At 69.6% G+C, this 44,092-nt stretch carries 47 protein-coding genes and 1 pseudogene; 27 read left to right on the plus strand and 21 right to left on the minus strand.

The genetic code is table 11. The annotated features are described in order from the left end of the window. Together VNT59_RS10150 and VNT59_RS10155 are read right to left on the minus strand one after the other, a co-directional pair. Positions 1-1,275: ABC transporter transmembrane domain-containing protein (locus tag VNT59_RS10150; protein ID WP_325498253.1), on the minus strand; the 1,275-nt coding region annotated here is incomplete at its 3' end. Positions 1,276-1,404: 129 nt separating this feature from the next. Next, positions 1,405-2,331 carry a 23S rRNA (adenine(2030)-N(6))-methyltransferase RlmJ gene (locus tag VNT59_RS10155; protein WP_325498255.1) on the minus strand — a complete coding sequence of 309 codons (927 nt, stop codon included), beginning with the start codon at positions 2,329-2,331 and terminating at the stop codon, positions 1,405-1,407. A gap of 216 nt (positions 2,332-2,547) precedes the next feature. On the opposite strand from VNT59_RS10155, the gene rplM reads away from it, so the two are divergent. The 4 genes from rplM to erpA all read left to right on the plus strand — a co-directional run bounded on the left by rplM (position 2,548) and on the right by erpA (position 4,502). Beyond that, a complete protein-coding gene (gene rplM / locus VNT59_RS10160; protein WP_325498257.1) occupies positions 2,548-2,976 on the plus strand; it encodes a 50S ribosomal protein L13 in 429 nt (142 codons plus the stop codon). A 10-nt stretch (positions 2,977-2,986) separates the two neighbouring features. Beyond that, complete coding sequence (rpsI, locus tag VNT59_RS10165; protein ID WP_325498259.1) at positions 2,987-3,379, plus strand: 30S ribosomal protein S9; 393 nt, start codon at positions 2,987-2,989, stop codon at positions 3,377-3,379. 290 nt (positions 3,380-3,669) lie between these two features. After that, positions 3,670-4,065, plus strand: a complete 396-nt coding sequence (locus VNT59_RS10170; RefSeq protein ID WP_325498261.1) for a polymer-forming cytoskeletal protein — start codon at positions 3,670-3,672, stop codon at positions 4,063-4,065. 62 nt (positions 4,066-4,127) lie between these two features. Further along, complete coding sequence (gene erpA, locus VNT59_RS10175) at positions 4,128-4,502, plus strand: iron-sulfur cluster insertion protein ErpA (RefSeq protein ID WP_325498263.1); 375 nt, start codon at positions 4,128-4,130, stop codon at positions 4,500-4,502. A 12-nt stretch (positions 4,503-4,514) separates the two neighbouring features. On the opposite strand, the gene VNT59_RS10180 is transcribed toward erpA, so the two are convergent. Continuing rightward, the gene (locus tag VNT59_RS10180; protein ID WP_325498265.1) at positions 4,515-5,624 is read right to left on the minus strand and encodes an anhydro-N-acetylmuramic acid kinase; all 1,110 of its coding nucleotides are present in this window, start codon (positions 5,622-5,624) and stop codon (positions 4,515-4,517) included. Between the two features lie 44 nt (positions 5,625-5,668). Further along, positions 5,669-7,021 carry a M23 family metallopeptidase gene (locus VNT59_RS10185; protein ID WP_325498267.1) on the minus strand — a complete coding sequence of 451 codons (1,353 nt, stop codon included), beginning with the start codon at positions 7,019-7,021 and terminating at the stop codon, positions 5,669-5,671. Positions 7,022-7,192: 171 nt separating this feature from the next. Here VNT59_RS10185 and tyrS point away from each other — a divergent pair, with 171 nt between their 5' ends. The 3 genes from tyrS to dtd are packed head-to-tail and all read left to right on the plus strand — an operon-like array spanning position 7,193 to position 9,824. Further along, a complete protein-coding gene (tyrS, locus tag VNT59_RS10190) occupies positions 7,193-8,428 on the plus strand; it encodes a tyrosine--tRNA ligase (protein WP_325498269.1) in 1,236 nt (411 codons plus the stop codon). Between the two features lie 41 nt (positions 8,429-8,469). After that, positions 8,470-9,387, plus strand: coding sequence for a cation diffusion facilitator family transporter (locus VNT59_RS10195; protein ID WP_325498271.1), 918 nt, complete (start codon positions 8,470-8,472; stop codon positions 9,385-9,387). Beyond that, complete coding sequence (dtd, locus tag VNT59_RS10200; protein ID WP_325498272.1) at positions 9,384-9,824, plus strand: D-aminoacyl-tRNA deacylase; 441 nt, start codon at positions 9,384-9,386, stop codon at positions 9,822-9,824. The genes VNT59_RS10195 and dtd overlap by 4 nt, the downstream gene beginning before the upstream one ends. A gap of 137 nt (positions 9,825-9,961) precedes the next feature. Here the strand turns inward: dtd and ybeY are convergent, their stop codons facing one another. Together ybeY and VNT59_RS10210 are read right to left on the minus strand one after the other, a co-directional pair. After that, positions 9,962-10,438, minus strand: coding sequence for an rRNA maturation RNase YbeY (gene ybeY / locus VNT59_RS10205; protein ID WP_325498274.1), 477 nt, complete (start codon positions 10,436-10,438; stop codon positions 9,962-9,964). After that, positions 10,431-11,369 carry a PhoH family protein gene (locus tag VNT59_RS10210; protein ID WP_325498276.1) on the minus strand — a complete coding sequence of 313 codons (939 nt, stop codon included), beginning with the start codon at positions 11,367-11,369 and terminating at the stop codon, positions 10,431-10,433. Before VNT59_RS10210 ends, ybeY begins: the two co-directional genes overlap by 8 nt. Positions 11,370-11,418: 49 nt before the next feature. Between VNT59_RS10210 and ruvA the strand changes: the two genes are divergently transcribed. The 5 genes from ruvA to VNT59_RS10235 are packed head-to-tail and all read left to right on the plus strand — an operon-like array spanning position 11,419 to position 16,308. Next, positions 11,419-11,994 (plus strand): Holliday junction branch migration protein RuvA, encoded by a 576-nt coding sequence (gene ruvA, locus VNT59_RS10215; protein WP_325498278.1) that lies wholly within the window; start codon positions 11,419-11,421, stop codon positions 11,992-11,994. Then, a complete protein-coding gene (gene ruvB / locus VNT59_RS10220; RefSeq protein WP_325498279.1) occupies positions 11,991-13,049 on the plus strand; it encodes a Holliday junction branch migration DNA helicase RuvB in 1,059 nt (352 codons plus the stop codon). Before ruvA ends, ruvB begins: the two co-directional genes overlap by 4 nt. A gap of 10 nt (positions 13,050-13,059) precedes the next feature. Further along, positions 13,060-14,337, plus strand: a complete 1,278-nt coding sequence (locus VNT59_RS10225) for an efflux RND transporter periplasmic adaptor subunit (RefSeq protein ID WP_325498281.1) — start codon at positions 13,060-13,062, stop codon at positions 14,335-14,337. Continuing rightward, complete coding sequence (locus tag VNT59_RS10230; RefSeq protein WP_325498283.1) at positions 14,315-15,577, plus strand: ABC transporter permease; 1,263 nt, start codon at positions 14,315-14,317, stop codon at positions 15,575-15,577. The genes VNT59_RS10225 and VNT59_RS10230 overlap by 23 nt, the downstream gene beginning before the upstream one ends. An 11-nt stretch (positions 15,578-15,588) precedes the next feature. Next, the gene (locus tag VNT59_RS10235; protein ID WP_325498285.1) at positions 15,589-16,308 is read left to right on the plus strand and encodes an ABC transporter ATP-binding protein; all 720 of its coding nucleotides are present in this window, start codon (positions 15,589-15,591) and stop codon (positions 16,306-16,308) included. On the opposite strand, the gene VNT59_RS10240 is transcribed toward VNT59_RS10235, so the two are convergent. From VNT59_RS10240 to VNT59_RS10270, 7 genes are all read right to left on the minus strand, one after another. Next, the gene (locus VNT59_RS10240) at positions 16,309-18,087 is read right to left on the minus strand and encodes a lysoplasmalogenase family protein (protein ID WP_325498287.1); all 1,779 of its coding nucleotides are present in this window, start codon (positions 18,085-18,087) and stop codon (positions 16,309-16,311) included. A 194-nt stretch (positions 18,088-18,281) separates the two neighbouring features. Next, a complete protein-coding gene (locus tag VNT59_RS10245) occupies positions 18,282-18,926 on the minus strand; it encodes a histidine phosphatase family protein (protein WP_325498289.1) in 645 nt (214 codons plus the stop codon). Between the two features lie 49 nt (positions 18,927-18,975). Then, complete coding sequence (locus VNT59_RS10250; protein ID WP_325498291.1) at positions 18,976-19,581, minus strand: DUF4136 domain-containing protein; 606 nt, start codon at positions 19,579-19,581, stop codon at positions 18,976-18,978. 28 nt (positions 19,582-19,609) lie between these two features. After that, positions 19,610-20,533, minus strand: coding sequence for a tRNA 2-thiocytidine(32) synthetase TtcA (gene ttcA, locus VNT59_RS10255; protein WP_325498293.1), 924 nt, complete (start codon positions 20,531-20,533; stop codon positions 19,610-19,612). A gap of 44 nt (positions 20,534-20,577) precedes the next feature. Next, complete coding sequence (gene pncB, locus VNT59_RS10260) at positions 20,578-21,768, minus strand: nicotinate phosphoribosyltransferase (protein ID WP_325498295.1); 1,191 nt, start codon at positions 21,766-21,768, stop codon at positions 20,578-20,580. Positions 21,769-21,914: 146 nt separating this feature from the next. Next, positions 21,915-22,733 carry a class I SAM-dependent methyltransferase gene (locus VNT59_RS10265; protein ID WP_325498297.1) on the minus strand — a complete coding sequence of 273 codons (819 nt, stop codon included), beginning with the start codon at positions 22,731-22,733 and terminating at the stop codon, positions 21,915-21,917. A gap of 48 nt (positions 22,734-22,781) precedes the next feature. Then, positions 22,782-23,156, minus strand: a complete 375-nt coding sequence (locus tag VNT59_RS10270) for a group 1 truncated hemoglobin (RefSeq protein WP_325498299.1) — start codon at positions 23,154-23,156, stop codon at positions 22,782-22,784. Positions 23,157-23,271: 115 nt separating this feature from the next. Between VNT59_RS10270 and VNT59_RS10275 the strand changes: the two genes are divergently transcribed. Both VNT59_RS10275 and VNT59_RS10280 read left to right on the plus strand, forming a co-directional pair. Continuing rightward, positions 23,272-26,451, plus strand: coding sequence for an ATP-binding protein (locus VNT59_RS10275; RefSeq protein ID WP_325498301.1), 3,180 nt, complete (start codon positions 23,272-23,274; stop codon positions 26,449-26,451). Positions 26,452-26,666: 215 nt separating this feature from the next. Continuing rightward, positions 26,667-27,185 (plus strand): hypothetical protein, encoded by a 519-nt coding sequence (locus VNT59_RS10280; RefSeq protein ID WP_325498303.1) that lies wholly within the window; start codon positions 26,667-26,669, stop codon positions 27,183-27,185. A gap of 188 nt (positions 27,186-27,373) precedes the next feature. Here VNT59_RS10280 and VNT59_RS10285 read toward each other — a convergent pair whose 3' ends face one another. After that, positions 27,374-28,147, minus strand: a complete 774-nt coding sequence (locus VNT59_RS10285) for a hypothetical protein (protein WP_325498305.1) — start codon at positions 28,145-28,147, stop codon at positions 27,374-27,376. A 694-nt stretch (positions 28,148-28,841) separates the two neighbouring features. On the opposite strand from VNT59_RS10285, the gene VNT59_RS10290 reads away from it, so the two are divergent. The 6 genes from VNT59_RS10290 (at position 28,842) to VNT59_RS10315 (ending at position 32,798) form a co-directional block, all read left to right on the plus strand. Then, entirely contained in the window at positions 28,842-29,111 is a 270-nt protein-coding gene (locus VNT59_RS10290) for a hypothetical protein (protein WP_325498307.1), read from the plus strand. 81 nt (positions 29,112-29,192) lie between these two features. Further along, positions 29,193-30,218, plus strand: a complete 1,026-nt coding sequence (locus VNT59_RS10295) for a GNAT family protein (RefSeq protein WP_325498309.1) — start codon at positions 29,193-29,195, stop codon at positions 30,216-30,218. 262 nt (positions 30,219-30,480) lie between these two features. Beyond that, the gene (locus VNT59_RS10300; protein ID WP_325498311.1) at positions 30,481-30,843 is read left to right on the plus strand and encodes a copper-binding protein; all 363 of its coding nucleotides are present in this window, start codon (positions 30,481-30,483) and stop codon (positions 30,841-30,843) included. After that, positions 30,840-31,667 carry a hypothetical protein gene (locus VNT59_RS10305; protein ID WP_325498313.1) on the plus strand — a complete coding sequence of 276 codons (828 nt, stop codon included), beginning with the start codon at positions 30,840-30,842 and terminating at the stop codon, positions 31,665-31,667. Before VNT59_RS10300 ends, VNT59_RS10305 begins: the two co-directional genes overlap by 4 nt. A gap of 118 nt (positions 31,668-31,785) precedes the next feature. Then, complete coding sequence (locus VNT59_RS10310) at positions 31,786-32,193, plus strand: nuclear transport factor 2 family protein (protein WP_325498315.1); 408 nt, start codon at positions 31,786-31,788, stop codon at positions 32,191-32,193. Then, on the plus strand, positions 32,190-32,798 hold the full coding sequence (locus VNT59_RS10315; RefSeq protein WP_325498317.1) for a hypothetical protein: 609 nt from the start codon (positions 32,190-32,192) through the stop codon (positions 32,796-32,798). Before VNT59_RS10310 ends, VNT59_RS10315 begins: the two co-directional genes overlap by 4 nt. 174 nt (positions 32,799-32,972) lie before the next feature. On the opposite strand, the gene VNT59_RS10320 is transcribed toward VNT59_RS10315, so the two are convergent. Continuing rightward, positions 32,973-33,338, minus strand: a complete 366-nt coding sequence (locus tag VNT59_RS10320; protein ID WP_325498318.1) for a dihydroneopterin aldolase — start codon at positions 33,336-33,338, stop codon at positions 32,973-32,975. A 17-nt stretch (positions 33,339-33,355) separates the two neighbouring features. After that, the gene (locus VNT59_RS10325; protein ID WP_325498319.1) at positions 33,356-34,141 is read right to left on the minus strand and encodes an SDR family oxidoreductase; all 786 of its coding nucleotides are present in this window, start codon (positions 34,139-34,141) and stop codon (positions 33,356-33,358) included. A gap of 17 nt (positions 34,142-34,158) precedes the next feature. Here VNT59_RS10325 and VNT59_RS10330 point away from each other — a divergent pair, with 17 nt between their 5' ends. Genes VNT59_RS10330 through VNT59_RS10340 form a run of 3 tightly spaced genes read left to right on the plus strand, consistent with a single transcriptional unit; the run spans position 34,159 to position 36,459 of the window. Continuing rightward, positions 34,159-35,274, plus strand: a complete 1,116-nt coding sequence (locus VNT59_RS10330) for a class I SAM-dependent methyltransferase (protein ID WP_325498320.1) — start codon at positions 34,159-34,161, stop codon at positions 35,272-35,274. A gap of 20 nt (positions 35,275-35,294) precedes the next feature. Further along, on the plus strand, positions 35,295-35,489 hold the full coding sequence (locus VNT59_RS10335; RefSeq protein WP_325498321.1) for a DUF2905 domain-containing protein: 195 nt from the start codon (positions 35,295-35,297) through the stop codon (positions 35,487-35,489). A 10-nt stretch (positions 35,490-35,499) separates the two neighbouring features. Continuing rightward, positions 35,500-36,459, plus strand: coding sequence for an ROK family protein (locus tag VNT59_RS10340; RefSeq protein ID WP_325498322.1), 960 nt, complete (start codon positions 35,500-35,502; stop codon positions 36,457-36,459). Here VNT59_RS10340 and VNT59_RS10345 read toward each other — a convergent pair. The 3 genes from VNT59_RS10345 to VNT59_RS10355 form a co-directional block, all read right to left on the minus strand. Further along, complete coding sequence (locus tag VNT59_RS10345; RefSeq protein WP_325498323.1) at positions 36,456-37,718, minus strand: multifunctional CCA addition/repair protein; 1,263 nt, start codon at positions 37,716-37,718, stop codon at positions 36,456-36,458. The two genes, VNT59_RS10340 and VNT59_RS10345, sit on opposite strands and share 4 nt — an antisense overlap. Before the next feature lie 41 nt (positions 37,719-37,759). Further along, the gene (locus tag VNT59_RS10350) at positions 37,760-38,449 is read right to left on the minus strand and encodes a glutathione S-transferase family protein (protein ID WP_325498324.1); all 690 of its coding nucleotides are present in this window, start codon (positions 38,447-38,449) and stop codon (positions 37,760-37,762) included. 68 nt (positions 38,450-38,517) lie between these two features. Then, a complete protein-coding gene (locus VNT59_RS10355; RefSeq protein WP_325498325.1) occupies positions 38,518-40,512 on the minus strand; it encodes a lytic transglycosylase domain-containing protein in 1,995 nt (664 codons plus the stop codon). A gap of 9 nt (positions 40,513-40,521) precedes the next feature. On the opposite strand from VNT59_RS10355, the gene VNT59_RS10360 reads away from it, so the two are divergent. Beyond that, on the plus strand, positions 40,522-41,127 hold the full coding sequence (locus tag VNT59_RS10360) for a 5-formyltetrahydrofolate cyclo-ligase (protein ID WP_325498326.1): 606 nt from the start codon (positions 40,522-40,524) through the stop codon (positions 41,125-41,127). Positions 41,128-41,164: 37 nt separating this feature from the next. Here VNT59_RS10360 and VNT59_RS10365 read toward each other — a convergent pair. Next, a pseudogene (locus tag VNT59_RS10365) lies at positions 41,165-42,120 on the minus strand (LysR substrate-binding domain-containing protein). Positions 42,121-42,268: 148 nt separating this feature from the next. On the opposite strand from VNT59_RS10365, the gene VNT59_RS10370 reads away from it, so the two are divergent. The 3 genes from VNT59_RS10370 to VNT59_RS10380 all read left to right on the plus strand — a co-directional run bounded on the left by VNT59_RS10370 (position 42,269) and on the right by VNT59_RS10380 (position 43,890). After that, positions 42,269-42,790, plus strand: coding sequence for a DUF2917 domain-containing protein (locus tag VNT59_RS10370; protein WP_325498327.1), 522 nt, complete (start codon positions 42,269-42,271; stop codon positions 42,788-42,790). A gap of 90 nt (positions 42,791-42,880) precedes the next feature. After that, complete coding sequence (locus tag VNT59_RS10375; protein WP_325498328.1) at positions 42,881-43,378, plus strand: gluconokinase; 498 nt, start codon at positions 42,881-42,883, stop codon at positions 43,376-43,378. Between the two features lie 203 nt (positions 43,379-43,581). Then, positions 43,582-43,890 carry a hypothetical protein gene (locus VNT59_RS10380; RefSeq protein ID WP_325498329.1) on the plus strand — a complete coding sequence of 103 codons (309 nt, stop codon included), beginning with the start codon at positions 43,582-43,584 and terminating at the stop codon, positions 43,888-43,890. Positions 43,891-43,903: 13 nt separating this feature from the next. Here VNT59_RS10380 and VNT59_RS10385 read toward each other — a convergent pair. Further along, on the minus strand, positions 43,904-44,092 hold a 189-nt coding region (locus VNT59_RS10385), incomplete at its 5' end, for a hypothetical protein (RefSeq protein ID WP_414708375.1).

Consider the following 44,092-nt stretch of genomic DNA (forward strand, 5'->3'; position numbering starts at 1 on the left):
GATCACAAGCACCGCCAGACCTTGCAGCTGCTCGAGCGAATTCGCGGCCGTCTGGTAGCTGTTCGACACCTGCCTCGTGTCAAAGCCGGCCGCCACGGAGTCGGCGAGGTACGCGCCATACCGCTGCAGCAGTTGCGGCTCCAGCTGCAACGACTTCACCGTTTCCATGCCGCAGACGTACTCGGTGACGAACGCCTGGTTTCTGGCGCCGAGCAGGAATTGGCGGTTCAGGCGGGCACGAAATAATGGCGTCACTGCGACGCTGAGCAGGGCGAGGACCAGCACGAGGCCCAGGGCGACCAGCGTGAGTTGCCAGCTGTACCACCACATCACGCAGAGCAGCACGACCATGAATGGGAGGTCCAGCACCAGCGCCACGGCCGCACCGGCCAGGAACTCCCTGATGGCTTCCACGCCGTGCAGGCGAGCAACCAAGGTGCCGGTGGGCCGCCGATAGAAGTACGGCATCGGCAGCTTCAGGAGATGCGCGAAGACCCGGCTGCCAAGGACAGCGTCGACCCGATTGCCGGTATGCAGGACCAGGTACTGGCGAACCCATGAGAAGATCGCCGAGAACACGATCGCCAGGGCCAGACCGACGGTAGCCGCGGCCAAAGTGCTGTGACTCTGATGCACGACCACCTTGTCGATCACCACCTGCGTAAACAAGGGCGTGGCGAGGCCGACCAGCTGCAATGCCAGCGACGCCCCGAGGATGTCGCGCCAGACTGTGCGGTAGCGGAGCAGCTCGGGGACGAACCACGCGAAGCCGAATGGTTTGTCGGCCTGCTCGCGCACGCCATCCTCGTCTCGCAGGCGTTCGGGGGCAGGCGCGAATGAATACATCTCGCCACGCAGCGTCGGCGCCACTTCGGACCATGGGCGCGTCACCGGAGCCCGGGCGGCATATTCGGTCCAGATGACCTGACCGCCGCTGGCCGGGGCGACGAGCACGGGGGTCCATGCATTCTTCGCCGACTCGCTGGCGGATCGCGCTTCGCGCTCATTACCGGCCGGCCGCAACACGAACGCGATCGCCGAGCGTGTCGCGTGCGTCAGGTCGACCGCTTCCCGGTGGTCGATCAGTGAGGCTGCCAGTCCCAATGCTTCCGTGGCGAGGAGCAGGTCTACCAGCCCGTAATCGCCGTTCCGTCCGACGGGGTGACGGTCCAGAAACAAGGTTGGATCGAACGGGATCCGGTGGAGCTGGCATAGCGTGGCCAGCACCCAGACGGCCTGATCCCGTGTCAGCCGGGCTTGCTGCACGAATTGCATACCAAAATACTACGCGGTAGTACCTTGGTTTTGATGCCCTGGTTTTCCCCAACTCGAGCTTAAGGCATTCGCCTATCCCCCTGCCCCTTCCGTCGCGGCAAGTGAGCACCGACTTTCGGGTTCGAGTTGTCAGCCGCTGGCTTCGAGACTCTGCCCCTGACCGCGCCCGCGGCCCAGCACATTCACCAACTGCGGCAATGCGACCTGCAACGCCCCGCGCAAGGTGTGCGGCGGATTGATCACGAACATGCCGCTGGCGGTGAGGCCGGGGCCGTGCTCGCGCTCGCCCGGGATATGGACCGCTCCCTCGCCCTGGCCGATCGCCAGCGTGGCGTGCAGCCACGGTTTGCCGGCCTGGTTCGCCAGGGTCTTGAGGCGCCGCGGCAGTTCGTGCGCTTCCGGCCGGGGAATCACCGGATACCAGACGACGTAGGTGCCGGTGGCGAAGCGCTTCAGGCTGTCCTGGATGCACGCGCTCACTTTCGGGTAATCGCTCTTGATCTCGTAGCTGGGGTCGATCAGCACCAGCGCCCGGCGCGAGGGCGGCGGCAGGAAGGCCTTCAGCCCCTCGAAGCCGTCGGCGCGGGCCACGGCGACCTGCCGGCCGGCCTGCAACTGCGCGATGTTGGCCGCCAGCGCCTTGCTGTCGGTCGGGTGCATCTCGAACAGCTTGAGCTTGTCGCGGGCCTCCTCGCGCAGCAGCTGCTGGATGATGAAGGGCGAGCCGGGGTAGACCTTCAGCTCGCCCGCCTTGTTGAAGCCGGCGACCATGTCCAGGTAGTCCTGCAGGATCGGCGCGGGGTCGGGCAGCGCCGCCGGCTTGCCCTTGCCGGCCGGCGAGACGGCCATCGCCAGCTTCAGGACGCCGTCGGCCGCTTCGCCCGAGGTGCCGGCGTAGTCGCCGTCCAGCCGGTACAGCCCGGCCCCGGCGTGGGTGTCCACCACCATCAGCGCCGCGTCCTTCTGCGTCAAATGCCGCAGGATGGCGATCAGCATCGTGTGTTTGAGCACGTCGGCATGGTTGCCGGCGTGGAAGGCGTGGCGGTAGCTGAACATGCGGGGATGGTACCCGGGCGGGCGCTTTAGCCGGCCCCCGCTGGCGCCAAGTCCTTGATTCTTCGTATAATGTCGGGCTCCGCAGCGCATTGTGGCCCCGCGGCGGAGAACCGGAGCCGGCCTTGCGTCGGCCCGGTGCGCCCACCTAAGAGGTTCCCGTCCAGAGGAACACCGACCGTGGAAAAGGGCCCGCCAAGCCACTTCGAAAGAGATCTCATGTCTACGTTCAGCGCAAAACCCGCTGACGTGAAGCACGAGTGGTTTGTGATTGACGCCACCGACAAGGTGCTCGGTCGGGTTGCCAGCGAAGCAGCCCTCCGTTTGCGCGGCAAGCACAAGGCCATTTACACGCCTCACGTCGACACCGGCGACTTCATCGTCGTCATCAACGCTTCCAAGCTCCGCGTCACGGGCAACAAGGCCCTCGACAAGGTGTACTACCGCCACTCCGGCTTCCCGGGCGGCATCTACGGCACCAACTTCAAGGACATGCAGGCCAAACACCCCGGCCGCGCCCTGGAGAAGGCCGTCAAGGGCATGTTGCCCAAGGGCCCGCTGGGTTACGCCATGATCAAGAAACTCAAGGTCTATGGCGGCGCCGAGCATCCCCACACCGCGCAGCAGCCCAAGCCGCTGGAAATCTGAGGAGCCTTGAATGATTGGTGAATGGAACAATGGCACCGGCCGCCGCAAGAGCAGCGTGGCCCGTGTGTTTCTGAAAAAAGGCACCGGCAAGATCACGGTGAACGGCAAGGACATCGAGCAGTTCTTCGGCCGCCAGACGTCGATCATGATCGTCAAGCAGCCGCTGTTTCTGACGAACCATGTCGAAACCTTCGACATCCAGGTCAACGTCCACGGTGGCGGTGAATCGGGCCAGGCCGGCGCCACGCGCCACGGCATCACCCGCGCGCTGATCGACTACGACGCGGCCCTCAAGCCCGCGCTCAGCCAGGCTGGCTTCGTCACCCGCGACGCCCGCGAAGTGGAACGCAAGAAGGTCGGCCTGCACTCCGCGCGCCGCCGCAAGCAGTTCAGCAAGCGCTAAACCGCTTTTCCGCTCCATCCACAAAGCCGCCCAGGTTCGCCTCGGGCGGCTTTTGTTTGGCTCCGGCGTCGCTGTCGGGGGAGCCAATGCTGGGCCAGCGCGCGGTTTCGTCTGTCTCAAGGAACCCGTGCTCGACCGTTGACGGCGTGACGCTCCAGGTGGGCCGAAGGAGCCATCGACCTGCCCAAGCGGACCGTGGTACAAAACGTCACCGCCACGAATGGTGGAGGGCGCCGCGGACCGCGCCCGGGCCATCCGCCTCCAGCACATCGATTCGACGAGGAACCAGCATGTTTGGGAACAAGGCACAACCGCCGATCAAGAGCCTCATTGCCGAGGGCACCCGCATCGGGGGCAACATCCACTTCACCGAAGGGCTGCGCATCGACGGCGAGGTGACCGGCAGCGTCACCGCCGAGGGCGACCAGCCGAGCATCCTGGTGATCTCCGAAGCCGCCAAGGTCGAGTCGGGCGAGGTCCGCGCCGACCACGTCATCATCAACGGCACCGTCAAGGGCCCGGTGCACGCCGCCGAGTTGCTGGAACTCCAGCCCAAGGCGCGCATCGAAGGGGACGTGACCTACAAGGCGCTCGAGATGCACCAGGGCGCCATCATTTCGGGCCGCTTGCAGCCGATCGAAGGCGAGGAAAAGCCGGTGCTGAAGCTGGCCGCCAATAACCCCTGACCCGATATTCCCGAGCGAATAGCAGTACTATTCAGTCCAGATCCCCGTCCCCGGAGTCATCCATGAGTGCCGTAGCCGAAACCGTCCAGACCGAAATGCCCGCCCCGCTGATCTTCACCGACAGCGCGGCCGCCAAGGTGGCCGACCTGATTGCCGAGGAAGGCAATCCGGACCTCAAGCTGCGCGTGTTCGTCCAGGGCGGCGGCTGCTCGGGCTTCCAATACGGATTCACGTTCGACGAGATCACCAACGACGACGACACCGTGATGACGAAGAACGGCGTGTCACTGCTGATCGACGCGATGAGCTACCAGTACCTGGTCGGCGCCGAGATCGACTACAAGGAAGACCTGCAGGGCGCCCAGTTCGTGATCAAGAACCCGAACGCCGGCACCACCTGCGGCTGCGGCTCCAGCTTCTCGCCCGGCGAGCACTAAGCCGGACGGCCGTCAGGCCGGATAGATTCCACCCAGCACACGGGCGCCTCTGGCGCCCGTGATGCTTTGGAGGGCCAGCGGCTCGCGCCGCACGGTGCGGCGGGCCAGCCAGGCGAAGGCCGTGGCCTCCACCTGCAGCGGCGGCAGGCCCCAGTCCGCGCTGGAAGCCACCTCGGCGGCGGGCAGCAGCGCCTTGATCCGGCGCATCAGGTGGCCGTTGAGCGCGCCACCGCCGCAGACGATCAGGCGCCGCAGGTTCGGCTCGTGGCGCAGCACGTCGCGGGCGCAGGCCATCGCCGTGAGTTCGGTCAACGTGGCCTGCACGTCGGCCGGCGCGGCATCGCCGAACCGGCCCAGCTGCCCGTCCAGCCATTCCTGGCTGAACAGGTCGCGGCCCGTGCTTTTCGGCGGCGGCTTGCCGAAATAGGGCTCGGCCAGCAGGGTCTCGAGCAGGGCGGGCAGCAGTCGGCCGCCGGCTGCCCAGGCCCCTTCGGCGTCGTAGTCCCGGCCGGTATGGCGGGCGCACCAGTTGTCGATCAGGGCGTTGCCCGGACCGCAGTCGAAGCCCAGGATGGTGCCGTCCGGGCGCAGCAGCGTGATGTTGGAGATGCCGCCGATGTTGAGGACGCCGACGGTGTCCTGCCCGTGGCCGTACAGCGACTGGTGGAAGAAGGGCGCCAGCGGGGCGCCTTGCCCGCCGGCGGCGACGTCGCGGCTGCGGAAATCGGCCACCACGTCGATTCCCGTCAGCTCGGCCAGCAGCGCGGGTTGGCACAGCTGCAAGGTGTAGCCGGTGCCGTCGAACTCCTGCGGGCGATGCCGCACCGTCTGGCCATGGGCGCCGATGGCCCGGACGTCCTTGCTCTCGGCGCGCGCCTTGTGCAGCAGCTCGCCCACGATGGCCGCGTATTGCCGCATCAGCTCGTTGCCCGCCAGGGCGGCGCGATGCAGTTCGTCCGGCCCGCTGCGATTGAGCGCCAGCAGCTCGGCCCGCAGCGGCGCGGGAAAGGGCGCGCAGGCATGTTCGATGACCAGCGGCGAGCTGGGAGAGAAGTCCACCAGCACGCCGTCCACGCCGTCCAGCGACGTGCCGGACATCAGGCCGATGTAGAAATCAGGCATGCAACGATCTTAGCGGCACGCCTGCGCGGCGCGGCTGCGCCGTGTCAGTCGGCGCGGGCCAGCGCCGTGGCCGTGCCCGCTGCCTCCAGCTGCATGCGCATGGCGCGCGCGAGCCGGTCGAACTGCGGCCGCGCCTCGGCCGACAGCGTGGCCGCCTGGCTGTTGCGGGCGATCACCGACGGATCCTTGTGGACGCCGTTGACGCGGAATTCGAAGTGCAGGTGCGGACCGGTGGCCCATCCCGTCTGGCCGATGGCGCCGACGCGCTGGCCCTGCGCCACATTCTGGCCGGGACGCACGTCGATGCGGCTCAGGTGCGCGTACACGGTTTCGTCGGTGGCGTTGTGCTTGACGATCACCACGTTGCCGAAGCCGTTCTGCACGCCCGCGAATGCCACCAGCCCTTCGCCGACGGTGCGCACCGGGGTGCCGATGGCGCCGCCGTAGTCGACACCCAGGTGGGCCTTCCATTGATGCAGGATCGGATGGAAGCGCATCGCGAAGCCGCTGGTCACGCGCGAGAACTCCACCGGCGAGGTCAGGTAGGAGCTCTGCAGCGTCTTGCCGTCCAGGTCGAAATAGGCGCCCTTCTTGCCCGGCTCCTGGAACCACATCGCCTGGAAGGTCTTGCCCTTGTTGACGAACTCGACCGACAGCACGCGGCCGGTGCGCATCGGCTCGCCGTCGGCTTCCAGCGCCTCGTACACCACGTTGAAGCGGTCGCCGGCGCGCAGCTGGCGATGGAAGTCGATCTCGCTGTCGAAGATGTCGATGATCTGGGCGACCACCGGGTCGGGGATGCGCGCCTCGTCCGCGGCGCCGAACAGCGAGGTGCGGATGGTGGCGCTGCCCATGCGGGTGGCCGGCACCAGCGGCGCCGACTCGACGCGGGAGCTGAACCGGCCGTCGCCGGTGCGTTCGACCAGCAGCCGCTTGAAGATGCCGTTGTCGTCGGGCGCCCAGCGCGCCGTCAGCTTGGACAGCGCTTGGCGGTCCGTGGCTTCCACGGTCACGTTGCGGCCGGCGCGGCCCAGCAGCTGGCTGCGGAAATTGGCGTCGCGGCGCAGGAAGGCCGCCGCTTGCGGATCGTCGACCCCCAGCCGCGAGAGCAGCGCTTCGACGGTGTCGGTGGCGCGGGTGGTCTCGGTGCGGAACAGGTTGAACGAGTGGACGTCGAGCGTCTGCACCTGCTCCTGCATCGGCAGCGGCTGCACCGCTTCGAGCACGTCGCGCACGACGACGTCGTCGGGTTCGGTATCGATCGACGCGACGGCGAAGGACCCACCGCCAAGCAGCAGCGCCGCGATCAGCGCGGTGACTTTCCTGGGGTGGTGTTCGAGCGCATGGGCGGCACGCGACAAGAGCTGTTCGCCGGCGGCGATGAAACCGTTATTCAATGGATCCTTCCTCACAAAGGGGACCTCTTTTGTCCTACATCGAAGTAGGCGGTTCCCCCGCGTTACAAGTCCGGCCCGGAAGCGCGAAATGTGCCACAACTAGAATCGGCACTTCATCCGGAGCAGCCCGAGTATAGCCAGCCGGTCCCCGCGGGTTTCCGAAAAATCCTTATGAATCAAGCGCTTGTTACAACATATCCGGTAACCGATCGTGTTCGCGAGGCCCTGGCGATCTCGCGCCGGGGCACCCAGGAGCTGTTGCCGGAGGAAGAATGGACGCAAAAGCTCGCCAGATCGGAAGCCTTGCAGGTGCCGCTGCGCATCAAGCTGGGGCTTGATCCTACGGCGCCTGACATCCATGTCGGACACACCGTGGTCCTGAACAAGATGAGGCAGTTGCAGGACCTGGGCCACAACGTCATCTTCCTGATCGGCGATTTCACCTCGATGATCGGCGACCCGTCCGGGCGCAACACGACCCGGCCGCCGCTGACCGCCGAACAGATCAAGGCCAACGCCGAGACCTATTACAAGCAGGCCAGCCTGGTGCTCGACCCGGCCCGCACCGAGATCCGGTACAACAGCGAGTGGAGCGATCCGCTCGGGGCGCGCGGGATGATCCAGCTGGCCGCCCGCTACACGGTGGCCCGGATGATGGAGCGCGACGACTTCAACAAGCGGTTCCGCGAGGGCCAGTCGATCTCCGTCCACGAATTCCTGTATCCCCTGATGCAGGGCTACGACTCGGTCGCCCTCAAGAGCGACCTGGAGCTCGGCGGCACCGACCAGAAGTTCAACTTGCTGATGGGCCGGCATCTGCAGCAGGAATACGGGCAGGAGCCGCAGTGCATCCTGACCATGCCCCTGCTCGAGGGCCTGGACGGCGTCGAGAAGATGTCCAAGAGCAAGAACAACTACATCGGCATCAACGAGGACCCGAACACCATGTTCGCCAAGGTGCTGTCGATCTCCGACGACCTGATGTGGCGCTGGTACCCGCTGCTGAGTTTCCGCAGCGAGGCCGAGGTCGCCGCGCTGCGCCGCGACGTCGAGGCGGGCCTGAACCCCAAGCAGGCCAAGGTGCTGCTGGCCAAGGAGATCACCGCGCGCTTTCACAGTGCCGCCGCCGCCGACGCCGCCGAGCAGGACTTCATCAATCGCAGCCGCGGCGGCGTCCCGGACGACATTCCCGAGGTGCAGCTGGGCGGCGCGCCGCTGGGGATCGGCGCGCTGCTCAAGCAGGCGGGGCTGGCGCCTTCCACGAGCGAGGCGAACCGCCTGATCGACGGCGGCGGGGTGCGCATCGATTCGAGCGTGGTCGCCGACAAGGGCCTGAAGCTCGATGCCGGCACGTACGTGGTGCAGGTGGGCAAGCGCAAGTTCGCGAAGGTGACGCTCGGGGTCTAGCGGCGAAGAGGGCAGGGCCCCGCAGCAGGGACAATGGCAGCATGAGCTTCGTCGAGTCGGTCCGCCGCATTCCACCGCAGGTGCTCCTGCGCGGCTCCATCGTGGTCGCGCTGGTCACCATCGCGCTGAAGACGCTGGCATGGTGGATCACCGGCTCGGTCGGGCTGCTGTCCGATGCGATGGAGTCGCTGGTGAATCTGGCCAGCGCCATCTTCGCCCTGCTGATGGTGTCGATCGCCGCGCGGCCGGCCGACGAGGACCATCCGTACGGCCACCACAAGGCCGAATACTTCTCGTCGGCGTTCGAGGGCCTGGCGATCATGGTGGCCTCGATCGGGATCGGCTGGACCGCGGTGCAGCGGCTCCTGCATCCGCAGCCGCTCGAGCAGGTCGGCTGGGGCCTTGCGCTCTCGGTGCTCAGCTCGGCCTTCAACTGGGCGCTGGCGTGGATGATGATGCGCTCCGGCGAGCACCACCGCTCGATGGCGCTCGAAGGCGATGCGCGCCACCTCATGACCGACGTCTGGACCTCGGCCGGCGTGGTGTTGGGCGTCGGGCTGGTGGCGTTCACCGGCTGGAACTGGCTCGATCCGGCGGTGGCCATCGGCGTCGCGCTCAACATCCTGCGCGAAGGCGCATCCCTGATGTGGAAGTCGTCGCAGGGGCTGATGGACAACGCGCTCGAAGCGGAAGTGATGGCCGAGATCGAGAAGACGCTGCGCGAGTTCCAGCACCCCACCATCCGCTTCGACCACATCTCGAGCCGGCGCTCGGGGCAGCGGCGCTTCGTCGACCTGCACATGCACATGCCGGCGAGCTGGACGCTGGGCCGGGCGGCGGCGGTGCGAGCGTCGGTGGAACAGGCCCTCATGAGCGCCGTGCCGGGCCTGCGGGCGACGATCCAGCTGCTGCCCAGCGACGTCGAGGCGCATTTCGACGACCAGGAAGACCTGAAGTGATCGGCGTGCTGCAGCGGGTCAGCCAGGCGCGCGTGGTGGTGGACGGCCGGACCGTGGGCGAGATCGGCGCGGGTCTGCTCGTGCTGGTCTGCGCCGAGCGGGGCGACGGGCCAGCGCAGGCCGACCGGCTCCTGGCCAAGATCCTCAAGTTGCGCATCTTCGGCGACGACGCCGGCAAGATGAACCGCAGCGTGCAGGACGTCGGCGGCGGGCTGCTGCTGGTGAGCCAGTTCACGCTGGCGGCCGACACGTCGGGCGGGAATCGTCCGAGTTTCACCAACGCGGCGGCGCCCGACGAGGGCCGGCGGCTGTACGACTATTTCGTCGCCCAGGCCCGCGCGGCCCATCCGGTGGTCGCCACCGGCGAATTCGCGGCGCACATGCAGGTGCAGTTGGTGAACGACGGGCCGGTGACGATTCCGCTTCGCGTGAGCTGATACGAAACGAAACCCAGCAGCCGAACGCAAAGGGCGCAAAAACCGCAGCGGACGCAGAAGAACCCAGATTCAAATTGGCTGTTTTCTGCGTGTTCTGCGTGTTCTGCGGATCTCTGCGTGCGGCCGTGGGGTCTTCTTCAGTAGGGATTGGCGAAGCCCAGCGCTGCGAGAAGCAGGATCTCGAGCGCCTCCATCGCCAGCGCATCGCGTTCGTCGGTTTCGTGGTCCCAGCCCTGCGCATGCAGCACGCCGTGCACCAGCAGGTGCGCGTAATGCGCCTCCAGCGTCTTGCCCTGCTCGCGCGCTTCGCGCTCCACGACCGGCCCGCACAGCACCAGGTCGGCCATCACCACCGGCTCTTGCGCATAGTCGAACGTCAGCACGTTGGTCGCGTAATCCTTGCGGCGGTACTGCAGGTTGAGGGCGCGGCCCTCCTGCTCGCCGACCACGCGGACCGAAATTTCGCCGGGGCGGGCCAGGGCGAACGACACCCAGCGCCGGACCCGCGCCGGTTTCAGCAGCTTGCGCTGCGTGGTCGCGCCGGCGAAGCGGCCGAACTGCAACGCCAGCGCCAGCGGCGGCAGCGCGCCGCCGGACCCGACGCCCTCAGCCATTCTTGCGCGCGGCATCGTAGGCATCGACGATGCGGGCCACCAGCGGATGGCGCACCACGTCCGCGCTGGTGAAATGGGTGTGGGCGATGCCCTTCACGCGCTTGAGGATGCGCTCGGCCTCGACCAGCCCCGACAGGTTGCCCTTGGGCAGGTCGATCTGGCTGATGTCGCCGGTGACGACCGCCTTCGAGCCGAAACCGATCCGGGTGAGGAACATCTTCATCTGTTCCGGCGTGGTGTTCTGCGCTTCGTCCAGGATCACGAAGGCGTTGTTCAGCGTGCGGCCGCGCATGAAGGCGAGCGGCGCGATCTCCAGCGCGTTGCGCTCGAACGCCTTGGCGACCTTGTCGAATCCCATCAGGTCGTACAGGGCGTCGTACAGCGGGCGCAGGTAGGGGTCGACCTTCTGCGTCAGGTCGCCCGGCAGGAAGCCGAGCTTCTCGCCGGCTTCCACCGCCGGCCGCGTCAGCACGATCCGCTGCACCGAGCTGCGCTCCAGCGCGTCGACGGCGCAGGCCACCGCCAGGTAGGTCTTGCCGGTGCCGGCCGGGCCGATGCCGAAGGTGATGTCGTGGTTGGCGATGTTGTCCAGGTAGACGCTCTGGTTGGGCGTGCGCGCCTTCAGGTCCGTGCGCCGCGTGTGCAGCACCTGGGCGCCTTCCTCGTCCTCGGACAGGGCGGCTTCGCTGGCCACCATCAGCTGCACCTTGTCGGTCGCGATCGACCGGCCGGCCATCTCGTACAGGGCCTGCAGCACCTCCATCGCGCGCTGCGCCTTGGCCTTGGGCCCCTCCACCTTGAAGTGCTCGTTGCGGTGGCTGATCGTCACCTGCAGCGCGGTCTCGATGGTGCGCAGGTGTTCGTCGGTCGGCCCGCACAGGTGCGCCAGGCGGGTGTTGCTGGCGGAGGGGAAGGAGTGTTTGAGAATCAAGTCGATAATCCCTGGGACACGGAAACGGCCCCAGGGGCCGAGGACCCCCATGATAGGCAAATTGACGGGAACGCTGGGCGACAAGAATCCGCCGCAGGTGCTGGTGGACTGCAACGGCGTCGGCTACGAAGTGGACGTGCCGATGAGCACCTTCTACAACCTGCCCGGCGTCGGCGAGCGCGTGTCGCTGCTGACGCACTTCGTCGTGCGCGAGGACGCCCAGATCCTCTATGGCTTCGGCTCCCCGGCCGAGCGCGAGACCTTCCGCCAACTCATCAAGATCGCCGGCGTCGGCCCGCGCACGGCGCTGTCGGTCCTGAGCGGCATGAGCGTGGCCGACATCGCGCAGGCGGTGACCGCGCAGGACGCGGGGCGGCTGGTGAAGGTGCCCGGCATCGGCAAGAAGACCGCCGAGCGCCTGCTGCTGGAACTCAAAGGCAAGCTCGGCGCCGACCTCGGCCTGCCGGGCGCCGTGATCGCCACCGACGAAGGCGCCGACATCGTCCAGGCGCTGGTCTCGCTGGGTTACAGCGACAAGGAAGCCGCCGCCGCGCTCAAGGCCCTGCCGAAGGACGTGGGCGTGGCCGAAGGCATCCGCCTGGCCTTGAAGGCGCTCGCCAAATGACGATCAAGACCGACGATTTCGAGCTGCCGCCGCCGCGGCGCGTGGTCTCCGCCGCGCCCGCCTCGCCGCAGGAAGAAGCGATCGAGAAGGCGCTGCGGCCCAAGCAGCTGGACGAATACGTCGGGCAGGCCCGCATCCGCGAACAGCTGGAGATCTTCGTCGGCGCGGCGCGCAAGCGCGGCGAGGCGCTGGACCACGTGCTGCTGTTCGGCCCGCCGGGCCTGGGCAAGACGACGCTGTCGCACATCATCGCCCACGAACTCGGCGTCAACCTGCGCCAGACCTCCGGGCCGGTGCTGGAAAAGCCGAAGGACCTGGCCGCGCTGCTCACCGGCCTGGAGCGCAACGACGTGCTGTTCATCGACGAGATCCACCGGCTGTCCCCGGTCGTCGAGGAAATCCTGTACCCCGCGCTGGAGGACTACCAGATCGACATCATGATCGGCGAGGGCCCGGCCGCGCGTTCGATCAAGCTGGAACTGCAGCCGTTCACGCTGGTGGGCGCCACCACGCGCGCCGGCATGCTGACCAATCCGCTGCGCGACCGCTTCGGCATCGTCGCGCGGCTGGAGTTCTACACCGCCGAGGAACTGGCACGGATCGTGACGCGCAGCGCCGGCCTGCTCAAGGCGCCGATGGACGAGGGCGGCGGCATGGAGATCGCCAGGCGCTCGCGCGGCACGCCGCGGATCGCCAACCGCCTGCTGCGGCGCGTGCGCGACTACGCCGACGTCAAGGGCACCGGCCACATCTCGCAGGAGATCGCGCAGCTGGCGCTGGCGATGCTCGACGTGGATCCGCAGGGCTTCGACGTGATGGACCGCAAGCTGCTGGAGGCCGTGATCCACCGCTTCGACGGCGGCCCGGTCGGCCTGGACAACATCGCGGCCAGCATCGGCGAGGAAGCCGGCACCATCGAGGACGTGATCGAGCCGTACCTGATCCAGCAGGGCTACCTGCAGCGCACGCCGCGCGGCCGCATCGCGACGCTGGCGGCGTTCCGGCACCTGGGGGTCACCCCGCCCCAGGCCAACGGCGGGCTGTTCGAGGGATAGCCAAGCGGCCATGAAGCAGCGCTGGCCCTGGATCCTCCTGTCGGCTGTCCTGCTCGCGGCCCTCGCATTCGCCGGGTACTCCATGCGCGGCACGGCCATCGAGGTGGTCGAGGTGCAGCCCAAGCCGCTGCTGCGCACGCTGCGGTTCTCGGCCCGCGTCGCGACGCTGTCGCGGGTCGACGTCGGCGCCACCGTCACCGGGCGGGTGGCGCAGGTGCTGGTCGACGAGGGCGTGCAGGTGCGCCGCGGTCAGCCCCTGATCCGCCTGGAATCGGAGGAACTGCGCGCGGCGCTCGCCCAATCGGTCGCCGCCGAGCGCCAGGCCCAGGCCCGGCTTGCCGGCCTGCGCACCACCGGCCGGCACGCCGCGCTCGCGGCGCTGGAGCAGGCGCAGGCCACGCTGCGCGCGGCGCAGGCCGAACTGGCACGGCAGCAGCAGCTCGTGGCGCAGGGCTTCGTCAGCGCCTCGCGCATCGACGAGGCGCGGCGGGCGGCCGACGTCGCGCGGGCGCAGCAGGACAACGCGCGGGCCCAGGTCCAGGCCATCGCCGACGGCGGCACCGACGTCGCGCAGGCGCAGGCGCAGCTCGCGCTGGCGCGCGCGGCGACCACCGCCGCCCGCGCGCGGCTGGAGCAGGCCGTGGTGGTGGCGCCCGCCGACGCGCGCGTCCTGCTGCGCCAGGTCGAGCCGGGCCAGATCGTGCAGCCCGGCAAGGCGCTCATGAGCCTCGCGCTGGCGGGACCGACCCAGCTGGTCGCGCCGGTCGACGAGCGCTTCCTGGAGCAGCTGCAGGTCGGCCAGTCCGCGCTGGTGGTCGCCGACGCCTTCGCCGGGCAGCCGTTCGCCGCCCGCGTGCTGTCGATCGCCCCCGCCGTCGATCCGCAGCGCGGCGCCATCGAAGTGAAGCTGGCGCTGACGGCCCAACCGCCGGCGTTCCTGCGCGAGGACATGACCTTGTCGGTCGATGTCGAAACCGGCCGGCGCGACCGGGCGCTGGTCGTTCCGCTCGGCGCGCTGCGGCCGGCCGCCGGCGAGCAGCCGGCCACCTTGCTGGTGGTGCGCGACGGCCGCACCCAGGAGCGCCAGGTCCGCCTGGGATTGCGCACGCTCGACGCGGTGGAAGTCAGCGAAGGCCTCGCCGCCGGCGAGCGGGTGGCGCTGCGCGGCCAGCTGCCGCCGGGCGAGCGGGTGCGCGCCACCGTCGTGGCCTGGCAGCCTGGGCAGCAGGCCAGCAGCAGCACCCACGAGGACGTGGGGTCGACCCTTGGCAACGCCTTCGGACGCTGAACGGCCGCCGCTGCTGGGCGGCTGGCTCGGGTTCGAGGCCCGCGTGGCGCTGCGCTTCCTGCGCGAAGGCCGGATGCAGACGCTGCTGATCATCGTCGGCGTGGCCGCCGGCGTGGCGGTGATCGCCTACATCAGCGCGCTGATCAACGGCCTGCAGAGCAACACCTTGACCAAGACGCTGGGCGCCCAGGCGCACATCACCATCCGGCCGCCGGAGGACGTGGTGTTGCCGGCGCGCCAGCCCGCCGCCGGGGCCAGCGTGCTCGCGGACACCCAGCCGCGCGAGCAGCGCCTGCGCTCGATCGCCAACTGGCAGTCGCTGGTGCCGATGCTGGAGCGCCGCGCCGAGGTCACCGCCGTGTCGCCGATGGTGTCCGGCAGCGGGCTCGGGCTGCGGGGCGAGGCCCGGCAGGCGATCGCGCTGCTCGGCGTCGACCTGGACCGCTATGACCGCATCGTCGGCCTGCGCGGCAAGGTGATTGCCGGCCAGGCCCAGCTCGGGCCGGGCGAGGCGATCATCGGCAAGGAACTCGCGTCCGATCTGGCGGTGCGCATCGGCGACCGGCTCACGGTGCTGACGGGGCCGGTCAGCGAATCGGTGCGCGTGACGGCGCTGGTCGACCTCGGCGTGCGCGACCTGAACCGGCGCACCGTGATCGTGCCCTTGCGGCTGGCGCAAAGCCTGCTCGCGCTGCCCGGCGGCGCCACCAGCGTCGACCTGACGGTGCGCGACGTCTGGTCGGCCGACACGTTGGCGCGCGAGCTGCGGCGCGAACTGCCGTACAAGGTGGAGCCGTGGCAGGAGACGAACGCGCAGCTGGTGACCGCGCTCAACGCCCAGTCGGTGAGCACGACCCTGATCCGCGCGGTGGTGCTGATCGTGGTGGTGCTGGGCATCGCCAGCGTGCTGGTGGTGTCGGTGGTGCAGAAGCGGCGCGAGATCGGCATCCTGCGCGCCATGGGCGCCACCCGGGCGCAGGTGGTGCGGCTCTTCCTCGTGCAGGGGGCCGTGCTGGGCGCGGCCGGCTCGGCCATCGGGCTGCTGCTGGCCGTGGCGATGATCTGGCTGTTCACGCATTTCGTGCGCGGCTCCGACGGCCAGCCGCTGTTCTGGATCACGCTCCCGCCGGACACCGCGCTGCGGGTCGCGCTGGTGGCCACCGTGTCCGGCGTGCTGGCCGCGATCGCGCCCGCCCGGCGCGCCGCCCGCATGGATCCGGCCGAGGCGATCCGGCTCTGAACGCAGCGGCGATGGCGCAGCCCCCCATGCTCCTGGAGCTGTCCGACCTCCACAAGCGCTACAACATCGGCCTGCCGAGCGAGGCCGAGGTGCTGCACGGGATCGACCTGCGCATCGCCAACGGCGAGTTCGTGGCGCTGGTCGGCCCCTCGGGTTCCGGCAAGAGCACGCTGCTGAACATCGTCGGCCTGCTGGAACGCATGACCGCTGGCAGCTACCGGCTGCAGGGCGAGGAGGTGGGCGGCCTGGACGACGCGGCGCTGACCCGCCGGCGCCGCGTGACGCTGGGCTTCGTGTTCCAGTTCCACCACCTGCTGCCGGCGTTCACCGCGCTGGAGAACGTCACGATGCCGGCGCTGATGGCGCATGGCCGCGTCAGCGCGCACGAGCGCCGGCGCGCCTGCGAGCTGCTGGCCGCCGTCGGTCTGGCCGAGGCGCTGCACAAGCGGCCGGCCGAACTGTCGGGCGGCATGCAGCAGCGGGTGGCGATCGCGCGGGCGCTGGTGCAGCAACCGCCGCTGGTGCTGGCGGACGAGCCGACCGGCAACCTGGACACCGCTTCGTCCGACGAGGTGTTCGCGCAGCTGCGCCGCATGCACGACGAACTGGGCACGTCCTTCGTGATCGTGACCCACGATCCCCGTCTGGCGGCGCGCTGCGACCGGGTGGTCGAACTGATCGACGGCGCGATCGCGCGCGACCTGCCGCAGGCGCAGTGGTCACGCGGCTGATCAACCCGCCTGCGGCACCTCGATCGTGGCGCCCGGCGCCACGGACTCTTGGGCGCCGGCCGACCCCTCCAGCGCGAACCGGGCGATCAGGAACTGCGCCGCGTAGTAGGTGGCCAGCACCCACAGCGGCGCCAGGGGCAGCGGCAGGGCGAACTTGTTGATCGCCAGCAGGGCGTCGCTCAGCATGAAGAAACCCGAGCCCACGGCCACGGCCAGCGAGGCGCGATCCCGCCGCACGGCGGCGCGGCCGATCGCCTGCGCCGCCATCAGCGAAATGACGATCGCATAGGCCGCCACGGCCAGCTTCAGCACCGGCCCCAGGCGCTCGAACAGGACCGCGTACATCGCGATGCCGACGGCGAGCGTCGCCAGCAGCGCCTTGCCGCTCGGGAACCACGGCAGGCCGCGCTTGAACAGCGCGAGGTAGCACAGCTGCGCGGCCAAAAAAGCGGCCAGCCCGTGGATGAAGAAGCCGTTCAGCATCAGGAAGCAGTCGCCGGCCAGCGAGCACGCCAGCCCGGCCAGCAGCAACGCCTGCCCGCCGCGCCAGCCGGTGCTGCGGCGGGCGCGGCCGGCCACCATGGCGATCGCCAGCAACAGCGCCAGCGGTTTGAACCACCGGTGCCACTCGACCCATCCAAGCGCGCTGGTCGCCGTCGCCAGCGCCGCGGCCTCGATCAGCAGCAGTTCCAGCCAGGTGATGCGTCCCTGCAGCGTCGCGCTCACTCCCCACAAGCCGGCGGTCAGCGCCGCCACCCAGACGGCGTCTTGCGGCAGCGCCAGCGTGTCGGCACGCCAGAGGAAGGCCAGTACCGCCGCCAGCAGGAGCACGAACTGCACGGCGGCGAACCAGGCCATCGGCCGGGTCACCGGCGGGTCGAAACGGCGCACGGCGGACAGGTCGAACGGCGGGCGCGGAAAACGCGCGGCCACGTCGGCCGGCCGCCAGCCGGGCGGCTTGATCCAGACGCGCAGCTTGTCGCCCCAGCGGCCGGTGTGCCACGCATCGCGTGCCAGCGCGCAGTAGACCTCGAGGTTGGACCAGAGCGGGTCCAAGCTGTTCAGGGGATGGCGCGTGCCGTAGACGCAGCGCTCGTCCTCCTGCCGGAAGCTGCCGAACAGGCGGTCCCACACGATCAGCACGCCGCCGTAGTTGCGATCGAGGTAGCGGTCGTTGACGGCATGGTGCACGCGGTGGTTCGAGGGCGAGCAGAACCAGCGGTCGAACCAGCCCAGCTTGCCGACGTGCTCGGTGTGGACCCAGAACTGGTACAGCAGGTCGATCAGCGCCACCGCGCCGAACACCAGCGGCGGCACGCCGGCCAGCGCCAGCGGCAGCGCGAACACCCAGCCGAGCAGGGCGCCCGAGCTGGTCTGGCGCAAGGCGGTCGACAGGTTGTAGTCCTGACTCTGGTGGTGCACGACGTGCGCCGCCCAGAAGATCGCGATCTCATGGCCGGCGCGGTGCAGCCAGTAGTAGCAGAAGTCGTAGCACAGCAGCGCGAGCAGCCAGCCGTACCAGGTGCTCCAGAATGCGCGGGCCGCCTCCAGCGGCACCAGCGCCACGTGCGCGTAGGCCGCCGTGTAGATGCCCACCCGCAGCACGCGCGTGAAGACCTTGGTGATCTCGCTGAGCATGCCGGCGCTCATGCTGCTCACGGCGTCGGCCAGGCGATAGGTGTTGCGGCCGCGGGCCAGCCCCCAGGCGATCTCCAGCGCGATCAGCAGCAGGAAGGCCGGGGTCGCCAGCACGATCAGTTGCGACGGGCCGAGGGTCATGGCGCCCGATTGTCGCCAGGGTCGGGTGGCCGCGCTCCTGGCGTCAACCCGGATGATCCGTTCGACAGCGCCGCCTTGCGGCCCGCCGGCCACCCCGATCATGAAGATCGTGCAGGTTGCCGGTGGGATCGCCGTGGCGAAGGAGCCACAGGCGCGCGCCGGGCGCCGGCCAATGCGCGAGCGATCGCCGGGCCTCAGGGACGCGCGTGCTCGTCCAGGGCTTCGTGGTCCAGGTGCTGGGTGTCCGACCAGCCGACCAGGGTCAAGCCTTCGGGCGTCCACAACAAACGGTTGATCGCGCCGTTGGGCAGCTCCCAGGTGCGCGGTGCGTTCACTTCCTGACGCGTCGCGACGCGGTACAGCGCATCGAGCACGCCGCCGTGGGCCACCACGACGATCTGCTGTCCCGGATGGCGGGCCGCCAGCGTCTCCACGGTCCGGGTGACCCGGGCGCGCAACTGCAGCAGGGATTCGCCGCCTTCGGGCGGCTCCCACTCCGGAATGCGCTTGCGCCAGTGGTGGGCGTGATCGGGCCAGGTTTCCTCGATCTCGGCGAAGGTCTTGCCCTCGAACAGGCCGAAGCAGCGCTCGCGCAGGCCGGGTTCGGGAATGACGGGCACCCGCGCCGCCGCGCCGATCGGGTGCGCGGTCTCGCGGGCGCGGCCGAGGTCACTGGTGTAGACGGTGGCGATGTCTTCGCTCGCCAGCGCTTCGCCGACGCGGCGAGCCTGCCAGCGGCCGGTGTCGTTCAGGCCCACGTCGAGCTGGCCCTGGATGCGGGCGGCCACGTTCCAGGCGGTTTCGCCGTGCCGGACGGCGATGATGCGGGTGGCTTCCATCGGCGGCATTGTAGGGACAGCCGCGCCGCGGCCGTGTGACAGCAGGCAATCAGGGGGCCGGCCGGCCGACCTGGATGTCGACGCGCCGCGGACCGGCCGGGGGCGTGGGAAAACCGTGCAGCGCCGCCTCGAACATGGCCGGGAAGACGGCCCCGTTGTCCAGCCACGGGCCGTCGTTGGTGGCGTGGCTTTCGAACACCACGCGGTTGCCGGCCAGTTCGCGCACGACGACGCCGACCTCGCGGTGGTACCACGGCGACTCCATGCGGCCCCATGGCCGGCCAAAGCCCAGGCCGAAGCCGCGATGGTGGTAGCCCACGCCCCAGCCGCCCCAGCCCCAGCCATCCCAGGGGTCGGCCCAGGGCGAGAGCATCGGCTGCAGCCGGCCCGACACCTGGACCGAGTAGCGCGGATTGGCGTCGTCGCGGCGCAGGCCGGCCTTGTGCAGCGCCGGGTCGGCCAGCGCCTCCAGCTGCGCCTGCTGCGGCGCCTGCTGCAGCGGCAGCCGCTCGAAGCGGTAGGTGGCCGGCGACGGCAGCGCCGTCAGGGCGGAATAGGACTGGACGACGTTGTCCAGCACATAGGTGGAGGCACAACCGGCGAGCAGCGCCCCGGCCGCGACGCACAGGCCCAGCAGCCGCAACAGCGATTTCATGATCGAACCTCCCGAGGCTCGGCCAGCCTCACATCTTGATGACTTGCAGATCGGGCAGCGCCGGCAGCGGCGGCAATTCCGGCGGGTCGAACGCGCGATCGCCGTCCTCGCTGGCCACCCCGGTCAGTGCCAGGCCCTTGAAATCGTAGTGTGCCGGGTCGGCCAGGTGCGAGGGCACCAGGTTCTGCAAAGCCGTGAACATGGTGTCGATGCGGCCCGGGTGCTGGCGCTCCCATTCGCGCAGCATGGCCGCCACCTGCTTGCGCTGCAGGTTCTCCTGGCTCCCGCACAGCGAGCACGGGATGATCGGGAACTGGCGGTGCTCGGCCCAGCGCACGAGGTCTTTTTCCGGCACGTAGGCCAGCGGGCGGATCACCATGTGGCGGCCGTCGTCGCTGACCAGCTTGGGCGGCATGCCCTTGAGCTTGCCGCCGAAGAACATGTTGAGGAAGAAGGTCTGCAGGATGTCGTCGCGGTGGTGGCCGAGCGCGATCTTGGTCGCGCCCAGCTCGTCGGCCACCCGATACAGGATGCCGCGGCGCAGGCGCGAGCACAGGCTGCACATGGTCTTGCCCGGCGCGATCTTGTCCTTGACGATCGAGTAGGTGTCCTGGTTCTCGATGTGGAACGGCACGCCCACCTTGGTCAGGTACTCCGGCAGCACGTGCTCCGGAAACCCCGGCTGCTTCTGGTCGAGGTTGACGGCGACCAGCTCGAAATCGGCCGGCGCGCGGGCCTTGAGCTTGAGCAGGATGTCCAGCAGGGCGTACGAGTCCTTGCCGCCGGACAGGCAGACCATGACCTTGTCGCCATGCTCGATCATGTTGTAGTCGCCGACCGCCTGGCCGACCAGGCGGCACAGGCGCTTTTCGAGCTTGTGGGTCTCGCGCTCCAGGCGGCGCTCCCGCTCCACCGGCAGCGGTTCGTTGTCTTCGGTCCAGACGGCACTCATGGCGCCGATTGTCGCATCCGGACCTGCCGCGGGCCCCGGCCGGCTCAGGGCGCGGGAATGCCGAACAGCTGGCGCAGGTAGGCCAGGAAGGTGGGGTCGACCGACAGCGCCTTGCCGGGGGCATCGGCCAGCTTCGCCACCGGCTGGCCGTTGGCCCGGGTCAGCTTCATCACGATGTTGAGGGGGGTCAGGCCCACGTCGTTGGTGAGATTGGTGCCGATGCCGAAGCCCAGCTGGGTGCGGCTGCCGAAGTGGCGGTACAGCGCGATCGCCTTCGGGATGTCCAGGCTGTCGGAGAACACCAGCCGCTTGGTCGCCGGCTCGATCCGCAGCCTGGCGTAATGCGCCAGCGCTTTTTCGCCCCAGGCCACCGGGTCGCCCGAGTCGTGGCGCAGGCCGTCGAAGAGCTTGGCGAAGTACAGGTCGAAGTCGGCCAGGAACGCATCCATGCCGACCACGTCGGTGAGCGCGATGCCCAGGTCGCCGCGGTACTCCTGCACCCAGTCCTCCAGGGCCGCCCGCTGGAAGTCGCGCAGGCGCACGCCCAGCGCCTGGTAGGTCTGCAGGTACTCGTGGGCCATGGTCCCGATCGGCACCAGGCCGAGGTTCTTCGCCAGCAGCACGTCGGACGTGCCCTTGAAGAACTGCGGCAGCTCGTCACGCAGCGTGGCGACCACCTCGCGGTGCCACTCGCGCGAGAAGCGGCGGCGCACGCCGAAGTCGAAGAAGTCGAACGGGTGGCGCTCGGGCGGCTCGGCCGCCAGCATGCGCAGGGCCGACACCTTGTCGGCCAGACGGCGCCGGCCTTCCGCCAGCGCCGGCGCCTGGTCGAACTGGCGGAAGTAGGTTTCGTTGACGATCGCCAGCACGAAGATCTCGAACGCCATCACGTGCACCTGCGGCCCGCGCGCCTCGATGTGCAGGGCGTCGCCGGCGGCCCAGGCGTGGATGAAATCGCGCTGGAAATGGAAGATCCGCAGGAAATCGACGAAGTCGCTCTTGATGAAGCGCAGGCCGCCGAGGTACGCCAGTTCGTCCGGCTTGAACCGCAGCTGGCAGAGGTGATCGAGCTCGCGCTCGACCGCGGGCAGCAACCGTGCCAGCGGCCACTGCGGCCGGTCGCGGCAGACGAAGGTGTAGACCGCCTGCGTCTGCGGATGGCGATGCAGCATCGCCTGCCACATCGTGAACTTGTACAGGTCGGTGTCGAGCAGGCTCTGGATGATCGGGGGCACGGCGCTCCGGGCTGAATCGCTGGTGGATGACGGTGCCCGACCGGCGAACGGCTCGCTGCACGGCCGGATGGTAGCTCGCGCTGCGCGCCGGCCGGCGGCCAGGCGTGCCAGCCGCCCGCGCAGCGCCTGGCGGCCTCCGGCGCGCGTCAGCCGACGTCGACGGTGACGCGCAGGAAGGTGGCCGGGATCAGCGTCGTGTCCGGATCGCGGCTGCGGTTCTGCCCTTCGAACAGCTGCACCAGTTCGTCGCGCAGGGCCTGCGCGCGCCCGTCCCTGGCGGCCGCCTCGAACGCATTCATGGTCGGCCCGTAGAACTGCGCGAAGGTGTCGACGAACGCCGCCGGCGGGCCCGGGAAGTCGAACACGTAGGTGTCGCGTTCGCAGCTGATGCCCTCCCATGCGATGCCCGCCGCGCCGAAGCGTTCGATGACGTTGTTGGGCACGCCCCACGCCATCGGGCTGACGAAGCCCGCGGGCGGCGGCGGCGTGTAGCTCGTGCTGATCTTCAGCAGCTGCGCGACCAGGGTCGGGTCGTCGGGAATCCAGTTGCCCATGACGATGCGGCCGCCGGGCCTGGTCACGCGCACCATCTCCCGGGCCACGTCGAGGGGCCGGGGCGCGAACATCGCGCCGAACATGCTGACGACGCGATCGAAGCTCTTGTTCTCGATGCCGTCCAGCCGGCAGGCATCGCCTTCCAGGAAGCGGCAGGTCGCCGCCAGGCCGGCCTGGGCCGCGCGGCGATTGCCGGCGGCGACCAGGTTGCTGGCGATGTCCACGCCAAGCACGTCGGCGCCCAGCTTCGCCGCCGGGATGGCCGTGGTGCCGTCGCCGCACCCGAGGTCCAGGACTTTCATGCCGCGCGTGATGGCGGCCTGGCGGACCACGTCCTCGCCGCTTTCGCGCATGCTGACGGCGATGCGGCCGAAGTCGCCTTTTTCCCAGAGGGCCTTGTTGGGGTTCATGAGGGGTCTCCCGATCGTTGCAAGGTGGCAGGGGCAGGGCGTCGCGCGTCAGACGCGGATGACCTGGTTCTTGAGGGAATACAGGACGGCGGTCACTTCGCCGCGCGTGCCCGGATCGATGCCGTTCTGTTCCAGCGCCGCCAGGATGTCGTCCATCGCGGCCATGTATTCCTGCTCGTTGATGTTCATGCCCTTGTGGGCCGCCAGCAGGTCGCGGCCGGTGTAGGGCTCCGGGCCGCCGCAGCCGGCGCAGAAGAATTCGACCGCCATCTTCCGGGCGTGGTCGAGGTCCTTGCTGGCCTCGAAGCGGGTTCGGATCGCGGGGTTGGCCAGGTGCGCTTCCATCACGTCGCGCACGATGCGCTCGATGCCGTCGAAGCGGCCGAGGCGGTCATAAAGAGATACGGTTTCGGTGCGGTTCATTGGGCATACTCCTGTGCAAGGGTGGATACAGGCACGGTCGGCGCCTGCGATGGCCATGTTCTCCACCGGGTGTTCCCGAAACGTTCCCGGCGCCCGCCGGCCAGGGGGAATCGCGATGCCGCTGCCACCGCTTGCCCAACCGCGCCAGCTGTCGATCCGCCTGCTCGGGCAGTTCCGGCTCAGCGCCGGGGCCGCGGCCGGCGCCTCCGACACGCCGCAGCCGCCGCTGGGCCGCCGCGCGACCGAACTGCTTCAGCTGTTGAGCCTGCAGCCGCAGCGCAGCCTGCTGCACGAGCAGGTGATCGAAGCGCTGTGGCCGCATCTGGCTCCCGCGGCCGGCAGCGCCAACCTGCGCAAGGCGGCGCACCACGCGCGCCAGTTCGTGGGCGAACCCGACGCGCTGGTGCTGCGCGGCGGCCGGGTCTTCCTGCTGCCGGACCGCAGCGTCGACTGCGATGCCGCCCGCTTCGAGCAGGCCGCCGACCAGGCGCTGGCCAGCGGCGATGCCCTCGCCTGCAAGGCGGCCGCCGAACTCTACGGCGGCGAATTGCTGCCGCAGGCGCGCTACGAAGCCTGGACCGAGGCGCCGCGCCAGCGCCTGCGCGAGAAGTACCTGCGGCTGTTGCGGCAGGCCGGCGACCTGGAGCGGCTGGTGCGCGAGGAGCCGACCGACGAGGCGGCCCACCTGCGACTGATGCGCGAGGAACTGGCGGCCGGCCGGCGGTCGTCGGCGCTGCGCTGGTACGGCCACCTGCGCGACCACCTGCGGCAGGGCATCGGCGTGGCGCCCGGCCCCCAGGTGGAAGCGCTCTACCTCGAATGCGTGGCCGGCATGGAAGGCGCGGCGCCGCGCTTCGTCGGCCGGGCGCTGGAACTGGTGCGGGTGCTCGCGCTGCTGCGCGCCAGTCTGGCCGGTGGGCCGGGCGCCGTGCTGGTGCGCGCTGCGGCCGGCTTCGGCAAGAGCGCGTTCTGCCGTCGCGTGGCCGAGGAGGCGCGCGGGCTCGGCTGGCAGGTGCGCGCGCTGCAGGCGAGCGACTGGAGCCGGCCGTACGGCATCACCGCGGACCTGGTCGAGCCGCTGCTGCGCGAATGCCCCCAAGCGCCCCAGGCCATCGGGCCGCACGCCCAGGCCGTGCTGGCCGCGATGACGTCCGCCGACGGCGCCGGGCCGCGCCTGGCGCTGCCGCTGGGGCGGCACCAGGTCGTGGGCGCGGTGCGCCGGCTGCTGCTCGCCACCGCGGCGGGCAAGCCGGTGCTGTTGATGGTCGACGACGCCCACGCGGCCGACGACGCCAGCATCGAAATGCTGGTGCAGCTGGCGGCCGCCGGCCCGCCGGTGTGCGTGCTGCTGGCGTGCCGGCCGGCGCTCACGGACCTGTTGCAGCGCCAGGTGGCACGGCTGCTGCGCGCGGGGCAACTGGAAGCAATCGACCTGGGCCCGCTCGGCGAGGAGGAAGCGGCGCTGCTGGCGCAGCGTGCGGCCGTCGCGCCGCTGTCCGCGGCCGCGGCGGCGCGCATCGCGCGGCGCTCCGAAGGCATCCCGTTCGCGGTGGTCGAACTGGCGCAGGCGTCACCGATGGCGGGCGACGAAGCCGACCCGGACGTGCCGCGCGGTGTGTCGGCCGCCATCGCCGAGCGCCTGTGCGACGTGGCTCCGGGCGCGCTGGAGGCCCTGCGTCGCCTGGCGCTGTCGGCCGAGGTGTTCGACGTGGCCACCGCGATCGCGCTCGCCGACGACCCCGGCCACGATCCGCTCGCTCGCCTGGACGCGGCGCTCGCCTCAGGCGTGCTGGTGGTGGCGGAGGGGCGGTACCGCCTGCGTCATGCGCTGGTGCGCCAGGCGCTGGTCGACGGCGTGCCGCCGCACCGGCGCGTGGCCCTGCATCGCGACGTGGCGGCGCGGCTGGAGCGGGCCGCCGCGCCCCCCGGGCTGGTGGGCCGGCACTGGCTGGCCGCGGGCGAGCCCGACCGGGCGGCCCCCTGGTCGCTGGCGGCGGCGCGCGACGCGTTCCGCCTCGGGGCGTTCGAGGACGTGCTGCGCCACGTCGAGCCGCTGCTTGCGCACCGGCCGATGCAGCCGGAGGCCCTGGCGTTGCGGGCGGAGGCGCTGGACGCGCTGGGGCGAGCCGGCACGCTGGCGGCCTACGACGCGGCAGCCGAGGTCGCGCCCGAAGCGCAGGCCCACGAGCTGCGGGCCAAGCGCGCCCTCGCGCAGGTGAAGATGAGCGATCCGCCCGGCGCGCTGAAGTACCTGCAGGGGGTGCATCCGACCACGGTGGCCGGCCGCCTGGCCGAGGCGCTGGCCTACAGCGGCGCCGCCGCGCTGGGGTTCGGCGATCCGGCCGAGGGCTCGCGCCGCGCGGCGCAGGTGCGCCGGCTGGCCCTGGAGACGGTCGACGAAGGCACACTGGTGATTGCCTCCTGGGCCCAGGCCGCCGCCGCGCACGCGCGCGGCGACCTGCACGGCAGCGTGTGGGCCGACCTGCGCGAGACCGGCCACCTGCCGCACCTGGCGGTGCGGGTGTTCGACGGCCACCTGTGCATCACGCAGCGCTTCCTGTACGGCGCGCGGCCCTATGCCGACGTCATCGCGTTCGCCGATGCGCTGGCGGCGGAGGCGCTGCGGCTGGGCGCCGCGCGCGGCCATGCGTTCGCCGTGACCTTGCGCGGCGAGGCCAAGCTGCTCAGCGGCCAGCTCGACGCGGCCGAGGATGACCTGGTGGCTGGTGCGCGGCTGCATCGCGCCATCGGCGGCGCGACCGGCGAAGCGCTGGCGCTGCAGCGCCGCGCCGAGCTGGCCATGTACCGCGGCCGGCTGGACCTGGCGCGCGGGCTGGTGGATGACGCGCTGGACGTGGCGCGCCAGTCCGGCGTCGGCTTTCATCTGCTGGACCGCATCTACGGCACCCGCATCGCCATCGCCAGCGATCCGGACGCCGCGCTGTGCGTGGTCGAGGAGGCCGAGGCCGGCGTGCGCGGGCCGCTGGAAACCTGCCCGGGGTGCCGCATCACCTTCGCCATCCCCGCCACCATCGCGGCGGCGCGCGCCCACGAGATGGAGATGGCCAGCAGCCACGAGCGGGCGGCCGAATACCTCGCCAACGTGGTGATGAAGCTGCCCGCGTGGTACGCCGCCTTGCACGAGGCGCGGGCGCACGTCGCGCTGGCCGCCGGCGAGCTCGACGCCGCACGCGAAGGCTTCGCCAGCGCGGCGCGGGGCTTCCACGGCTGTGGTCACCCGCTCGAGGAAGCGCGCTGCCGCGCGCTGGTTGGAGCGCGCGCGGGTCAGGCCTGAGCGCCGCGGCCACTCGAACGGCTCCTGCACTTCTCGCCGATGAGGCAGCGCGCGCCCTCGGCGTAGGCCGCGCCTGACAGCGCCGGGAGGCGGCCGCCTGCAGTGCGTATCGACGACCGCCTCAACGGCGACCGACCGGGCGGCCTATCGTGTGGGTTCCGCAACCAGCCAGGTGCGGCGACCCGCGGCGCCTGGCCCCAAGAGAAGGAGCTTTCATGAGCGACAGACGCGACAACTCAGCAGACAAGAAGGATCACCCGGCGGCCAAGGGCGTTGGCGCCGTGGTCGGCGGTGTGGCCGGCGGCGTGACTGGTGGCGCTGCCGCAGGCGCTGCGGTCGGCGGCATGACCGGCCCGGTCGGTGCCGTGGTGGGCGCCGCGGTCGGCGCCGTGGCTGGGGCCATGGCCGGCAAGGGAATCGCGAAGGCCGTCGATCCGGCGGTCGAAGACGCGTACTGGCGCGACAATTACGCGAGCCGTCCGTACGTGACCAGCGGCGCGAACTATGACGACTACGGCCCGGCCTACCGCTACGGCGTCGACTCCTACTCGAAGTACCCGAATCGCTCGTTCGACGAGGTCGAGCCCGAGCTCAGCCGCGACTGGGGCACCGCGCGCGGCACCTCCTCGCTGGAGTGGGAACGCGCCAAACAGGCGTCGCGCGACGCCTGGCACCGTGTGAGCAACACCGTCGAGCGCGCCGTACCCGGCGACTCCGACCGCGACGGCCGCTAAGCGCATCGGCCACCCCCGGAGGGAGACATGCTCCCTCCACGCAATGTCCCTGGAGCTGAAAACCGGCGGCGGCGCCAATCCCGCCGCGGTGACGGCCTCCAGGGATTTTCACTGCCTGCCGGTCGCGGCACGCCAACGCTGTCAATGGACGCGCCGCCGGTTCGGCGCCGCCGCCGTGCGCGGACCGTTCAGAACGACAGCAGCACGTCGAAGAGCGACTCGCTCCCCGCGCTTCCCACCGTGCCGATCAGGGCCGCCGCGGGCTCGACGATGGCCTGCGCGATCATGGCGTCCGACAGCACCGGGGTTGCGGCCGGCGTCGACATGGCGGCCAGCATCATCGAGACCAACTGCTGCATCGTGCCCGGGTCGCCGGCCCCGATGGCAGCGGCGTTCGTCTCGGCGAACGAGCCGAGGCTGGTCAACTCGCTCTGGTCGAGCGACTTGAAGGCGTTGATCACGGTGCCGAAGAAGATGGATTCGATCGTGGCCACCGTCGCCGGCAACGTGCCCAGGGCGGATGTGCCGAGCTCGGACGCGGACAGCACGCCATTGTGGTCGGTGTCGTACGGCGCCGCGCTGAACGCGGCGTCGTAAGCGGCCTGGCCGGTCCGCGCGACGATGGCTGCGTGAAGAGAGGCCGTGGACAACTCGCCGCCGTAGGTGTCCAACTTGACGATGACGTCGGGGATGCTCGATCCGTCGAGCACGAGGAGATGCGCGCCGGTGGTGCCCGTGGGGGCGGGGCGCAAGGCCGTGCCGTCCATGCCGTAGGCTGTGAAGAAGCCTTCGACCTGGGTCGAGGCGTATCCCGTGATCTCGCCCAGCATGTCGCTGGTGACGTGGTACTGCGTCGCCAGGTTGTAGATGTACCCGGGATCGGTCACGTGGGACATGATGAAGTCGCGGGCCTGCGCCATCGAAACACCGAAGTTCGCCGCGATGAAGTCAGAGGTAGCCATTGGATTGATGCCTGCACGAGGCTGTTGTTTTTTGGTCGCGGAAGCCTACCCGGGGTGGCCGCGATCGAGCTAAGAAATCCACGTAAGGCGGCGAAGGTTCCGCTCACCCGGCTCGCCTCTGCCGCGGCGCCGTCACGATCTCGCAGGATCGCGGGCTTCCATTGGACGACTCGTACAGAAACAGCAAGGCGCCGAGTGGCTGGCGGTGCGTCGAGGCCGACACCTTGCGCTCGGAGGCCAACATGGTGGGGGGCAGCGCAAGCGCTCGCGCAGCTGCGCCGGAAGGCGTCCCGGGAAGGAGCCCAAGGCCGTGAGGGGCAAGGCATACGCCACGAAAGGGCCGACAATGCGCTCTAACTGCTCCATCGAGAGCCCGGCTTCCCGCGAGCCGGGTGCCGCCATGTCATTCGATAGGGCTCTTCAGAATGCTGCGCCCGCTGCTGGTCCTCGTCGTGCTGGCCGTCGCGGCGCTTTCGCATGCAGGCGTAGAGAAGACTGCCTTCGTTTGCGACCAGAAGGTCTGCCTCCGTTGGTGGCCCCGGGTGTCTCCTCCCGCCGGATGGAGTCAAGACCGTGAACAGAGTGCGAACTACAACTTTTGCGCGTTCGCACCCGAAGGCCAGTCCTTCGCCAATGCTGTCGCAGTCATGTATGCGAATGCCATTTCAAGGCGCGCGTACCTGAAGCCGGATCATTGCGGGAGTTCATCGATCAGGATCTCGAACGATTTCGCTCCGACGCCGCGGGGCTGAAGATAGGAGCCGCGCCGAAAATGCGCACGGCAGATGGCAAGTCCGTAGAGAGCCATTGGCTTGCGCCCGCAGAGCGCGGTCAATGGGAGCGAGTGGCCTATTTCGAAGAGGGTGACTACTACATGGCATTCGTGGTCAGCTCACGTACCGAGCAGGGGCTGCTCGATGCGATGCCTGCCTTTGAGGAGCTTGTCGGTGGCTACCGTGAATAGCCCTCACCGGCCCTTCGAAGTGCGCGTGCTCACTCGCATCCAGTGCGCCGCTCAAGTCCGACGCGAAGGCTGGTTTAGGTCGTGAAGCAACTGCGCTCTTATCTCATCGCCGTGGCCGCAGGCGTCGGGCTCATTTGGGCGGTGCCCTTCGTCTTGGCCGCCGTTGCCGCGATGCCTGGTCTTGGCGGCGCTCTGCGAGCCATCAAGGCTGGGCACTTCCCACCGTACTTCTCCATCGTTCTGGTCAGCTACCTCCCAATGGTCTCGCTTTCGTTCATCGTTGGCGCTGCGCTGAGAAGGTATGTGAGCGGGACTGGCGTTGGCCACTTGCTTGCCTGCGGGGCCACCTGGGTCATCTATGCGGTCGCATTCCTGACTTACCTCTACTCCGGAACGGATGTGGTTTGGCTCGGCGAAATCCCTGGCGTTGCAACGGTTCCTCTCGGCTTGCTCTTGGCGGCGTTTGTGCGGCCTCCATCGAGCCTTGACATGTCGGTCAACGCGGACGCGCAAGGGCGCCCGCGCGCTGCGCGCGCACCTGGCCTTGGGCGCCAGCCAAATTCACGTGAGGCTGCAGAACGAGTGCGTGTTTCCATCCTCACTGCCGCCGACGTCGTTGCCTACCGCGCGCTTATGCTCGAGGCCTACGAACAGGCGCCAGACGCCTTCACCACCACCGCGGCTGAACGCGCAGCCGAACCTCAGTCATGGTGGGTCAAGCGCATCGGCAGCGCCGACGGCTTGGCGACGTCGTTCGGCGCTTGGAAGGGCAGCAGTTTGGTCGGCACCGTCGCGCTGGAGTACTCGACCAAGCCCAAGACACGTCATTCCGCCCTGGTCTTGGGCATGTACGTCCAGCCGCAGGAGCGTGGCCAGTCCGTTGGTCTCGCACTCCTGAATGCCGCCATTGCGGCCGCGACCGCTCGACCCGACATCCTGTCACTCACCCTGACGCTCACGGAAGGCAACGCGCCGGCGCTTCGCCTCTATCGCTCGGTCGGCTTTGTCGACTGGGGAACCCAGCCACAAGCCATCCGCACGGACTCCGGCCTGAAGGGCAAGGTGCATATGTCACTCGCACTGTCACGGCCTCATGCTGCAGCCTGACCCGTGTTCCAGCGCATGACCGCGGGGCGCCGCTGGACGCCAAAGGCGGCCTCCAATGGACGCCGCTCACCTCGTCATGGCCTTCGCGTCTGGCGTCAGCATTGTGTTGGAAAGTAGTCGGGTACCTCGCCGGTTGGTCGGGGCGGCCATTTGGTCTATGCTGGGACCCCAGGCCGGGCGCGTCGCTGTCCGAAGTCGCGCCTGACAGTTCACTCAAGCGGACCCCGCTTCGCGGCTCGGCTTGATTCAGGCGCTAGACAGCATGAAATCCGCGTTCGTTCTCGCCGCAGTCATCCAACTGGTGTTGGCCGGACCCGCTCTCGACGTCGCCCACGCAGCTGGAGTTGTTGAACCGCCCGCGAGCGCAGCCGACGTCTACACAAGGGCCATCGTTCGGTCCATCTCCAAGGACGACGGGAGGCAGCTCTCGATCCGGCTGAAGCTCATCCCGCGGTCGAAGATCCCGTTTTCGACCGTGACCTATCGAGTCGTCGATGCGCGCCTTGTCGCAGGGCTACGCGAAGGAGATAGCGTCGCTTTCAAGGCCGAGCGCCGCGACGGCGAGAACGTGTTGACGGCCATCCACACCGCCGCGCCGTGCGAGCGCTTCAAGGAATGCAAGTGATCACGAGGAAGGCGGTCATGCTGCCAACACGTCGTTCGCCGCGGACACTCCGCGCCTTTGCGCCGCACCGCGTCCTGGTGGGCGTACGCCTGGCGACGCAATGCCACAGCGTGCCGGTCAATTGCGGCGTGAGGCACCGATATACCGTGCGCAAGTTCCTGCTTACCCTGGTCGTCCTGTTGGTAGCCTCCGCCGCAAGCGCCAGAGCGTACGGAAACTACGATCTCAAGCGCTTGCTCACGGTTTCGGAAACACCTTCGGGTAGAAAGTACGGGTTCGACGGCGCGTACCTCGACCAGATGCTGAGTGACCTGTCGGCCCATGCGCAGAACTACCCTCCGCAATTCGATACGCCGCAGGATAGGCAACGTGCTACCCAGGACGTGAGGGCATTGTCCGGAATGCTCGACACGCTGATCAACGTCCCTGCGCCCAATCCAGAACTTCTTGTTCGGGCCGGCTACGTGAACAGCATCGGACACAATCTCGACGTCGCAGGGGCAGCCGAAAAGGCTGGTTCGATCTTCCAGAGGCTGCTTACCGCCTCACCGTCCCATCCGCGTGGCAATTTCCTGTATGGAACGTTCTTGGCGGGCGTGGGCAAGCCCAAGGAGGCGCTTCCGTATCTCGAGCAGGCGCTTGCCGTGGGCGTCACCGATGCCGCTTACGCTCTCGGCATGGCGTACCTGACGCTTGGCGATAAGGGACAGGCATTGAAGAACCTCGAAGAGTACAAGCGTCGCAAACCCGGCGATAAAAACGTCGACAAAGTCATTGACGCCATCCGCCACGGAAAGATCGAGTTCAAGAGAGGGCCCGGTTGAAGCCGGGCGCCCCACAGGAGGCTCACTTTCCGGTTGATCCGCGGCGCGCGACAATCCCGCGCAGTCCGGCTACTTTCACGGCAGGCCGCGCCATCCGCGCCGCCCCCGAGCGAGATTCATGAGCATCGAAACCGAAGCACTGGAACAGTTCTACGCCGCAGTCAATCGCAATGACATGCAGGCGATAACGAAGCATTTCGATCCCGAAATCGTGCGCGTCGAGCCCGGAGGCTTTCCAGGCGCGGGCACCTATCGGGGTATCGCGGAAGTGCAGGACAACGTCACGAAGGGGCGCGGGACTTGGGCAGAAGGAACCTGCGACCCGGAGAAGATCCTGGTCAACGGAGAGAAGGTTGTGGTGTACCTCCATGCACGGGTCCGCTTGAAGAACTCGCTTGACTGGACGGGTGGACGATTTGCCGACGGCTTCGTCTTTCGAAATGGCAAGATCACCCGATATCTCTCCTTTGCCGAGCGCGTGGACGCCCTTCAATGGGCCGGCATCGACGAGCAAGAGGTGGCATGAGCATGCAGCGGCGAGCGGCGGCGAGGGAGGTAGTGCTGCCAGTGCCGGCGACTTTCCTGCGCCACACGCCGATGGACGCGACTGCGCTCGCAGTCCAGATCGACCGCTCCCGTTCTCAGCTCGGCTGCGCGTTGGCAGTCGGCGACGCGAAGCAAATTCTTGACCATGCGGGCGCGCTTGTCGGAATGCTCACCGCAGCCGGCCGGGAAGGGGAAGGCTTGTCGCTGGGCCTTGGCCACGTCGGAATGGCGCGCTCTCACTCCACACTGGAAGAGTCGGCCTGGTTGCTTCACAGCCTGGCTACTGCAGCACAGTATTCCAACGACCGTCCGCGGGCCAATGCACTCTTTGCCGAAGCACTCGAATCAGCTCGCTGCAATGGCTGGCGTCGGCTGGAGCACTTTGTCTTGCATCATTGGGGGCGCAGCCGGGTCGAAGAGCAAGACTTTGACGCCGCGGAGCGCTGCTTTGTCGAATCGCGGTCGATCCGGAAAGAAACCGACCCGGCTCTTGTCGCGTCCAGCGAACGCGCGTTGCTGGAGCTTGCGAAGCTGCGTATGCATGGGGGGACACAAGCGCAGAGCAAGGGGCCAGGCGCTGTCTGACCACGTCCGGCGGTCGCGGAGCGCTCGGCTCTTCGCATCCGTCGTACAGCAAGCGCGCGACCCAGTCAGTGGCTGATCACGAGCGGCGACATGCAGAGCTGCGAACCGGTACGCAGTTCTGGATGGCAACTCCCGAAGGTCAGCGAAGGGGGCGCCGCCGTCGCGTGCGCACGGTCACCACGCGCCGGTCTCGACGCGGATCGCCACTTCGCAGTCGTCGAAGATCTGCAGCTTGGCGATGCGCACCCGCACGCCGACCACGCCCGGCAGCTGCATCAGCCGCTGGGCCAGCTTGCCGATCAGGCTTTCCAGCAGGTTGACGTGCTGCGCCGTGCACTCGTCGATGATGATGCGGCGCACCTTGCGGTAATCGAGCACGTGGCGGATGTCGTCGTCGCGCGGCTCGAGCGGCTGCGTGCCCAGGTTCAGCTCGGCGTCGACCTGGATCGGCTGGGGCGCGTTCTTCTCGTGCTCCAGGATGCCGAGGTTGGCGTCGAAGCGCAGGCCCGTCAGGGCGAGGATCTGGATGCCTTTGGACATGCGTCGCGCTCCGGGCTCTACATCAATGAGAAGTCGCGGGGAAACCTCACCAGGTGCTGGCCGCCGTCGACCAGCAGGGTGGTGCCGGTGATGGCGCGGTTCTCCAGCGCGAAGCGCACCGCGTGCGCGATATCCCGCGGTTCGGAGGAACGGCCCAGCGGCGCGAGCCGGTGCAGTTCGTCGAACTTCGCCGCCGACAACATATGGCTGGTCAGCGTGAGGCCGGGCGCGACGCCGACCACCCGCACCAGCGGCGCGAGCGCCATGGCCAGTGCGGTGTTGGCGGCTTCGAGCGCGGCCTTGGAAAGGGTGTAGCTGAGGAAGTCGGGGTTCTGGTTCCACAGCTTCTGATCGAGCAGGTTCACCACCACGGCGGCGGCGTCGCCGGCGCCGCGCGAGCGCACATGCTGGTGCAGCGCCTGCGCGAGCAGCACCGGCGCCCCGGCGTTGGCGCGCATGTGCCGCATGAGGGCCTGGTAGCCGAACCGCTCGAGGTCGTCGTGCTCGAAGATCGATGCGTTGTTGACCACCGCGTCCACCGCGCCGAACCGGTCGACCACCCGGGGCAGCAAGCCGCGGGCCGCGCCTTCGTCGTCGAGGTCGGCCTGGAATGCTTCGAAGGCGAGGCCCGCCGGCGCGGCCGCGCGGCAGTCGTCGAGCGCGGTCGCGGCTTCGGCGGCCGAGGCCCGGTAATGGATCGCCACCTGCCAGCCCGAGCGGGCCAGCTCGAGCGCGATGTCACGGCCGAGGCGGCGGGCGGAGCCGGTGACCAGCACGGTGCGCGGACGGGGCGGGGCGCTCATTCGGTCAGAATCCGGGGGTGACGACAGAAGCAAGCAGTGTAACGAGGGCCGTCCTCGCCCTGGTCCAGGAATCCATCCACCGCAGCGGCGGCTGGCTGCCGTTCGACCGTTTCATGGCGCTGGCGCTGTACGCGCCCGGGCTCGGCTACTACGCCAACCAGTCGCGCAAGTTCGGGCAGATGCCGTCCTCGGGCAGCGATTTCGTGACCGCGCCGGAGATGAGTCCGCTGTTCGGGCGGGCGCTCGCGGCGCAGGTCGCCGATGCCTTGCAGGCCACCGGCACCGACGAGGTGTGGGAGTTCGGCGCCGGCTCCGGCGCGTTGGCGCTGCAGCTGTTGCAGGCGCTGGGCGCCAAGGTGCGCCGCTACACGATCGTCGATCTGTCCGGCAGCCTGCGCGCGCGCCAGCAGGCGGCGCTCGCCCCCTTCGGCGCGCAGGTCACCTGGGCCAGCGAATTGCCGGACACGATGCGCGGCGTGATCGTCGGCAACGAGGTGCTCGACGCCATGCCGGTCAAGCTGCTGGCGCGACTGGGCGGCTCGTGGCACGAGCGGGGGGTGGCGCTGGCCGACCCGACTGCCGCGCCGGGCGCGGCGACGCTGGCGTGGCAGGACCGGCTCACCGAGCTGCGGCCGCCGGTGGACCCGCACGGTGACCACGACTACGTCACCGAGATCCATCCGCAGGCCGACGCCTTCGTCCGCACGCTCGGCGACCGGCTCGAGCGCGGCGCTGCCTTCTTCATCGACTACGGTTTTCCGCAGGCCGAGTACTACCATCCGCAGCGCCACATGGGCACGCTGATGTGCCACCGCGGGCACCTCGCCGACGCCGATCCGCTGGCCGATGTCGGCAGCAAGGACATCACGGCGCACGTGAATTTCACCGGCATCGCGACCGCGGCGCAGGAGGCGGGGCTGCCGGTGCTGGGCTACACCACGCAGGCGCGCTTCCTGATCAACTGCGGGATCGTCCCGCTGCTGGCCGCAAGCGACATGGCGGGGCGCGTCGCCGGCCAGCGGCTGCTGGCGGAACACGAAATGGGCGAGCTGTTCAAGGTGATCGCGTTCCAGCGCGGCGATTTCTGGGACGCGCTGGGCTTTCGCGAGGGCGATCGCACCCACACCCTGTGATCGCCCTTTAGACTCGCCCCATGATTCGCTGGATCATCGTCATCTTCCTGGCCCTGATGCTCATCAACTGGTTCAGTCCGTTGCTGCAGCGCCTGGGCTTCGGCAAGCTGCCCGGCGATTTCCGCTTCAGGCTGTTCGGGCGCGACTGGTTCATTCCGCTCACCACGACCGTGGTCCTGAGCCTGGCCGCGGGGCTCATTTCCAAACTGATCTGAGGACGCTGCCATGGACGCGTGCATCGACATCGGCGGCACCAAGGTGGCGGTCAGCCTGAGCAGCGGCACCGGCCTGGCGCTGTTCGCGCGCCGCAGCGAGGCGACGGCCAAGACCGGCACGCCGGATGCGCTGGCGCGCCAGCTGATCCGGCTGGTCGACGAGGCCTGCGCCGAGATCGGCGTGGCGCCCGAGCGGGTGCAGCGCGCGGGCGTGTCCTCCTGCGGCCCGTTCGTCATGCGCGGCGGCCTGATCGAGATCGCGGCGCCGAACATCTGCGGCGGCATCGCCGGCCCGGCCCGGGGCCTGCCCAACGACTGGCTGACGGCGCCGCTGGAGGGCGTGCTGCGCGAGCGTTTCGCCCAGGTGCGGATCGAGAACGACTGCGTGGCCGCGCTGGAGGCGGAGCGCCGCTGGGGCGCCCTGCGCGGCTACGAGCACTGCGCCTACGTCACCTGGAGCACCGGCATCGGCGTCGGCCTGTGCGTGGACGGCCGGCTGCTGCGGGGCAAGAACGGCAACGCCGGCCACGCCGGGCACATGTTCGTCTCCGACAACAACGACGCGCTGTGCGGCTGCGGCAACATCGGCGACGTCGAGGCGCTGGTCGCCGGCAACGCGATCGCCCGCCGGTTCGGCGCCGACGCACCCACGCTCATGCAGTTGGCCAAGGACGGCGACGCGCGGGCCGACACGATGGTCGCGGAGCTGTGCCGGATCATGGGCCGGGCGCTGTACAACCTCACGGCGACGCTCGACCTGCAGCGCATCAGCCTCGGCGGCAGCGTCTACCTGCACAACGCCGACTACCTGCTGCCGAGGCTGCAGGCGCAGGTGTCGTCCCATTTCCCGGCGCTGACCGCCGGCTGCGAGCTGGTGACGGCGGGCCTGGGCACCCAGGTGGGCGACTACGCGGCGCTGGCGCTGCTGGCCAACGGCGCCGACGCCCCCGCCGCCGGCGCCCGCGGCTAGCCGCGCGACTGCGTATCGGCGGCGGCCGGCGCGGCCATGGCCAGCGACTGCGCCACCGCCTCGACCCGCGCGTGATGGATCAACTCGCCGATGCGCGGGCCGGTCACGCCCTGCCCCTGCGCCGCGGTGGCGACCGCATGGGTGTTGACCGCCTGCGCGGCGGCCAGCGCCGCGTTCAGGCGCTGGCGCTGCGGATAGGGCAGCTCCTGCATGCCGAGCCGGCCGCGCGCGTCGCACTCGCACGCCAGCAGGATCGCGTCGAATCGCTGGGGCTTGCGGAACGCGTCGCAGCGTTCCAGCAGCCGCACGATGGCCGCCGCGCCGAACCCCTGGCTGCGGTGGATGTTGCCGTGCTCGCGGGCGACCACGTCGGCGAGTTCGCGGCACTCGACCGGCACCCGCAGCCGCTCGCAGACCCCGCGCAGCAGCTGGGCGCTGCGCTCTTCGTGGCCGATGTGGCGCGGCAGGATGTCCGGCGGGGTCGTGCCCTTGCCCAGGTCGTGCGTCAGGCAGGCGAAGCGCACCGGCAGCGCTGCCTCCAGCCGTGCACTCATGTCCAGGACCATCATGAGGTGCAATCCGGTGTCGACCTCGGGATGCCACGCCTCGCGCTGCGGCACGCCCCACAGCCGCTGCACCTCGGGCAGCAGCCGCGCCAGCGCGCCGCATTCGCGCAGCACGGCGAACATGCGCGACGGCCGCTGCTCCATGAGGCCGCGCGCGAGTTCCTGCCACACGCGCTCGGCCACCAGCGCGTCCACTTCGCCGGCCCCCACCATCTCGCGCATCAGGGCCAGCGTTTCCGGCGCCAGGTTGAATTCGGTGAAGCGCGCGGCGAAGCGCGCCACCCGCAGGATCCGCACCGGGTCCTCGCGAAAGGCCTCCGTCACGTGGCGCAGCATCCGCGCCTGCAGGTCGGCCCGGCCGCCGAACGGATCGATCAGCCGGCCGTGCTCGTCCTGCGCCATCGCGTTGATCGTCAGATCGCGCCGGGCCAGGTCTTCTTCCAGGGTGACGTCGGGCTCGGCATGGAACACGAACCCGTGATAGCCGCGCGCCGTCTTGCGTTCGGTGCGGGCCAGCGCGTACTCCTCGCGCGTCTGCGGGTGCAGGAAGACGGGGAAGTCCTTGCCGACCGGCAGGTAGCCGGCGCTGATCATCTCGTGCGGGGTGGCGCCCACCACGACCCAGTCGTGGTCGTTCACCGGCAGCCCCAGCAGGGCATCGCGCACCGCGCCGCCGACGATGTACGTTTGCATCGGACCAGTGTAACGAAGGCCGCCGCGCAAGCGGCGCGAGCTCAGCGGTCGGGCCGCAGCCGGTAGCGCTCCTCGAATTCGCGGAAGTCGCGCTCGGCCAGCGCGTCGTCGATCCAGGCCTGCACCCCCGGCAGCGCCACCACGCGCTGCACGTAGTCGCGGATCTGCGGCGGCAGCTCGAAGCCGTAGGTGCGCAGCCGCATGCACACCGGCGCGTAGAACGCGTCGGCGATGCTGAACTGGCCGAACAGCAGCGGGCCGCCGTACTGCTGCAGCAGCTCGTTCCACATCGAAAAGATCCGCTCGACGTCGGCGCGCACCGCCGGCTGATCGCGCATCGCCAGCGGTCCCACCTGCGGGATCGTCGCCTCGATGTTCATGGGGCAGGTGCCGCGCAGCGCCGCGAAGCCGGAATGCATTTCGGCGCAGACGCTGCGGGCGCGGGCGCGGGCTTTCCGGTCCGCCGGCCAGAGCTGCTTGTCTGGGAAAAGCTCCGCCAGGTACTCTGCGATGGCGAGCGTGTCCCAGATCACCAGGTCGCCGTCGACCAGCACCGGCACCTTGCCCGTCGGCGTCACCGGGCGCAGCTGCTGCTTGAACGTGGAGTTCGCCTCGAACGAGTCGAAGCGCACCTTGACCTCCTCGAACGGGATGCCGGTCTGCTTCAGCAGCACGCCGGGGCGCATCGACCAGGACGAGTAGTTCTTGTTGCCGATATACAGCTTGAGCATCGCGGTCTCCTCGAAGGCCCGTCGCGGCGGGCGAGACCCCGATGCTAGCCGCTCCGGCGCCGCCCCCCTCAGGGCAGGTCCGGACTCGGCTCGGGCTGGCTCAGGTCGCGCGGGCCGATGCGGCCCAGGCGCCCCTTCAGCGACTGCGGCCGGCCCGTCAGGATCGCCGCGTACATCGTGGTGTTCGCCAGCACCTTCTTGACGTAGTCGCGTGTCTCCCCGAACGGTACGTTCTCCGCCCAGGCCGCCCCTTCCATCGGCGGGCCGTTGCGCCAGCTGCGCGGCCGGCGCGGGCCGGCGTTGTACGCGGCGGCCGCCAGCGGCATCGAGCCGTCGAAGTCGTCGAGCACCAGCTTCAGGTAGCCGGTGCCGATCGCGATGTTGGTGTCGCGGTCATGCAGCTTGTCGGGGCTGAAATTGGCCAGTCCGATCTTGCGCGCCGTCCACTTCGCGGTGGCCGGCATCACCTGCATCAGGCCGGCGGCGCCGACGCTGGACCGGGCATCGGTGACGAAGCGGCTTTCCTGGCGGATCAGGCCGTACACATAGGCCGGGTCGAGGCCGATCTCCTGGCTGCGGCGCACGACGGCGTCGCGGTGCGGCATCGGGAAGCGTTGCTCCACGTCGAACGCGGTCCTGGTGCGCTCGCTGGTGTTGATGCAGCGGTCCCAGACCTCGCGCTCGCAGGCAAGCTGCGCCGCCGCCAGCAGTTCGCGCTCGTTCATGCCGCCGGCCGCGGCCAGGTTGGTGGTGTAGTTCCACTCGCGCACGCCCTCGGGCCGCAGGCCCAGGTTGATGGCGTACAGGGCCCGGTTGAGGCCGGGCAGGGCGCGCACCGCTTCCTTTTCCGGGGCGGTGGGCGGCTCCGGGCGCGGCGGCACGCTGATCTGCTGGCCGGTTTCCTCGAGGGCCAGCTGTTCGTAGAACCCGCGCACCGAGGCGATCGACTGGAACAGCTGCTGCGCCTGCGCCCGGCGGTCGTCGCCGCCCTGCGCCTGCAGCGCGCGCGCCTTCCAGTAGGTCCAGGTCGGCTCCGCGCGGGCCTCGCCGCTCATGGCGTCGATCGCCTGCAGCACCTCGCGCCACTGCGGTCCGCGCCCGCCGCGCAAGGCCGCCCGGACCTTCCAGGCGAGCATGTCGTCGGTGAGGTCGCTGTCGCGCGTGACCTTGGCGTAGTGCGCCAGCGGATCGCCGCCGTTGCCCAGGCGCTGCGCGGCCTGCTTGGCGATGACGCCCCAGACCCAGTTGCGTTCCTCGGGCGACAGCTGCGGCCCCCACTTGCTTTCGAGCTGGTTGGCCGCGTTGTCGAGATCGCTCGCGGCCATCCGGATCAGGGCGAGCACGACCATTTCCTTGCGCGCCCGCGAAGCCGCGAAGACGCGGCTGGTGAGATAGCGGGTGGGCGCGTTGGTCAGGTCGTTCAGGTGCGCCAGCGCCTCCGGCGCGACGATTTCGACGGCCGCCGCCGCCGCCCGCGGACGGTTCGCTTCCACCGCCAGCCGCGCCTTGCGCCAGATGTCCTGCACCGTGACGCGGCGCGAGCCCTGCGCGTCCACCAGGCGCGACATGGCGAACGTGCAGCCGTCGTCGGCCTCGCGTTGCGACATCCACAGCCGCCGCACTTCCTCGGCGACGCCGGGCGCCGGCACGCCGCCCTCGCGCAACTGGGTGACGTACAGGCCGTAGCAGCGCACCTCGCGATCGTCGTTCATGCGGAACTTCGGATACTCCGCCGCGAACGTGCCCCAGTCGCGCCGCTGGCCCAGCAGCAGCAGCCAGTCGTTGCGCAGCCGGTCTTCCTGGTAGGTCCCGGCGTAGCGCGCGAAAAACTCCTGGATTTCGGCGGCCGACGCCGTGTCGAGGCGGCTGCGCAGCTCCCAGTAGGCGGCCCAGGGCTCCAGCACATGCCCGCGTACCTGCGGCAGCAACTGCGCCAGCATGGCCTTGTTGCCCTGGCGAAAGGCCTGCTGCATCTGCAGGATCTGGTCGTCGCCCTGGGTCTGCGCCTGGGCCCCGCCGACGAGCACGGCCAGGAACAGTGTCAGAATCTTTCGCAACTGCATTCGGGCATTATGGACAAGTCACAGCAAAAAAAGGACCTGCGGGCGCGGCTCGTGCAGCGGCGGTCGGCCATGCCCGACCGGGTCCGCCGCTGCGAGATGCTGCAGCGGGTCATGCGCATCTGGCTTGTCAACCGCACCGACGTCGTGATCGGCGCGTACTGGCCGATCAAGGGCGAGTTCGATCCGCTGCCGGCGCTGCATCGCTGGAAGGAGGATGGCGAGCTGCTGGACGAGCCGCAGTTGCGCCAGATCGGACTGCCGGTGGTGGACAAGCTGCGTGGGACGCTGAAGTTCCACGCATGGTTCCCCGGATGTCCGATGGAGGAGGACGCTTTCGGCATTCCCAAGCCGAAGGACACCGAAGTGATCGTGCCGACGCTGCTGTTCGTGCCCTGCGTGGGCTACGGACCGGGCGGCAATCGCCTGGGGTACGGCGGGGGCTTTTACGACCGCACGCTGGCGACGCTGCGGCCCAAACCGTATACGGTGGGCCTGGGCTTCACCCAGGACTTCGTGTTCGACCTGGAACCGGAACCGCACGACGTGCCGCTGGATGCGATCCTCAACGACCAGGGCGTGGTCTGGCCGATCGCCGCCGACGGAAGCGCCGAATAGGACGCGTCGCGCCCGGCGGGATGTGCGCCGGTCTTTCCTAGCTCGCGGCGCGGTCCTCGCCGGTGGCCAGCCGCGTCACCGCGGCCTGCGCCAGCAGCCACCGCTGGAAGGCCTCGATCTCCGGACGCTGGCCGCTGCGCGGCCCGGGAATCAGCCAGTAGATCCAGGGTGAAGCCACGCGCCGGCCCGGCAGGGCCTCGACCAGGTCGCCGCGCGCCAGGTTCTCCGCGACCAGCGGCAGCCGCGCCAGCGCGACGCCCTGGCCGCTGAGCGCCGCCTGCACCATCTGGTAGCTGTAGTTGAAGTAGAGCCAGCGTTTGGGCTGCAGGGTGGCGAAGCCGTGCGCGTCGAACCAGGTGCGCCACGTGAGCCACTCCTGGTGCGTGGTGTAGGCGTCCTCGATCAGGGCGAACTGCAGCAGATCGGGAGCGCCGCGCACCGGCCGCGCGCTTTTCAGCAGCCAGGGGCTGGCCACCGGCGTCAGCTCCTCGCCGAACAGCCGGATCGCGTGCGGCGGCATGCGCGCGGCCGGCCCGTGCCGCAGCGCGAGATCGACGTCCGCCAGGTCGAGGTCGACCGGCGCGTCGCTCGCATCGATGCGGATGTCGATGTCGGGGTGCTCGCGCTGGAACTGTTCCATGCGTGGAATGAGCCACAGCGAGGCGAACGAGGCAAAGGTGGTGAGCGCCACGGTGCGCCGCCCGCGCTCTGGCGGATCTGGCGCACGGCGGCATCCAGCCGCGGCAGTGCCTGGCTCACGGCCGCGAGCAACTGCGCTCCGGCCGAGGTGAGTTCGACCGCCCGGGTGTGGCGCAGGAACAGGCGCGTCCCGACCTCGTCTTCCAGCCCCTGGATCTGCCGGCTCACGGCCGGCTGGGTCAGCGCGAGTTCCTGCGCCGCCGCCCGGAAGTTCAGCAGCCGGGCGACGGCCTCGAAGGTGCGCAGCGCACCGGCCGAGACGGGCCGGGTGCGCAGGGGCGAGGCGCTGGACATGGGCCGCTATTGATGTTTAGGGAACATCAATAGCCTATCGCGATTTCATTGGACCGGCAAGCGACTGGCGCCGATCATTTGATAACCAGAACGGGTCAGCCACGCCGCCGCCGAAGCGGCGGCCGGCACCATCTTCGGGAGTGATCGAATGGAACAACTGCATGCCTGCCCGCCCTCCGCCCGCCGCCAGCATCTGGCCGGGACCTGGCTGGTCCCCGCCGGCCAGGCGGTGACCTTCCGGCCGGCGCAGCCGGGCCACGTACGCGTGGCCGACGGCGCGCTGTGGGCCACCTTCGACGGCCCCCACGCGGGGCCGGGCAACGCCCGCGGCGACCACGTGCTGCAGTCCGGCGACGTGGTGGCGCTGCGCGCCGGCGAGCGCCTCGTGGTGGAGTCGTCGCAGCGGGCGCAGCCGGCCCGGTTCGAGTGGCAGCTGGCGCAGCACGATCGCGAGCCGGCCGGCGAGTGCGGCGCCCGCGTGATCCGCAATCCGGCGCCGCCCGACGCGCTCGGTCCGGTGCTGCGGTTCGCCGTGGTGCTGGCCGCATCGACATTGACGGCGGCGCTGTGGATCGGCTCGGCGAGCGAATCGGGGCGGCATCGCGCCGATGCCGAGTTCGGCGCGCCGCCTGCCGCCGCGCCGCCGCAACGCAGCAAGGGGCCCGCATAATCGGCGCATGCCAGCAGGAAAGCGAAGGATGCGGGACTCGGCCCGCTCGACAGTGTGGTTCCGGGTTCGGTGTCCTCGCGAGTGGCGACCATGACCCGCCCGCATGTGGTCGTGATGGGCGTCGCCGGCTGCGGCAAGTCGGCCGTGGGGCAGCGGCTCGCGCGGGTGTCCGGGCTGCCGCTGATCGAGGGCGACGAGTTCCATCCGCCCGCCAACATCGAGAAGATGCGCAGCGGCCAGCCGTTGCAGGACGACGACCGGGCCGGCTGGCTCGACCGCCTCGGGCGCGAATTGCAGGCGCGGTCCGGTGGCGCCGTGCTGACCTGCTCGGCGCTGAAGCGCTCGTACCGCGACCGGCTGCGCCAGTTCGTGCCGCAACTGCGCTTCGTCCACCTGGCGCTGACGCCGGAACAGGCGCTGCAGCGGGTCGCCACGCGCGACGGCCACTTCTATCCGCCCAGCCTCGTGGCCAGCCAGTTCGAGGCGCTGGAAGACCCGACCGGCGAGCCGGGCGTGCTGCAGGTCGACGCCTTCCTGCCGCTGGACGAGGTCAGCGCCCGCGCCTTGCGCTGGCTCCAGGCCGCCTGATCGCGCCGCGGCCTCGCTGCGCCAGGCACGCCGCCGCCCCGGCCTCGAAGGCCGCGCTGGCGCAGGCGTCGCTGCGCAGCGACCGGACGGCCGGTGTAGTCCGATGACTACGCGCCGGCCGGCGCGCCGCCGACAGAATGGCTGTGCTGCCGATCCTAAGCTGCGCGCACCGTGTCGCCGACACCGTTTCACAGGAGTAAGTGATGCCTTCCGACAAGCCCGTGCCGCGCATCCTGCAACAGCCAACCGAGGGCGAGACCGATCCCGATCAGCAGCGGTCCGGTTCCAGCGACGTGCAGCCCAAGCCCGGCGCGCAGTCGGGCGGCAAGCAGGAGATGGGCGAGGGCAGCTACGAAGCGACCCGGGACTACCAGAAGAACATCGGCGACTACCTGAAGAAGGCGGACGTCGAGCGGGACGCCGAGGCGGCCAAGCCGCGCTCCGAGCAGGAAGCGCGCGAGCTCGATTCGGCGGAGCAGGAAGGCAAGTCGCACTCCAAGGGCGAGCGCTGACCCGCGCCTGGTCTCACGCCAGCGGCGGCCGCGCCAGGCGGCGGGCGGCCACCAATGCCGCCAGCGCCAGCATGCCCAGCGTGCCAGCGAGTCCCGGCACGCCACCGAGCTGCAGCGCGCCGCCGCTGGCCAGCGGGCCCAGCGTGCCGCCGAGCGTGTAGCCGGTGACCATCGCCGCGGCGCCGCCGGCGGTCGCCCGGCC

It is taken from the genome of Ramlibacter sp. (assembly GCF_035554825.1).
Classification (GTDB): Bacteria; Pseudomonadota; Gammaproteobacteria; order Burkholderiales; family Burkholderiaceae_C; genus Ramlibacter.

Coding starts and splice junctions, on each gene's coding strand:
- VNT59_RS10325 (WP_325498319.1), bottom strand. CDS start 34,141: ATGAGCGCCCCGCCCCGTCCGCGCACCGTGCTGGTCACCGGCTCCGCC.
- VNT59_RS10315 (WP_325498317.1), top strand. CDS start 32,190: ATGAGCATGCAGCGGCGAGCGGCGGCGAGGGAGGTAGTGCTGCCAGTG.
- ttcA (WP_325498293.1), bottom strand. CDS start 20,533: ATGAGTGCCGTCTGGACCGAAGACAACGAACCGCTGCCGGTGGAGCGG.
- rpsI (WP_325498259.1), top strand. CDS start 2,987: ATGATTGGTGAATGGAACAATGGCACCGGCCGCCGCAAGAGCAGCGTG.
- tyrS (WP_325498269.1), top strand. CDS start 7,193: ATGAATCAAGCGCTTGTTACAACATATCCGGTAACCGATCGTGTTCGC.
- VNT59_RS10340 (WP_325498322.1), top strand. CDS start 35,500: ATGGACGCGTGCATCGACATCGGCGGCACCAAGGTGGCGGTCAGCCTG.
- VNT59_RS10320 (WP_325498318.1), bottom strand. CDS start 33,338: ATGTCCAAAGGCATCCAGATCCTCGCCCTGACGGGCCTGCGCTTCGAC.
- VNT59_RS10155 (WP_325498255.1), bottom strand. CDS start 2,331: ATGTTCAGCTACCGCCACGCCTTCCACGCCGGCAACCATGCCGACGTG.
- VNT59_RS10225 (WP_325498281.1), top strand. CDS start 13,060: ATGAAGCAGCGCTGGCCCTGGATCCTCCTGTCGGCTGTCCTGCTCGCG.
- VNT59_RS10235 (WP_325498285.1), top strand. CDS start 15,589: ATGGCGCAGCCCCCCATGCTCCTGGAGCTGTCCGACCTCCACAAGCGC.
- VNT59_RS10240 (WP_325498287.1), bottom strand. CDS start 18,087: ATGACCCTCGGCCCGTCGCAACTGATCGTGCTGGCGACCCCGGCCTTC.
- VNT59_RS10370 (WP_325498327.1), top strand. CDS start 42,269: ATGGAACAACTGCATGCCTGCCCGCCCTCCGCCCGCCGCCAGCATCTG.
- VNT59_RS10170 (WP_325498261.1), top strand. CDS start 3,670: ATGTTTGGGAACAAGGCACAACCGCCGATCAAGAGCCTCATTGCCGAG.
- VNT59_RS10195 (WP_325498271.1), top strand. CDS start 8,470: ATGAGCTTCGTCGAGTCGGTCCGCCGCATTCCACCGCAGGTGCTCCTG.
- VNT59_RS10270 (WP_325498299.1), bottom strand. CDS start 23,156: ATGAACCGCACCGAAACCGTATCTCTTTATGACCGCCTCGGCCGCTTC.
- VNT59_RS10285 (WP_325498305.1), bottom strand. CDS start 28,147: ATGGCTACCTCTGACTTCATCGCGGCGAACTTCGGTGTTTCGATGGCG.
- ruvA (WP_325498278.1), top strand. CDS start 11,419: ATGATAGGCAAATTGACGGGAACGCTGGGCGACAAGAATCCGCCGCAG.
- VNT59_RS10375 (WP_325498328.1), top strand. CDS start 42,881: ATGACCCGCCCGCATGTGGTCGTGATGGGCGTCGCCGGCTGCGGCAAG.
- VNT59_RS10350 (WP_325498324.1), bottom strand. CDS start 38,449: ATGCTCAAGCTGTATATCGGCAACAAGAACTACTCGTCCTGGTCGATG.
- VNT59_RS10345 (WP_325498323.1), bottom strand. CDS start 37,718: ATGCAAACGTACATCGTCGGCGGCGCGGTGCGCGATGCCCTGCTGGGG.
- VNT59_RS10250 (WP_325498291.1), bottom strand. CDS start 19,581: ATGAAATCGCTGTTGCGGCTGCTGGGCCTGTGCGTCGCGGCCGGGGCG.
- VNT59_RS10245 (WP_325498289.1), bottom strand. CDS start 18,926: ATGGAAGCCACCCGCATCATCGCCGTCCGGCACGGCGAAACCGCCTGG.
- VNT59_RS10310 (WP_325498315.1), top strand. CDS start 31,786: ATGAGCATCGAAACCGAAGCACTGGAACAGTTCTACGCCGCAGTCAAT.
- VNT59_RS10335 (WP_325498321.1), top strand. CDS start 35,295: ATGATTCGCTGGATCATCGTCATCTTCCTGGCCCTGATGCTCATCAAC.
- VNT59_RS10380 (WP_325498329.1), top strand. CDS start 43,582: ATGCCTTCCGACAAGCCCGTGCCGCGCATCCTGCAACAGCCAACCGAG.
- VNT59_RS10180 (WP_325498265.1), bottom strand. CDS start 5,624: ATGCCTGATTTCTACATCGGCCTGATGTCCGGCACGTCGCTGGACGGC.
- rplM (WP_325498257.1), top strand. CDS start 2,548: ATGTCTACGTTCAGCGCAAAACCCGCTGACGTGAAGCACGAGTGGTTT.
- VNT59_RS10280 (WP_325498303.1), top strand. CDS start 26,667: ATGAGCGACAGACGCGACAACTCAGCAGACAAGAAGGATCACCCGGCG.
- erpA (WP_325498263.1), top strand. CDS start 4,128: ATGAGTGCCGTAGCCGAAACCGTCCAGACCGAAATGCCCGCCCCGCTG.
- VNT59_RS10265 (WP_325498297.1), bottom strand. CDS start 22,733: ATGAACCCCAACAAGGCCCTCTGGGAAAAAGGCGACTTCGGCCGCATC.
- ybeY (WP_325498274.1), bottom strand. CDS start 10,438: ATGGCTGAGGGCGTCGGGTCCGGCGGCGCGCTGCCGCCGCTGGCGCTG.
- ruvB (WP_325498279.1), top strand. CDS start 11,991: ATGACGATCAAGACCGACGATTTCGAGCTGCCGCCGCCGCGGCGCGTG.
- VNT59_RS10300 (WP_325498311.1), top strand. CDS start 30,481: ATGAAATCCGCGTTCGTTCTCGCCGCAGTCATCCAACTGGTGTTGGCC.
- VNT59_RS10355 (WP_325498325.1), bottom strand. CDS start 40,512: ATGCAGTTGCGAAAGATTCTGACACTGTTCCTGGCCGTGCTCGTCGGC.
- VNT59_RS10275 (WP_325498301.1), top strand. CDS start 23,272: ATGCCGCTGCCACCGCTTGCCCAACCGCGCCAGCTGTCGATCCGCCTG.
- VNT59_RS10360 (WP_325498326.1), top strand. CDS start 40,522: ATGGACAAGTCACAGCAAAAAAAGGACCTGCGGGCGCGGCTCGTGCAG.